Origin of the sequence: Methanocorpusculum labreanum Z (assembly GCF_000015765.1) — an archaeon.
In the GTDB taxonomy this organism is placed as follows: domain Archaea; phylum Halobacteriota; class Methanomicrobia; order Methanomicrobiales; family Methanocorpusculaceae; genus Methanocorpusculum; species Methanocorpusculum labreanum.
In genome coordinates this window covers 168,823-225,402 of the sequence record NC_008942.1, presented here as the reverse complement: position 1 = coordinate 225,402, position 56,580 = coordinate 168,823, and the positions used below count along the sequence as shown (strand labels likewise).

Sequence of the window (56,580 nt, the reverse complement as noted above, 5' to 3'; positions counted from 1 at the left end):
TGTGCAAGACCGAGCATTTCACAGAAGTGAAGAACCGGAATACTCCACTCAATACCAAACTTCTGGCCAATTTCAAACTGACCGCGGTCGAACTGCAGCTGGCAGAACGGACATGTGTCGACAATTGCATCAGCACCGACAGCAGCCATATTGGTGAGCTTTTCGTTGGTGATATCAAGAGCGTGAGCGATATCATATCCGCGGACTCCTCCGCCTGCACCACAGCACTGCATCTTATTGCGGTATTCAACTGCCTCTGCACCAAGAGCGTCCACGAGTTCTTCGAACCACATCGGGTGTTCGGAATCGCCGATAGCTCCTCCGGCAAACTCACGGTCCTTTGCAGGTTTGAGTAAGTGGCAGCCGTAGTGGCAGGCAACCTTCACGCCGGTGAGGGGTGTGTTGACGCTGTCTCTGAGTTTGTCAAGACCGCAAACATCATCATTGTAGTAAAGCTCAGCGAGGTGGTAGACGTTGGTAGTACCTTTGTACTCCATATCAACTTCCTTTAAGACTTCGTTGACTGAGTCACGGAGTTCATCGTTGTGCTTCAGTTTGTGGTTGACTTCCCAGATGGATTTGTAACAGCCGTTACAAATGAGGGCGATATCCATATTCATCTGTTCTGCTAAGATGAGGTTTCTTGCAGCCATTGCATACCAGACATTGAGGTCAATGGACCCGAATGCTCCAGGTGCCGGACAGCAAGATGCTCCCTTTAACGGAACAAGCTCAATACCGAGATTCTTACCGGTACGGATAGCAGATGCCTCGATACCGGGATACCGGTTCGGAGCAATGCATCCGAGGAAGAATGCGTATTTGTGCGTCTCGTGTGACATAATTACTGACCCTCCGCAAGGACTTTATCTGCGAGCTGCTTGGTTCCATATGCCTCGAGGATTTTCCGGATTGCCGGAATATATTCGGGATATTTGCAGGTGGTTTCCGGCTCGGCTTCAAGACCTAACTTGACACGGGCTGCACGGTTTGCATCACTGTTTGGAACACCGTGACCAGTGTTGTAGATGAAGTTCACCGTTGCAAGGAAGTTTTTAGGAACGATGCCCTGTCTTGCTGCAATATTTCTCATTGCCATGATAACATCGGTCGGGATGAGATTTCTTGGGCAGCGGTCAGAACAGGTATAACAGGTTGTACACAGCCAGAGATCCGGGTCGTTGAGACAAACATCTCTCATACCGAGATTGACTCTGCGCATGAAATTTCTGATCCGGTAAGTGCTTCTTGCACCTGATGGGCAGGATCCTGTACAGGTTCCGCATTGGTAACAGATGTGAGCTTCGGTTCCTCCGATCTTTTCAACTTCGGCAGTGAACGACGGGTCGCTGTCCTGCTTTGGACGGTAGTACCGGTCAGAGAGGCGTGCTGCGAGGGCAGCATCTTTGTATGCTTTTGCACTAGTCATATTGGTTCACTCCAGTTCTTTTACTTCAACGTGACCTGATGCCTCACGTACTTTGGAGGTTCTGGGGACGTAGAGTTTGTCTGCGATCTTCTTGAAGAGATCGGTCTCGGGTCCTTTGACTCTGATCGCGGTTCTCTTAAGAGTGATAACATCTTCTGACGGGCATGCATTGACACAGGCACCACAGTAAATACAGAGTTCCTTGCTGACAGCGATAACTGCTTCCTTCTCCTTCTTCATACCTACAGCAGAGGCAGGGGAGGGCAGATAAATTGCTTTGCACGGGCACACTTCGATACAGGTCGAACAGCCAGCCGGGCATTTTTCTGCGTTGAAGCTGATTTCTCCATCGAAGAACTTCTTGATGGTGACTGCTTCGGTTGGGCAGGTGTTCTCACACCATGCACAGGTGCAGCAGTTGTCAATATCAATGGTTACTTTGCCTGGAAGTTTGTTGGACTCAACAACGCGGTCAACCTTGATTGCCTCAGTTGGGCATGCAAGGGCACAGACCTGACAAGCGTTACAGAGTTTTTCATCCCAGACAATGTCACCGAGGGATTTAACCGTCTCAGCGTTGAATGGAACACGGTCTACGGAAAGTGCCGGGCAGAGTGCCGCACAGATACCACAGACGGTACACTTTTCTTTGTCAACCACGAAGGTTGTCTTTCCGGTAAGGGCTGCCTGACGCTTCTTACCATCTGCAGCATCCACACCTTCAAAGGTCGGAACATCACGGATGATTGCATCGTTTGGACAGACCTCATGGCAGACAGTACAGCGGTTACACTTGGACTCGTCGATCTCAGCAGTAATATCATACTGCGGGAAACCTTCCTGTTCAAGAATAGGCAGACTCGGTTCACCGTCAATCTCTAATCCAAGAGCATTGAACGGACATAAAATAACACACACACCACAGTAAGAACACTTTGCCGGATCTACTGAGATCGGTGCTTCGGTAGTCACTGCACCACGGCGGACTGCTCCTACAAGTCCAAGGACAATTGCCTCTTTTGGACATGCTTCAGAACAAATACCACACCCGGTACATACATTCTTTTTCAACACGAGGTGGGAAACTTTCGCGAGGAGCTTCTGCTCCATAATGACGTTGTCTCCATCAGTCTTCGTGGAGAATTTTGGATACATTGTGCTCATTGCCATGTATTAATCCTCTCCAATTTTTTTAGTGGTGGACTCCAACTACAGCTTTTGCTGCAGTGGCTCCTTCCTGCGGTCCTACCAGTCGAATAACGTTGTACGGACATGCTTCTACACACACACCGCAGCCCGCACAGAGCTCGTGTTTCACGTCAAGGATTTTAGCCTTGCCGTCAACGACGAGGTAGATCTTATCGGTCGTTGCCGGATCTACTGTGTTGAGCTCGAGTGCGTTCACGGGACATGCGACCACACAATTGTTACAACCGGTACATCGCTCCATGTTAATATGCATTGCAAATGCCATTGCTTATATGCACCAGCCTATATCGATCGAAATCAATTACTGATATGGTTTGAGTAAGATGATAGATAAAGGTTCTCAATAGAAAGAAGCTCAATTTCAGCTTAAAATTCCAGCAATAAAATATAATAATTTACTTATAACGTATTGTTAATGGTGTATGAATGAAATAACCCACAAATATTGATCAAAATAACGTCCGCGTATATCCCTTCAAATTAAAGGAGGTTAAGGAAACAATCAATTATTCAAGCTTCTTTTGAGTTAAAGGCCAATTTATGCGCGTTTTTTCAACGGACAACATATTTCTGAATATGATTAAAGCCAAAGCGATATCAACCATCTTTGTTTATCCAATGCTTGTTAATATCAGTGGGTGATTTATAAGGCGTGTCACATCGAACATATCTTATACTCATACGACCGATCTTTCTGTTAACGAAAATTCTGGTATCAAAAAATATGACAATCACATTAACCCCAGATCAGATAAAAGAAAAATTTGGACCGATGTTCTGTCACCGACTCCTTGTAATGACCGATGAAAAAAACGGCATTGCCGAAATACATGAACAATGTCATGCAAGAGGCCCTATCGAATGGGATCATATGAACCGGAGAAGAGCGAAAGGGGCACTCATCTCTGCAAAAACCGAAGGAACCTCAATGACGATGATCGCAAAAATCGGCTCGTATCCCATCAGCTTTGGACCCTCGGATACGGAACTCGGGGGACAAGCACTTGAAGCAGTTGTTGTAGAGGGAAATGAAGTACGAACCTCCTGGGCAGGAGCAGCAGGAGCAGGAGTAGGGGTCGCTGCCTGTTTATCTCAGGCTCCCGGTGTCCTCAGAACAGAATATGCGAGTGAAGAAGATCTGAAAGTTGGCGGTGCACGAATCTGCAGAAGCACTATTATTCTGCCGAAATATGAGAAGATCACTTTCGGAATAGATGATACCGATACGAAAGAAGGAGGAGCAACCTGGGTCCTTGCGTTGAAATGCGGCGAAGCCTGTTCTATCGACGGAGCCACCTTCCTTGGAATGCGGATCATCCAGCTCAACCCGAAAGCCCCTGAAAAGACCACCAACTGTACAGGTTCAGTGATCACCTTCGCAGTAAAGCCGGAAAAAAAGGCCGAGCTTATTGCATTCGTCAAAGCGTTCATCGAAGAAAAAACGATGAGTAAAACAACAGGCATCTGCTATTTTGCCGGCATCCGTCTTCCGGACTCAGCATATGCAAAGAGAGTAAAGACCGAACTGCTGACACGCGAAGAGGCAGTAACCGAGGCAGAAAAACTCGGCATCACCTTTATCGACAGTGCAAACGGAAAAGGAAGGATCGGAGCTCTTGGAGCACTTCTCTGGGCAGATGGTGGTGTAGAGGCCGCTGGTCTCTACGGCGAGACACCATAAAAAATTATATTTGTCTCTCTTCTTTTTTACAGACGGCTGCAAGCAAACGGTTGCCGAACGATGAAGTTGATTCACAGCCTCCAAGATCGGGCGTGCATACACCGCTGTTAATCAAATCGGCAATCGATTCTTCGACGAGGCAAGCTTCACGTTTCATCCCGAAATACTCAAGCATCATTGCCGCACTTCGGATCGCAGCAACTGGATTTGCTATACCCTTACCGGCAATATCCGGAGCACTCCCGTGGACCGGCTCGAAAAATGCATGCGTATCCCCTATGTTCGCACTCGGAAGCATGCCAAGTCCTCCTGTGAGATACCCGCAGACATCGCTTAAGATATCACCAAACATGTTTGTCGTAACGATCACATCATAATTTTTCGGATGCTGCAAAACATCAAGACACAAAGCATCGATAAACACCGCTTTTGTCTGTATCCCAAATGACGCAGCGACTTCGCTGCAGGTATCCCTGAAAAGCAGATCCGATTTAAGCACGTTCCCTTTGTATCCGATAACGAGCGGACTTTTAGAATTTCGTTCCAAAATAAGAGAGCAGGCTTTCTCTGCAATTCGTTTGGAACCTGCCTTCGTCACCACACGGAGGGTCGTCGACCTCTCCTCACCAATCTCCTCGATGCCTGAATAAAGTCCCTCGGTATTCTCCCGGACGATCATCATATCGGCGGGTGACCCTTGGCCCGATGAACGAAGGGGTCTGATGGGACGAAGATTTGCATACAGATCGAGTTCGTGTCTGATCTGCAAAAGAACGCTCCGGTAATTCGGGTCAGGAGGGGTTGTCACGGCCCCGAATAAAATCGCGTCTGCCCCTTTCAGTTCACGAATATCATCCGGGGAACAGGCGGACCCGCTTCTCTCCCATTTGGCAAGGCCGAGTTCGACCTCATAAAAATCCGCATCGGGAAGAAAATGCTCAAGAATCTTTTGAGCTTCAGGGATAACCTCAGGCCCGATACCATCCCCGTTCACGACAGCGATACGAAGGCTCATGGTTCACCCTGCATGGAGAGATAGGCATTCAGCCCACCAGCAGACAGTATCTCCTTCATACGGTTCGAGAGCGGCTTTGCCTGATAAACGGCATTTGATGTTTTGACATACGAATCATCGGTGTCAAAGGAAATGATATCACCATTTTCGCACACAACATCCGCCTCAAAGACATACAATCCAAGATTAACACAGTTTCGGAAAAAGATCCTCGCAAAAGACGGAGCGACGACGGCACGTACCCCCGCTTCCTTGAGAGCAGCAGCAGCCTGCTCGCGGGATGATCCGCAGCCGATATTTTTCCCGGCAACCAACACGGCGCCGTTCAGTCGTCCGGCAATACTCTTATCATAATCTTCGAAGGCATGCTCCACCCACACCGACCGGTCGATCGTCCTAAGATAACGACCGGCGATGATCATGTCGGTATCCACATCCTCCCCGATCACAACGGCATGTCCAGATATGATCATCGGTTCAAACCTCCCTTCCATTCATCCGGCGACCTGATCTCGCCGCAAAGAGCGCTAACAGCAGCCGTCGACGGAGAACAGAGATAATACTCGGCACCAACCCCCATCCGATTCCTGAAATTCCGGTTCGCTGTGGACAGACCCACCTCGCCTCCCCCAAGGACACCCATATGTGCCCCAAGACAGGGGCCGCAGCCGGGCGGACAGATTACGCAGCCCGCCTCAAGTATGTCGGACAGGACACCAGTCGACAGAGCCTTCGCATATGCATCCTTCGAAGCAGGCGTAACGATCGTCCTGACGGCGACTTTTTTACCTCTGACGATTTCAGCGAACCGTTTGAGATCCTCAAACCGTCCGTTTGTACAGGTACCCATAAATACCTGATCGATCTGGGTGCCCGAATACTCTGTAACGGGTACTGCGTTATCGACCCGGTGAGGTATGGCAAGAAGCGGTTCAATATCGTCAAGATCAAGGTAAATCTCGGATTCATAACTGCAGTCTTCGGGTTTCTGCAGAGAAATTGTTTTCTCGTCCGCTCCGTAGGTTATCAAATGTTCGCGGGTCAACGCATCAGCATAGAATAATCCGGTCTTTGCCCCGGTCTCGACGGCCATGTTAGATAACGTCAGTCTTCCTTCGACCGGCATGCCGGCGGCTCCGTCACCGATAAACTCCAGAGCTTTGTAGGTCCCGCCGTCCATCCCAAGTGCCTTTACATAAGATAGTGCGACATCCTTCGGCTCGGTATGACCGGAAAGTTTGCCGGACAGCACTATACTAATAGATTCGGGAACTCTAAACCAGGTCCCGCCGGTCGCCCAGATCCCCGCCATATCGGTTGCTCCGACACCGGTTGAAAATGCGCCGAGTGCCCCGAGAGTACAGGAATGCGAATCCGCCCCGACAACGATCTCACCCGGTAGGCAGACTCCTTCGCTCATTATCTGATGACAGATCCCGCAGCCGACCTCGTGGAAATGCATCCCGTTCTGTCGGGAAAACTTCCGAAGATCTCCCTGAAGATCGGCCGTAACCGAGTTGTTCGCCGGCGAGATGTGATCATATATTATAGATAATTTTTCAGGATTGACAACGGACTTGTTTTGGATCCGGAAATTTTCGAATGCGACCAGTGCCTGGGCACCGGTCCCGTCGTGGGCAAATGCCCGATCAACCATCCGGTCGACATACGTACCTTCGGCCGAGCCGAGAATCCGTTCGGAAAGTGTGTCTGCCATCTTCATCCCGTCCTGGCTTTATCAGAGCCCGATGTCTTTTTCAATTCAGTCTCCTGCCTTGTCTCGGAAATTACCGAGAGAAGAACATCATGAGTGATGCTCTGCTTTGTCTCGCTGATCGATTTGATCCGCTCAAGAATTACATCGACCTCGCCTGGGACCGGGTTGTATCCAAGGGTCGTCAGAATATACTCGAGTCCTTTTCTTCCGGTATGTTTGCCGAGAATGAACTTCTGCTCGGCCCCGACCATCTCAGGCGGATAATACTCGTAGGTATTTCTGTCCTGAATCAAAGCCGCGATGTGGATCCCGCTCTCATGACAGAAGGCATGTTCGCCCACAACAGGTTTTGTCTTTGCGATTTTGATACCGGAATAGGTTTCCACAGTTCTCGAAAGAGTCTGAAGAGCAGAGAGATCATACCGATCGACGCCCCCCTGCATTCTGAGTGCGACGAGAACTTCTTCAAGAGAAGCGTTCCCGCAACGCTCGCCGATTCCGTTAACGGTCGTGTGAAGCTGAAATGCCCCGGCCTGGGCTGCGGTAAACGTGTTGGCACTCGCAAAACCCATGTCATTGTGACAGTGAACACACAGAGGGTTTTTCAGCCAGGTGGACAGTACACGTACGGTCTCGTACATCGAAAGAGGCGTCATACAGCCGACCGTATCGGCATAACTGCTGTAGGAGGCTCCCCGGTCAGCTCCTTTCGCATACATCTCTTTCAAAAATGCCGTATCTGTTCTCGACGCATCCTCTGCAGAGAATCGAACCTTAATTCCGTGATCAAGAGCATAATCCAGCATGCCAAGAGCGAGATCAAGCATCTCTTCCCGGGTCTTCTTGTATTTTATACGGAGATGCAGATCCGATGTCGCGAAAAACAGACTGACAAGATCGACGCCGCAGTCTATCGCTGCGTCGATATCGCTTTGGACACAGCGAGATAAACAGCAGATATCTGACGGCAGATCCATCTCGACGATGGAACGCACGCTGCGTTTTTCGTATTCGGATACGCTGGGAAACCCTGCTTCGATGATATCGATGCCGATATCGGAAAGGCGCTGGGCGATATCCTGTTTTTCTTCGCAGGTAAAAGACACCCCAGGCGTCTGTTCACCATCCCTGAGCGTTACATCGCATATTTCAACATTCAATGGTTTCATGATTTTCTCCAGAGGGGCATTCCCCTTCAACGACCAGAATTCCAAGGCCGGTTTTTTCATTGATTCCTTTTTCAATCAGCTCTGCAAGACGAGGATCATCAGCCGAAACGACCGTGGGAGTAAACGGGGCCAGATAGGGCAGAATATCCGGGCAGTCTTGGCCGCCGGTCATGCCCAGTTTTCTGTTTTTCAAAATAATACAGAACAGAGAGCGGTGCTTTTCGTAAATATCGATGAGGGCATTCAGCCCCGAGTGCAAAACCGCATAATCACCCATGAGGGCAATCTTCGTGCTCGTCAAAGCTACCGCCGGAGAAGAACCGAGTCCGTAGTTCGCAAGAGAATAGGAAAACGGCGGATTCTTGGAGAGAAGCGAACAGCCGGTATCGCAGATCGCGGCAGTATTATTCTGAGAGAGCGTGTTTTTCAGGAAAGAAAACAACGGTTTATACGGACAGTTTCTGCAGACCGTTCGGTAATGACCCCGGGACGCGAACGTCTCGGGGACGATCTTTTCACGGATCATGTCACTTTTCATAACGGCAGTGATGTTCTCTGCGTATTCGCATTTCCCTCTCATCGTCAGATCATCCGGGAAGAGTATCCCGTATCCGTTTCTTCGTTTTGGAAGGGAAACATCCGATATTTTGGCATCCAAAACTGCCGGAGTGACCCGGATGATCGCAACCCTCGAGTAGGTTTCCGAACTCTGCATGGCCGCTTCAACTGAAAAGCAGAGTTCATCTGCCGCTGGTTCAAGGACCGGGACCGAGGCAACCTCACCGTATATTCTTGAATCCTGCCGGGTCTGGGATCCGCGAACCTCGGTATCGTCTCCTGCAATAATCACGACACCTGCCTTAAGTCCCTGATAGGTTGCTGAGACCAGGGGATCGGCAAGGGTATTCATGCCGGCATTTTTGACGATGACCACAGCTCTCTTCCCGGAAAGAGACATGCCAAGAGCATACTCGAGAGCAATTTTTTCATTGACCGTGTACTCGGCATCACATTTTTCTGCAAGATCCGTGACCGGATAGCCGGGAACTGCGTAACAAGCATCCGCCGCTTCTAAAACTGCCGAGGCAAATCCATCTTCCGCCTTCATGCCGTCACCTCCTCCGCACGTAAATCCGTCATTGGAGCAACATCACAGCCCATACACTTTGCGCACATCGTCCTGGCCTCTGACGGGTCAAGGCCGAAACGCAGAAGTTCACTTTTCAGGAATTCAGCAATGCCGAGAATGTCGGCCGCCGAAGGACGCGAGTAATCAGAAAGTTCTGACGAGGGAGTCAACGGACGGATGATCGGAATGATCCCGTTTTCAAGACACTGCATGATGCACCGTTTCATCTCGGCTTTGGATTCGCCGAGACCCAGAATGATGTTGGTATAGACACGGTTTTTTCCAAAAATTCCGACCGCTTCATTGAGAGAATCCCACAAGACATCCCGATCAAGTCCAGGACACATCTCGGCAAACAGTTTTTCAGTCGCGGTCTCAAGATTGAACTTCACCTCAGAAACGCCGAGCTCGAAGAGTTTTTTGGAAAGACCGGGGGTCGGATAAACCGAGACGCCGATCGGCAGATCAAAAACGCGGATCTTTTCGAGAATCGTAAAGAGACGTTCGTCCTCCTCCTTCATCGTCCCGACAACACCGCTCGTAAGAGATATGCACTCAATCGTATCCCGGGAACATGCATCCGTAATCAGAGAAACGATTTCATCCGGGGTTTTTGTGTGTTTTTCCTGGTTTGGAACATTACAATACCGGCATGAAAAAATGCAGCCCTCATTTATCGTGATATACGCCTGCTTTGGGCAGTGACAGCCGGTTTTTTCCACAAAACCGTCAACGGAAACCGGACCTTTCGGCCCATCGAACGTAAGAACCGCAGAGTCCCCAAAATTTACGATGTGAACTGGGCTCCCCTCATCCAGCGTCAGACGTATCCGGGAAACCCCATCGGAGAAAAACACCGACCCTCCTTTGCCGGAACCCGGACCTGCGGTGGACGAGAGCGAAGCAGGAAGCGGGATGCCGGTCACTTTTGCCGAACCGACGGCTAAAAGCTGGTGTTTGATTCGGCCAAGCTTATGTGTATCTGCAGTCTTCGAGACGCTGGTCATATCAAAAGGGCCTCGGCGTAATTCGTGTAAAAGGGTATCGCCGCCGCTGCTCCGATGATACCCCGTCCTTCGATCCGTACATCCAGATGAGGGCGAACTGCCGCAAAATCATCCAAGGTCACCTCACCGGCTTTGACTTTTCTTGCATACGGCATGATCGCTGACGGATCAAAACCGATGTAGGCACAAAGACCGGTCTCATCCGAAAGCGTGTATTTCCTGACCAGAGCTTCGAACCGGTCGATGAGTTTCTCGGGTTCCATAGTGGCAAATTCGCAGGCGAGAGCGACACAGTTTTTGGTCCGGTAGGGAACAGGAAAGAGCTGGGTTATCGTGTGGGAGAGATAACGGGAGCTGGGTGTTTCAACAGCCTTCGATATGTTGTGGGCAAGCGTCCAAGTCGCCCCCTCCTCCGGCGTATCCGTGTCGTCGAGACCAATGATGACCCTAGTATATCTCGGCAGATAAATGGTCGAGCCGGCGACTTTACCCCCTCCGCAGACATCACAGGTATGACGCAAGACACCTCCGGCGGTCGCACGGCAGATACTTGCCCCGACGCCTCCGCCTCCAAGGCCGAGGTAGGAGACGGCGATTTCCGACTCGGTTACTTCCGCTCCGCAAATTCCTGCAGGAAAGTATGACCCTTCAAGCTTGAGGCTGACATCGCCGGTATCAAGCATAAACCGCTGGGTATTGGAAACGATGCGGGAACTTTTGACGAGCGGACTTTTCGCATAATGATTTTTCACCCACATCGCCCCGCCCATACAGTCGAACCTCTCAATAAGTTCAACTGTTTTGCCGTCTTCTGATGCGAGTGCAAGAATCTCAGGATAGGATATGGAATAGGGATTGTCGATTATACAGGGTTCTTCAGTCATAGGTATCAGCAGATTTTTGTAGCCGATATTTTCGTAAACGAAAATCTCGTTAACAAATATGTGTGCCTGACCGGATATAAGGATTTGTGTTGAGCCTGAAAAATCACGGCTGGATAAAATACTAATCCTCCAAAGCCCAATTTACTATCAATCATGTGGGACTCGTTAAAAGAACAGATACAGGAAATCGGCTGTGTGAAAATGACCGGGGCGGATGCTTCAGCCTACATAAACAATAATGAAATCATTTTTGTCTACGAAGGAAATAAACTCGCAATAAAAACGGCCCCGGAATCGCCGATCACCATCCGTCACATCGGCGGGGGGACGGTCAAACTCACCTACAAATTCATCGAAGTACTGGCAAAAATAGAAAGACCTGAATGATGATATTCCCAAAAGAGTGTAAATTCGTGGGCAATGCCGCCACATCTCCCCTCGGCGAGAAGGTGTATTTCCTCACAGAATATCTGATCCATCCGACGCTGGACGGAGTTGAGGTGCTGAAAATACTGCCGAAAGACGGCATTGGACTCATGCGGGAGATCGAATCGGTGGAACTCGTCGCAGGACCAGAGGATACCGTTGTATGGAAAGAAGAGGTAAATACCCATGACCGGGCAGGTCTGGTCAGAAAAGCGCTTTCGACAAAGAAACGATGCACCGTCTTTGGAAAAGAGGACGATCACATGACATTCGTGTGTGATCCCGACCTTTCAACGTTTGAAACGGTCCACGTCTTCGACATCACGCCGCCGAATCCTTCCCTTGTCGATACGCTCAACGGGCTAGAATCGCTCGGCTTTTTCGAAACCGAAAACATCGTCTTCGATCACCACATCAGAGACATCAGTAAACTCGACACGGAAGTCTATCCCTGCAGAGCCGGCGGATTTCCCCATACGCTGGACCGGGACATCCCGCCGAAAGGATCACGGATCGCCTGTTGCCGGACCGGCAGACAGATTTGTCACGAAAATTACGGTTACGATTTCGAGTTCGAAGACATCTGCCCGATCACGCAGGTAAACAGAGAGCCGTTCATCGCACGGTGCTGCCGTGCGGAAAACAGCGGGATAGGCATGTACAACGGATACTTCGGCGCAGTGGTTCACTGGGGAGCAAACCCGAAAACCATTGCCGATGCACTTTTTGCAATGATAAAAGAATGGAGAGAACGAAATGATTAAACTCGGATTCCACGTATCGATCGCCGGCTCCTTACCTCTTGCCGTGTCCAGGGCCCAGGAAGCGGGATGCGACACCTTCCAGATATTTACGCGGAGTCCGCGTGTCTGGGCTGCCAAACCGATTGAACCCTCGATTGCAGAAGCGTTTATCGATGCATTAAACATTTCGGGAATCGGGCCGGTCGTTGATCACATGCCCTACCTTCCAAATCCGGCAGCAGAAAAACCCGAGATATATGCAAGATCGATTTTCACCATGACCGAAGAGCTTGACCGCTGCGATCAGCTCAAAATCCCCTATCTCGTGACCCATCTGGGTCATCACGGAAAAGAAGACGGACATAAAAAAGGTCAGGAGAAAGTCATCGCGGCGATCGGTCAGGCGCTGGATGAGTCGGAAGGCGAGACAATGATCCTGCTCGAAAACACCGCGAACGAAAAAAATACCGTTGGGGGAACATTCACGGACATAGGCGTGATCTCCGACGCTCTTTCAAACGAACGAAGGGTCGGATTTTGTTTTGACACCTGTCATGCAGCAGCAGCCGGCTACGATTTGAAAGGTCACGGGGCGGAGACCGTGTTCGGCTGGTTCAATGATGAGGCAGGAAGCCTTGATCGACTCAAAGTCATTCATCTCAACGACATGAAAGGCGGGGTCGGTTCCCATCTGGACCGACACGAACATCTGGGGCTTGGATATCTTGGAGAAGAGACCATTCATGATGTCCTGACGTTTCCAAAGATCTCGCACTGCGCCTTCATTATGGAGACCCCCTCTGACGAAATCAGGACCGATAAAGATAACCTGGCCGTCGCACGAAGACTGGCCGTGTAATTTCAGTATGAGCGAAAGCTCAAAAATCAGGGAAGCGGATGAAAGCCCAGTGCCGAAACGAGTTCGTCGACGTTCAAAACGACCTCTGCCTCCATCTCGAGCATGAGATTCACCCGTTCATTCCCGCTGAACTTCCGGAAATCCGTCCTGAGAGCTATCACCCGTTTTCCGGATGCAAATGCATATCCCATTTCCCAGGCGGTCCCAGAATCCGCATCCGATCCGTCGATGACCCCGACAACGATATCCGCTCTTTTCAGTTCAGATAGATTTTTTTCATAGATAATTTGTTCACGGGATCCCTCTCTACCGTCTTCGGTGTCAGCGGCCTCCTGAGGGAGATACACGAAAAAGAAATTCTGTCGAAGAACTTCAACAAGATAGGCATTATACCGGCGTTCGGCCTCCGAAAAAAGCGGCGATGCCAGATATATCCGGTATTTTGCAAAAACACGAGCGTCAACCGCGCAGAAGTGGGAGAATCTTTTCAGAAAAACACCCGGACCAACAGACTTCTCATTCGTGAAATATGTGGTTGTTACCCCGCAGGTCGGAGATGAGTTTACGCCAAGAATGCAGATAGGCTCGCCTTTCACCGAAATCAGGTCCCTTACCTCCTCCTCCAATCGATCGAGAAGAGCCGAAAACTCCGGGGTATCAAGCCTTTCGGTAAATGACCCGGGGGATCGGGGAGTTCCAAGATACAGCGTCTCCGGACACGGCAGCGGAACAATATCGATACCGAACTCCTCGCATCTTTTTCTGCATTTTATGAAAACCTCACGGTCTTCATCGGTTGTAATGCCGTCAGCACGAAGATTTTCATGCAAAACACAGGGTGAAGCGAGGATAAACATGAGTATACTATTTGTATCAGGAAGACATAAATAAAGATCATGGGCATTCTGATCTCACTCATTGCATACCGCGACAACTCCTGTGATCCGAAAAAATGTACTGTCAAAAAACTGCAAAAATTCGGGATGATCAATGTCGTTAATAAAATCACTCATGTGCCTAAAACCACGCTCCTCCTTGACCCCACCGCCGAATACGTAATATCACCCCCGGATAGAAAATGGGTCACATCCATCACGGCACTGGACTGCTCATGGATCGTGCTTGATACTACCAACCTCAATCCCTGGAAAAACCGGCGTGCCCTGCCGTTTCTCGTTGCCGCAAACCCGGTGAATTTTGGAAAACCCTTCACGCTTACCTCGGTCGAGGCAATAGCGGCAGCTCTCGTGATTCTCGGAGAGCAGGAGCAGGCCGTACGTATTCTGGAAAAATTCAACTGGGGGCTGAATTTCCTCAAACTCAACGAAGAGCCACTGGAAGAGTATGCCAACGCAAAAAACAGCGAAGAAGTTCTTAAAATACAGAGCGAATATATCGGATAATCACCCTCAAACCAATATTTATACCTTAACAAAACAGATGAATAGCTACTATGGGAGAGGTGCTCATTTTAATCGGCTGTCCCCAGATCCCTGTACAGTCCCCGCTTGTTCTGTACATCGCAGACTTTCTGCAGGATGCTGGGCACCATCCGGTCGTTGCGGCAAATCCGTCAGCAAAGCAGCTCGTAAAAACCAGTGATCCGAAAAGTCATTATGTCTCGGAATACAAAGACGTCGAGAAAGCCATTGGAGAACTGGCCGACGGAACGGTCCAGTATCCGCTGATAATTTCCCTGATCCACAACGATGCGGGACTTACTTACACGGCTACAACGTCTGCAGTAGCCCCGAAATCTCTCCTTATTTCGGTGCTTTTCGGCGAACATGCATATGATCTCGCTGAAGAGATCGAATATCCAACAGAAAAAGTCGTGGCTCCGGTGACGCACAACACCCGGCCCCTTCTCATAAAATTAGATGAGGTACTCGAATGGGCTGTCTTGAAAATATGAACTACGAGATTCTGGCAAAGAACTGCAGTTTCAAAGAAGCACGGGAGATCATCAGAAAAAATAGTACGGAAAAATACGAAGTCCCTCCCGGATTCAAACTGCTCGAAAAAGCTCTCATCGGGATACCGCCGCTTATCGTCGGCGTTGCCAATGAAAAACTCGTTTATGCCTACACGAAACCCTGTCACGGCACGTTTGTCGTCGTCGTCGAGGATCCTGAGGGCGTCGATCATGTTCGCCGAAACGGAAAACCCGTCTTTTAATGACCGATCTTCTCCTCTCATCACTGGTCATCGCGGTCGGCCTCGCGATGGATTCGTTCTCCGTATCGCTCGCCGGCGGTGCAGCGCTCAAAGATAATATCGTAAAAACAGCGGTGACTGCCGGAATATTTTTCGGATTTTTCCAGTTTGCCATGCCGCTCTTAGGATGGGGGATCGGGGTCCCCATCACGCAGGTGATCGATCCGTTCGGCTACTGGATCGTAGTAGGTCTGTTCTTTTTTATCGGCGGAAAAATGATCTGGGACAGTTTTTCCGGAGATGAAGAGGGAATCAGTCTGATTGGATGGAAAGTGCTGCTGCTTTTAGCCGTTGCAACGAGCATAGATGCCCTCGCCGTTGGAATAAGTTTTGCTTTGATCGGCGAGGCAGTCCTTCTCCCGGCAGTGATCATCGGCGTGGTCGCCTTTCTGTTCTCATTTTTTGGGGTCCTCGCGGGTCACAAACTCAGCAGTATCCTTGGAAACAAAATGCAGATTCTGGGAGGAGTTATCCTCGTTCTGATCGGCATCAAATTTTTAATCGAATACTGTCTGTGAATCAGGCAAGACCCAAAAGATTGGCGATACGTTCGGCTGATGCCTGGATCCGAGCCCCGGCGCCGTCAAAATCGATCGAGTCGAGTGCTGCCTCATTTTCCAGATTGGTTACCGGCATGGTAAGGATCTGGTGCAGGAAATCATCCGGATCGTCAGGAGAGAGCTCGTCAAGCGAAGGAATGAACCCAAGATCAAGCAGTGAAGAGGTGTCTGTCGTATTGACGGATGAAAGGGTTCCAATGATATCTTCAGTTTCGCTTTGCGTTACGCCTTCTTTGGTGAAGGTAAACCCGAAGAGTTCCACCGTTATATCGAACTTTTCCGTCACCGATTCGTTTGAAAGGAGATTATCGGTGACCGGAGTAACGTAAATATGACCAACCGTTTCATTGCCCATGACGATGTCGGTCGTCTGTGTCCCAAGACTGATACAGCCGGCACTAGAAACGAGCAAAACTGTCAGCAAAAGAACAGCCGGAATGTATTTCATTGAAAGAGCATTAGCGGCACGAACAGAAAAACCTTGTCTCGCCGGCGTTAGACGTATTTGTAAGAAAAGTCAACATATGAGGCATGCTTGAAATCCTCAAAGAATCCCTTCTGACATGTCCTATGGTCAAACGGGAAAAAGACGGGGTGGTCTATAATTATTTCATCAATCCTCTGACAGACGGCATCCCGGAAGTCACGGCGGAACTTCTGCGTGATGTGACGGCGGCGATGATGGTGTCCCTCGATCTGAAAAACGTCGATAAGATCGTGGTATCCGAGGCAATGGGAATCCACATAGGGACTGCGCTAACTCTTGCGACCGGCATTCCCTTCGTTGTTATCAGAAAACGGGAATACCGTCTGCCGGGCGAAGTCGTCATCGGTCAGGAGACCGGATACTCCAAAGGAACCCTCTATATGAACTGTGTGCATAAAGGCGACAGAGTCGTGATCATTGACGATGTCATCAGTACCGGCGGCACGATCAAAGGGATCCTCCCGGCACTGAAAATTGCCGGGGCGGAACTTGTGGATATTCTCTTTGTTGTGAACAGAGGATCTCCAGATATCGGCATTCCCTACAAAACACTTGTCACGATCGATGTTGACGAAAACGGTGTGAAGATCATTGATTCAGCTTTCTGAAGTTATTACCCAGCTAAAAAGCCGAAATGCAAAAAGGATCGCAGTTCAGCTGCCCGAAGGGCTGAAACGACAAGCAGCGGAGATCTCCAGAGCTCTAAAAGAGGAGGGGTTCGATGTCCTGATCAGCGGAGATGCCTGCTGGGGAGCCTGCGATCTGAGTCTGGATGCTTTGGAGTGGGCGGATGTTCTCGTCCATGTCGGGCACACCCCGGTGACTCCGGAAAAAAACGTCATCTATCTCCCATTCCAGCAGGACATTCCCCTTGAAATTCTGGAATCCGCCGTGCCTCAACTCAAGAAATATGCATCGGTCGGGGTCACAACGACGATCCAGCACGCCCATCAGACAAAGGCAATCTGCAGGTGGCTGAATGAACACGGAGTGAACGCCGTGATCGGAGAGGGATCCTCGCGAACCCCGCTCGACGGCCAGGTTCTTGGATGTACCTATGCTTCGGCAAAAAATGCAAACGCCGAAGCATACCTGTTCATCGGGACCGGCGTTTTTCATGCGATCGGCGTATCGCTTGCCACGAAAAAACCAACCTTCTCTCTCGACCCGTTCGCCGACGGTATCCTGCAGGAAGTTTCTGCCGACCGTCTTTTGAGAAAACGGTTTGCTCAGATCGAAAAGGCAAAAAGTGCGAAAACATTCGGGATCCTGCTCTCTTCCAAATCGGGTCAGGCACGCCGTGAACTTGCTGAACGGCTTGCCACCTTGAACGAAAATGCCACGGTCATTCTGATTCGGGAGATATCCGAGATGCAGCTGAGAAATCTCGGCTTCGATGCCTATGTGAATACAGCATGCCCGAGACTTGCTCTGGATGACCAGAGCCGGTTTCCCGTGCCGGTCCTCTCGCCTGCCGAATTTGAGATCGTTCTTGGAAAACGCAGTTGGGACGATTATGTCATCGATGAAATTTTACCATGAAACTCAGACAACTTGAGATGTGCCTGCAGAAGGTACAGGGATTTCACTCGCCGGTTGCCGAACTTGAACAATATATGACGCCTGCCCCGCTTGCAGCGAGGCTTCTGCACGAAGCAGCCCTGGCCGGCGATATCGAAGGCATGACGGTCGTAGATCTTGGCTGCGGTACAGGAATGCTTTCGATAGGGGCGGCACTCCTTGGAGCATCGGTCACTGGTGTCGATATAGACGAAGCTGCCCTGAAAATTGCCAGAAAAAATGCTGAAAAGTTCGGGGTCGATATCGAATGGCTGCGAATGCGCATCGATGAAACCGCCGAACCGCTTTCTGCAGATACGGTCCTGATGAATCCCCCGTTCGGGGCGCAGAAAGAGCATGCCGACCGGCCGTTTATCGACTTCGCTCTCCTGACGGCGCCAGTCTGCTATGGGATCTTCAACAAAGGCAGCATCCCGTTTCTCGAAGCATACACAAAAAATACAGCTGTTATCACCTCAAAAACGGCAGCCATGCTGAATATTCCAAAACAATTCGCTTTCCACACAAAAGAACATCTGGAGATCCCGGTTGAGATCATCCGTTTAGAGAGAATATCATGAACGATCTTACAAAACGCATTGCCGGTCTTGCCGCAGGTCACGGGGCAGCGGACTTTTACATCCCCGTGGTTCCGGCTATCCTCCCGGCACTGATTCCGATATTTACCGAGCAGGGGATCACCTCCTATGCAATGGCAGGATGTCTGTTTACCCTCGTCACGCTAACTATGGTAATATTCCAGCCATTGACCGGCTGGATGATCGATAAGGGTCGGTGGGTCCCGGGGATATCCTGGTGTATTCTTATTACCGGCCTTGCCATCGCGGTATTCGGATTTACCCAGAATTACTGGGTGCTTCTCACCATGGCAGTGGTTGCAGGAGCTGGAAATTCCATGTTCCATCCGAATGCCTACCAGCAGATCCATCAGTTCACCACCTCGGCAAATCGCGGAACGTTCCTTTCGCTCTTCTCGGTCGGTGGATCCTTTGGATACGGAGCGGCACCTCTCGTTACCGGAGCATTATTTGCATGGGGAGGATTCCCGGCACTTATATGGCTCATTATTCCAGCAGTCATTGTGGCAGTTTTACTGAGGAAACACCAGCAGAAACCGGCGTTCCTTCCACCGAAATCCGTGGATACAGAGACGGTAAAACCGAAATGGAGAAACGCCGTTTTTGTTCTCGGCATAAGTTCACTTCGAACTTGGGTCTACTACGGATTTCTCGCCTTTGCCGCCGTCTATCTAACCACATATGCAGGAGTTGATTACCTTCTGGCGACTGGTGTTGTCAGCTGTATGATCTTTGCAGGAATGTTCGGCACCCTCATCGCCGGACCTCTATCCGACAAGATCGGAAGAAAAGAGGTTATGTTCACGGCTTATATCGGAGCGACGGCTGCCTACTTCGGCATATTTCTCCTATCAGGAGTTGGGTCGGTCATATCTCTCGTGATTGCCGGATTTTTCATGATGGCGACTGCCTCTGTTGAAATCGCAACAGTCCAGGAACTTATGCCGGGAAGTGTCGGACTTGCATCCGGAATCATAATCGGCATCCCCCAAGGGTTAGCAGCCGTGGCGATTATGGTTATCGGCATTATGGCGGATGCCATAGGTATGCCGACAGCATTATTCTCGCAGGTATGGCTGATGGTTGCCGCCATCGTTCTCTGCATTGCTCTCCCATATCCGCTGAAACTGCTTAACCGTACCCATAAACCTGTTGAATAACTCAGTTGGAATCCTCAACATCCCCTATTTTTTTAGAACAACGGCATATCTTGCTCCATTATCCGGCTGCAGCGTGTGTCAACCCGCAAACGCTATTTACCACCATGCCCAATTCATATAATATGGAATTCAACGGTGTAATTCTTGAAGACACATATGCAGAAGGCTTCCCGGTGTGGGCTGCCCGTGTAATCATCACTGCAGTAACGAAAGAGTGGGCATACAAAGCAGCAACCGAAGCAACCGGTTTTGCAACCTCAACCATCGGCTGCCCCTGCGAAGCAGGAATCGAACGGTTCGTTCCGGCATCGGAAACCCCCGACAACCGCCCGGGATATGCAATCATGCTCTGCTGTGGTAAGAAGGCACTTAAAGAGCAGGTTCTTGAGCGCATTGCCGAGTGTGTTTTAACTGCACCCACAACCGCCGTTTTCAATGGAAAAGCAGGCTCTGAAGAGATCATCCCGGTAAAACTCCACTTCTTCGGCGATGGATACGAATCCAAAGTCGTCGTTGGCGGAATCAACTGCTGGTCCATCCCAATCATGGGCGGCAACTTTGTTGTAGAAGAAGAAGTCGGAGCAATTAAAGGCGTTGCCGGCGGTAACTTCCTGATTATGGGAGACTCTCAGATGTCAGCACTCATCGCAGCAGAAGCAGCAGTCGATGCAATCAGCTGTGTTCCCGGAACCATCACCCCGTTCCCCGGCGGAGTTGTATCCTCAGGATCCAAAGTCGGTTCCCTGAAATACAAATTCATGGGTGCATCCACCAACGAAAAGTTCTGCCCCACGATCCGCGAGAAGGTCCCGGAAACCGAGATCCCCGAAGGCGTCAAGGCAGTTTACGAGATCGTCATCGACGGTGTCTCCGAAGCAGCAGTCAAGGAGGCTATGAAAGTCGGTGTTCAGGCAGCATGCAGAGTTCCAGGTGTCGTAAAGATCACCGCAGGAAACTACGGCGGAAACCTCGGTCCCTTCAAGTTCCACTTGAAGGACTGCATCTAACTTTTTTTTACGTATGTTCTATTTCAGCTGACGCAACTTCTTCAGAACCTATGGTATTCTCCAAAGAACACTGAAGAGTTGTCTTTTAATTGATTTGCAAAAAAAGGAAGACCCTCAAAAATTGAGTGGTCTTGAAACCGGAATGTTTACCGGCGTCTTGCAGCGAACAAAATTCCGCAGACCCCAAGTCCGGCAAGGAGGCCGATGAACGGGGCAGGTGTGGAGGTTGGCGTTGGAACAACCTTCGGAGACAGCACAACGGTTCTCTCAACAGTCTGACCAGCTGAGAAAGAAATGGACTGGGACCAGTCATCATATCCAGTGTTCTGGAGAAGTACGGTGTGAGTACCGGCTGTAATGTCGTTTAAATTCACCGGGGTAACTCCTCTGAACACATTATCCACATACACATCAGCACCAGACGGATCTGAGGTAATCTGAAGAGTTGCAGTAGTTATGACTGGCGTAACCGGGACAAGTGTTGCAGAAATCGTTCTGGTCTCACCTGAACTCAATACGAATGACGTAGAGTAGGGGTTGTAGTTGTCAAGGGTGAAGAGGAGCGTATGAGATGTTCCGGGCGTAAATGGACCTGCATTCAGATAGTTCGGATTGGATGCCGTGGAGTACTGGGTGTTTCCAACATAACTTCCGTCAATATAGACGGCAGCACCGGACGGATAGGAAGCAATCTGGACATAAGCATTTGCACTCGGTTGGAGACTGGCCGAAACCGATGTTGTCGTACCTGCATTCACCGTTGCTGTCGTTGTATACGATGTGTAGCCGGATTTCTTTACCGTGACCTGATAGGTTCCCGGGTTCAGACCGATCGTGAATGAGGTATCACCTTTGTAAACACCATTGATGTAAACATCCGCATTCGACGGGCTGGAAGAGACGGAAAGATATCCGTATGTCACGGACGGGGTCAGGGTTGCGGAAACCTCCGTGGTCTGACCTGCATTCACCGTTGTCGAGCCGGACCATGAGTTATATCCGGACATCACCATACTAATACTGTGTGAACCTGCTGCAAGAGTAACCGTGAGAGGACTGACTCCTTTGTATACTCCATCAATGTAAACAAGGGCACCCGAAGGACTCGAGGACACGGAAAGATAACCGTTGGTCGGGATCGGAACCAATAAGGCATTGACCGTGACATAATCGCCTACCGTGAAAACAGAGCCGGCATCATAATGATAATCATAATACCCTGGTTTTGACACGGTTATGTAATGATCAACTGGCGTACCAGTCGTATAGATGACAAAATTACCCGGCGTAGTAATGGTCTTCCCGGTGCCGGAATCGGTTGCTGTTGCTCCAGACGGAGTTGACGTTACATAAATGGTTGCAGTATCCGAACCTATCTCGATTGCCAAAGCAGGGAGACAAAGTAAGGAAAGAGCAGCCAATACTACTAATACAGTAAGAACAGACTGTTTCATAGTTAATACAACGGAGTGATTACTAAAAAATCTTTGCTTAGAGGTGTGTATGCGGGGAACAAATACGCAGAAGTGCATCATTTCCAGTCATCCCGACCCGAATACCCGATGTCTCTGCAGATTGTGTCAGCTCCGCGATCTTGCCTGCAAGAAGTTCTTCGAGCGTTGATACACCTGTGATCCTGACGGCAGCTATCCCAAGTTTGTCAAAGGTCCGCATATCAAAAAAACCGCATCCGAGAAATACGCCCGGAGCCGTAATAAATATCAGATTCGACGGAGGCACCGGCAGACAGAATCCTTCGAGTTCGACCCCGTTTACGGTTCCAAATGCATGTCCTGGACGATCATACTGTAGATCCATGCATATGTATGTGTAATCACAACACTAAAACAATTCCAGCGATAATACAAAATCTATGATCTGCGAGATACGAAAATACGGAGACCCTGTCCTCTTTTTGCATGCGGAAACGGTGCAAAACATCGGCCCGCTGGAATTAGAGATCCTGACGAACATGTGGGACACAATGATCCACAACAAATGCATTGGTCTTTCAGCTCCCCAGATAGGCGTATCGAAACGCCTCTTCATTGTAAATGCCGGAGGGGTAACCATCAAAGGAGCGAATCCGGAAGTATTGAAAGAAGGGGCACTTGTTGAAGAAATGGAGGGAAGTCCCTGTATTCCAGGGATCCAGCGGCCGGTCCGCCGCCCTGGAAAGATCACCTGCAGATACCTCGATATTTCCGGTGAGACGATCGAGACCGAACTCAAAGGAATTGCTGCCCGGGCTTTTCTGCATGAAAAAGATCATCATGAAGGGATACTCTATCTTGATCATCTGAAACCAATCCAGAAACGCATGATCCTCAAATCCCTGGAAAAATAACGGAGATATATTTTCCATAAACCAAACCCTGATAACTTCTGAAAAGGAATATTTGATAATGAATCTCATTCCAACACGCGAGGAAATAAAGGAAGTCGCTGAGCAAATCCGCCCCTCGATCGAGAAAGTTGCAGTAAAAAAGGGCTGGGTCCTGAATGAAAACAAAGATGTAACCGATTCAACCATCGAAGGAATTGCCAGAAACAAACTTGTATATGGAAAACGATTCTGTCCATGCCGTATCCCGACCGGCGATGCCGAAGCTGATAAGATATATCTCTGTCCTTGCAGGGACGCACCTGCAGACATCGAGGCATTTGGTCACTGTCATTGTTACCTGTATTTCAAAAAATAACGATATATGAATACAATTTCACACACTTCTTTTAATAGGTCACACCATTTTTTGAATGGGAAGTAAGTGATTTATAGGATAAATTAAAATGATTAACAGATGGATAGAAAAGTGTTTTTTGGGGTAATCATAGCCCTTCTTGTTGTATCTGCTGTTCTAACCGCAGGTTGTGTCAGTAACCAAACTGAGAAAAAAACGTATATCGTGGGTATCGACGGAGACTACCCGCCCTATTCGTACGTTGATGAAAGCGGCAACTTCGTCGGATTCGATGTTGAATCGATCCAGTGGATCGCAGAACAGGAAGGATTCAATGTCGAAATCAAGGCAGTCGCATGGGACGGAATCATTCCGGCACTTCTTGCAAACAAGATCGATATGGTCTACTCAGGAATGACTATCACACCTGAGCGTGCTGCACAGGTGACCTTCTCAAAGCCGTACTGGAGTGTGGACCAGGGTGTTGCCGTAAAGAACGGTTCTACCGTAACGCTGGATCAGTTCAAGGCAGGAAATCTTACGATCGGTGTCCAGAGAAGCTGCTCTGCTGATCAGTATATCCAGAGTGATGACTTCTTCGGTCAGGCAAAATATGACCAGATGGTAAAAGACGGAAAGATCAAACTCTACGACACCTTCCCGCAGTCGATGGTTGCTCTGGAGAACGGACTCGTGCAGGCTGTCATCTTTGATGATGTAAACATCAAAGACTACATCAAAGGCAAAGATGGAATTGTCATGCTTGCTACAATCCCGACCGGCGAAGAGTATGCCGTAGCTATGAGAAACGGCGACACCGAGCTTCAGAAACTCATCAACGACGGACTCACCAAATTAATGGCTTCCGAGAAATGGAACGAACTTAAAGCAAAGTACATTATCGAAGCATAATTCGAGATCGGGTGCCAAAATCGGCAGCCTCTTATTTTTTAAAGATGTTGTGTCACTCCAAAATCTGAAGTGAATGAATCAACTGAAAAATTAGTTTTTGCCAAGAATTCTTGCTGCGAAATGTCCCGCGTTTTCCCCGCCGTCGACCGCCATGCAGGCAACCGGGACGCCTTTTGGCATCTGTGCGATCGAAAGTAGAGCGTCCAGTCCGCCGGCAATTTTCCCGGAAACGGGGACGCCGATCACCGGTTTTTTCGTTCTCGCCGCGACAACACCCGGTAGAGCAGCCGACATGCCGGCGATACAAATGAAAATCAGTGCATCCGAAGATTTCACGTATTCATCCAGTTTATCGGCATCGCGGTGAGCGGAGATAAACTGAACATCGAAAGAAATATTGTATGACTGAAGAACGGCCGTTGCCTTATCAACGATCGCCTGGTCCGAAACCGAACCTGCTATAACTGCGACTTCTGGCATCTGATACAACCTCTATGGAATTACTATATGTATGTTTATTCTCATATATGTAACAGACTTTCCCATGTATAAAGAAACACTGCTCATGATGCCGGGACCCGTTCCGATGCCCGAAACGGTCCGGAATGCAATGACGAAACAGGCAATCAACCACCGGAGTACGGAGTTTGGCGACTGCTATGCAGATATTGTCAGAGGCTTAAAACCCATCTTCGGCACGACAAACGATATGCTTGTCCTCTCCGGCTCGGGAACTGCTGGTCAGGAAGCTGCGATCGGCTCGTTTGCCAAAGGCAAAAAAATCGTATCCCTCGTGAATGGAAAGTTCGGAGAAAGACTCGGCCTGATCTCCAAGATCTACGGCGAGACCACGATGATCGAATCAGAGTGGGGACATGCGCTGAATCTCGAAGCCCTCAAACAGGAACTGGAAAACGGCGCAGAAGTCGTAACTCTCGTCCACAACGAAACCTCTGCAGCAATCCTGAATCCAGCCGAAGAGGTTGGAAAACTAGCACGAAAATACGATGCACTGTTCATCCTCGATGCGATCACTTCGATCGGCGGAGACGTCGTTAAGGCAGATGCCTGGGGCGCTGATGTAACGATCGTCGGAAGCCAGAAATGTCTGGCAGCCCCTGCAGGACTTGCCGCCGTTTCCGTTTCACAGAGAGCCTGGGACAGACTCTCCGAGAACAGACCGTTCTATCTCGACTTAAAGAAGGCAAAGAAATCAGCCGACGGCAACCCGATGGAAACTCCGGCAACACCGGCCGTTCCGTTGTTCCTCGCACTGCGCGAAGCATGCAGACTCATCGAAGAAGAGGGGCTTGAAAACAGGATCGCACGCCACCACAGAATGTCCGGCGCCGTTCGCGCAGCCGGCGAAGCATGGGGTCTTTCGCTTGTACCTCAGGTCGATGCTCTGCAAAAAGCATCGAACACCGTCACCGGATTCTTCTATCCGGAAGGCGTCGAAGATGCAAAAATCCGTGGAGCCTGCAAAAAGATGGGAATCGAGTTTGCCGGCGGGCAGGATCGGTTCAAAGGAAAGATCTTCAGAATCGGAAATATGGGTATTATCGATACGCCCGAGATCATCGCAACCATTGCAGCTGTTCAGATGTGCTTCAAGAAAGCCGGCTACAATCTCGAAGGCGACGGACTTTCCGCAGCAGTCGATTTCTTATCCTAATCTCTTTTTTTCAGACCAACGTCTTTCCTTAAATATCTTGCAGAACAGACATAGATAGTATGTTGCCTCTTTCAGAAAACATCGCTGCAGTCCCTCCGTCTGCAACGATGGCGATGAACAACCGTTCAAAGGATATGGTCGCCAAAGGGATTGATGTGATCAGCCTCGCCGTCGGTGAACCGGACTTCGCTACGCCCTCTCATATTACTCAGGCTGCAATAGATGCCCTGCACCGTGGCGAGACTCATTATGCACCGTCCCGTGGCATCCCTGCCCTGACCAAAGCGATCGCCGATAAACTCAATACGGAAAACCATATCCCGACACATCAGAACAGAATCCTCTGTACAAGCGGAGCCAAGGATGCCATTCGGATCACAATGATGGCATGCCTAAATCCCGGCGATGAAGTGATTATTCTTGATCCGGCGTGGGTCTCATACGACCCTTGCGTCACTATTGCACGAGGAAAAGCAGTTCATCATTCTCTCAACGAAAATTTCCAGGTCGATGAGTCCCTATACGAAAAAATCACTGATAAGACCAAGATGATCATCGTGAACACGCCATCGAACCCCACCGGTTCGATCCTCGGCCGTTCATCGCTCAGGATCCTTGCGGATGCCTGCATCGATCACGACCTGTATTGTCTTTCAGACGAGATCTACGAAAAACTCGTCTATGGTCAGGAGCATGTGTCGATGGGATCCCTGCCGGATATGGATGAACGCACGATCACCATCAACGGATTTTCCAAAGCCTACGCGATGACCGGATGGAGACTTGGCTATATCTCGGCTCCGGAAAACGTTATCCCGTACATGGATAAAGTCATGCAGCACTCGGTTGGAAACGTCAACACCTTTGCTATGTGGGGAGGCGTTGCTGCCCTCACAGGTGACCAGACCTGTGTCGAATCGATGCGAAAAGAGTTCGAGATACGGAAAAAATATGTCATCGGCAGACTTGCCGGCATGGGACTGAAAACTGCACCGGCAAACGGTGCATTCTATGCATTCATCAACTGCGGAGGCGATGATGGGGCAACAGCAAATCTTTGGCTTGACAAAGCTCATGTGGCGGCAACCCCGGGATTTGCGTTTGGAGCTCCAGGATGGATTCGGATCTCCTACGCAGCATCCCTCGAAAGACTGGAAGAAGCACTCAACAGAATAGAAGCTGTTCTCTAATATAAGAGAAACCATACCTGCCTTCTTTTTTTCTTCGGCGCGTATCGGGTATCCTCCATTACGTCGTGGGGATACGCCCCGGAAACATCGCAGATGACCGTCAAAAATAATCATGTTTATATAGAACCACTAAACAACATATTCCATACATTACTCTGTCGAAACAGGGTATAGGTGATTATACTATGTCAGCACAACTTGGCGGACAGCCAATCTTAATCCTCAAAGAAGGAGGAAACCGTACTCGCGGACGGGATGCACAGAGCATGAACATCGCAGCAGCAAAAGCCGTTGCCGGTGCCGTAAGATCCACCCTTGGTCCGAAAGGCATGGACAAGATGCTCGTTGACACCATTGGAGATGTCGTTATCACCAATGACGGTGTGACCATCCTCAAAGAGATGGACATTGAACACCCGGCAGCAAAGATGATGGTCGAGATCGCAAAGACTCAGGATGACGAAGTCGGAGACGGAACCACCACCGCAGTCGTCATTGCAGGCGAACTCTTAAAGAAGTCCGAAGAACTTCTCGAGATGGACGTTCACCCGACCGTCATCACCCTTGGATACAGACAGGCAGCCGAGAAAGCACAGGAACTTCTCCAGACCATCGCAATCGACGTCAAGGCAAAGGACACCGCGATCCTTTCCAAGATCGCCGGAACCGCAATGACCGGTAAAAACGCAGAAGCTTCCAAAGACAAACTCTGTGACCTGATCGTTCGTGCAATCACGCTCGTTGCAGATGCTGATGGAACAGTTGACACCGAGAACGTCAAAGTCGAGAAACGTGTCGGCGGCTCAATCGAAGAGTCCGAGATCATCGAAGGTATGATCATCGACAAGGAACGTGTCCACCCGGGCATGCCCAAATCCGTCAAGAACGCAAAGATCCTTCTGCTCAACGCAGCAGTCGAATACAAGAAGACCGAAGTCGATGCAGAGATCTCCATCACCTCCCCAGATCAGCTCCAGATGTTCCTCGATGAGGAAGAGCGCATGATCAAAGGCATCGTCGAGAAGATCAAAGCATCCGGCGCAAACGTCCTCTTCTGTCAGAAAGGTATCGACGACATTGCTCAGCACTACCTCTCCAAGGCAGGCATCTTCGCAACCCGCCGTGTAAAGAAATCCGATATGGAGAAACTTGCACGTGCAACCGGCGGAGCACTCATCTCCTCCATCGACGCCATCTCTGCTGACGAGCTTGGTGTTGCAGGAATTGTTGAAGAACGCAAAGTAGGCGGCGAAGAGATGATCTTCGTTGAGAAATGCAAGAACCCCAAAGCAGTCTCAATCATCATCAAAGGCGGAACAGACCACGTTGTCGACGAACTCGGCCGTGCACTGGAAGATGCACTCCGTGTCGTTGCCTGTGTCGTTGAAGACAAGAAGGTCGTCGCCGGAGGAGGAGCACCGGAAGTTGAGCTTTCCCTCAGACTCCGCGAATACGCAGCAACCCAGGGCGGACGTATCCAGCTCGCAATCGAAGCATTCGCAGGCGCCCTTGAAGTTATCCCGAGAACCCTTGCAGAGAATGCAGGTCTCGACCCAATCGACAAGCTCGTAGAGCTCCGTGCAGCACACGAGAAAGGCAAGAAGACCTACGGTCTCGATGTCTTTGAAGGAAAGGCAGTCGACATGTGGGAAGCAGGCGTTGTAGAGCCGCTCCGCGTAAAGACCCAGGCTATTTCCTCAGCAGCAGAAGCCGCAGTCATGATTCTCAGAATCGATGATGTCATCGCATCCGCAAAGTCCGCAGGACCATCACCCGAAGAGATGGCCGCAATGGGCGGAGGCATGGGCGGTATGGGCGGCATGCCCCCAGGAATGATGTAAATACATCAAATCCCCGGGAGAATACTCCCATTCCGTTTTTTTCATCATTCAGGAACTTTAACTATTTTCAAACACTAATGATATAACAAGTATCAGAGGGATTCTGCCGTGCGTCATGAAATATTGTATCAGTACGATCTTCCGATCGAGATCCTGGATGATATCCCCAGGACCGAGGAGGTCTTGAATGTTATTTACGCACGAAGTAAAGATAAATTTCTGATCCCGATTCTTTTAACACGCCTTCGCATGCTCTGGGGATATCCCGAACGTCAAACGGTGTACCGGATCTATGAGATGAATTATATCGACCTCATGGAAGCTTCGGTACGGTTCCCGGCGGCGATCGCCCCGACCTTGACATTGAAAACGGTGAACAATGACAAATATATCTTCCACAGTGTGAAAAATTCCGTGGAGGAGGTCAGAGCTGCACTTTTAACGCTGAGAGAGATGATGAACGGCAAAGTCGGGGGAAACTGGGACATCGCCGTAAAACGCAATCTGCTTACCGAAGAGTATCTGTTACGAGAGACGGGACCAAAATCGACCGGGCCTGCCGTTTTGGAAGAGGATGATGTGTTCGAGGATACGCCGGATATGGAGGGGGATATCTTCGAGCAGAAAGAGGTCATAACGGAGGAAGAGAAAGAGGAGGCAAAGGCCGCCTGGGTCTCCCGCATGATCGAATCCACTGCAGAAAAAGAGGAGCCGAAGGAAAAGGCCGAAGTACCGCTGAACGATGTGATCGTGTTCGAGACGGATTCAGGCAAGACGGACGATCAGTGGCATGACGAGGGGAAAGGAGATGCGATGATTCTGCCGGGAGGCCGGACCCGGGTCGGCGGCGGCCGATACAAACATCTCAATGATGAGGCAAAATATCTCCCGGAAGAGGACGATGCCGAGGTCTATGTCTCGAAAAAGCCGGAGACCCCCAAATTTGAACAGCCGAAACCGACTTCATCGGTAACACTGGAACCCCGTGACGGGCTGGATGACGAAGCGATCGACAAATCCCTCGAGGCGCTGAAGTATCTTCGGGAGAACGGAATCATCACCGAAGACGAATACAAAAAACGGTGTCTGGGACTTTTTAAGAGAACCGGGTTATAACCGGATCGACTGCAAGAACCGCCAACCTCATCTGTAATCATACAACTCTTTTCAAAAGCAGGAACGTTGGGAAATTTTTTAAAAAAGTGATGTGGCTGAAATTCAGCTGCAGCCGCTCCATCCGCAGTGCTTGCAGATCCCCTGATTACAGCCTTCGCCGAAATCCAGAGGCTCCCCGCACTCGGGGCAGGGCGGATTCTTTTTCTCTCCCGGGGTGACCGGCGTCAGCGACCAGTTGTCCAAGGTCGCGATCGCCTGATTGGTTGCCGCAAGCTCGATGCATTTTCCAACGACATCGGCACAGGACATACCCTCGGAGTTTTTGTTCTTGATCGCCGAGACACAGTTCACTTTCGCAAACTGCTTCACGAACTTCTCATACGGAACACCGTTCTGTAAACCTGTGCTGATACTCCGGCCAAGCGCATTGCTGCTTGCCTCGCATCCGGCTCCGACCGTTCTGATAAACACTTCCATCGGTTTGCCGTCCATCGTGTTCACCGTAATATACAGACGGCAGCATCCGGACTGGGCAAGGAAGGTTCTTCCAACCAGCTCCCGCGGACGGGTGAAGGTCAGCTGCGGGACAAGGCCGGGGATCGGCATTTCCGGGGACGCTTCCACCGGTTTGATCTCCTGCTTCTCGAGAGCAAGAACGACATCCTCCCTGGACCCGGTACGGTACAGGGTCATTCCTTTGATACCTTCTCTCCAGGCAAGAATTACCGCCTTCTCGACATCCTCTTTGGTCGCGGTGACCGGCATGTTGATCGTCTTCGATATCGAGGCGTGCACATGTTTCTGGAATGCCGCCTGCATTAAGACGTGATCCTTCCATCCGATATCCAGAGCGGTTTTGAACACCGCTTTGAACGTGTCGGGCAGCCATGCAATATCCTGGACCGAACCGGTTTCATGCACGTGGTTAATGACCTCGTCGCGTTTTGCCTCCGCTTCGGCGCCCGTAAGACCCATTGCTGTGATGACACGCCTGAGTTCCGACTCGAAGTACGGATGAACCATCACAAATGTTTTGCCGACCGTGTTCCTTCGGGTGTAGGCAAACGAGAACACCGGTTCGATACCGGACGAACAGCCGGCAAGAAGCGAGATGGTTCCGGTCGGCGCAATCGTCGTCAAGGCAGCATTTCGCATAATGATTCCCTGCTTGTCCCAGACACTTCCTTCATACGCTGGGAAAGTTCCCTTTTCTTTCCCGAGAATGACGGACTCTTCTACGGCAACATTGTTGATCCGTTCCATCACTTCGATGCAGAAGTTTCTGCCGGCTTCCGAATCATAGGGGATCCGGAGCATGAGCATCGCATCATGCACACCCATCAAACCAAGACCGACCTTTCGCGTACGGTTCGTGGCATCGCGGATCTCCGGGATCGGGAAGACGTTTTTCGTGATGACTGCATCGAGGAACCGGATACCCATCCGGGTCATTTTATCAAGAGCTTCGTAGTTCAGACCGTCGGCACGGATGAACTTCGCCAGATTGATACTTCCAAGAACGCAGGATTCGAACGGAAGGAGCGGCTGTTCCCCGCAGGGATTGGTGGTGTCGATCTCGCCGAGGTTGGGGGTGGGGTTTTTCCGGTTGATCGTGTCGTAGAAAAGAATTCCCGGCTCGCCGTTCTTCCAGACACCTTCGATGATGCCTTCCCAGATTTCCCCAACAGTAATGCCCACGCCATCGGTATTGGTTACCCAGACCTTGTCCTTCTCGCCTTTTGCCACAAGGTCCATGAACGCATCCGAGACCATCACGGAGATATTGAAGTTGCTGAAGTCGCCTTCCTTGGCTTTGCTTTTGATGAACTTCATGATGTCCGGGTGCCAGACGTTCAGGATACCCATATTCGCCCCGCGTCTTCTGCCGCCCTGTTTGATGACATCGGTTGCTGCGTTGAACACCCGCATAAATGAGACCGGACCGGATGCTACGCCGTCCGTTGAACGGACTGGAGAACCCTCCGGGCGAAGGTGGGAAAAGTTATAGCCGGTCCCTCCCCCCGACTGATGAATGATCGCCCCCCAGCGGATCGCATCGAAGATCTCCGGGAGAGAATCGTTCACCGGCAGCGTGAAACAGGCGGAAAGCTGCCCAAGAGGTGTTCCTGCATTCATCAGTGTCGGAGAGTTCGGCAGGAACGACAACGACATCATGGCGTCAAAGTATTCCTTCGTCTCTTCCGGTGTTTCACCCAATGCATCTGCAACTCTTCTACAGACATCTTCGAACGATGCCTCACCGGTGCGATAATATCTCGCCGCTAAAATACTGTCAACTACTGAATCCGCCATCAATTAATCCCTCGATTTACTGGTGTATGGGTCAAAAAGCCCAGTTAGGTGTGCTGTACCCCAACTGAGCTTTTCGTACTTAAGAATTAATAGGACATCACCGTATTTTAATCCACTCAAATCAAAGCACATCAAAACACATCCTCTAGCACAACCCTTATGAGTTAGTTAAAGAGACCAATTAACCAAGATGGTAGTTCCCAAAAAAGTATTTTTCACCCGAGGAAAAGGCGTGCATAAAGATCAGCTCGTTTCCTTCGAGATGGCCCTAAGAAACGCAGGAATCGCCCCATTCAATCTGGTCTACGTATCTTCCATTATGCCGCCGGACGCAGAAATCGTCTCGCGCGACGAGGGACTCTCTGCCTTAAGGCCGGGAGAGATCGTGTACTGTGTGATGGCAAAAAACACATCAAACGAACCAAATGAGACAATATCGGCAGCTATCGGACTTGCTGTCCCTCAGATTCACGACAAGCAGCACGGGTACCTTTCGGAGCATCACTGTGTTGGACTCTCGGAAAAACAGTGCGGAGCATATGCCGAAGAACTCGCCAGAACGATGCTGGATACAATCATGCAGAAACAGGGCGGCAATATTCTGAAAACGAGCAATATCAGTATTGCTGCCGAGACGGATCAAGACGGCAACTGGACAACCGTTGTCGCAACGGCGGTCTTCGTCTGTTAAACCTATATCTGAATACAACCAATATTTTTACAACATGTGCGGCATCACTGGCATTACCGATTCTACAGATGTATCGGGATCATTGTACTTGGCATTATATGCACTCCAGCACCGGGGTCAGGAGAGTGCAGGCATTTGTACGTATGATGGTGAGACTGTACATAGATACAAAGGATACGGGCTCGTGTCCGAGGTATTTAGCGGTCCAATCCTTGACGGGCTGAGAGGGAAAACAGGCATTGGTCATGTGAGATATCCAACGACCGGGGGATCGAAACCGGAGAACATCCAGCCGTTCCATTTTATGTTTCGGGACCATTCTCTGTCGCTTGTCCACAACGGGAACCTGATCAATACCGACGAACTCAGATATGAATACGAAGGACACGGCCACATTTTTTCAACGACTTCAGACACCGAAGTCATTGCAGCGATCATCGCAAACGAGATCATCCACGACCACACGCCTGACGAAGCGATCAGTTACTGTATGCGAAAGATCAGCGGATCATATGTCGTGATCTTTATGCTCGACGGAATTCTGTATTCTTTCCGTGATCCGCTCGGCATCAAACCACTGTGCCTCGGAAAAACCGAGACGGGAGGGCATGTTCTCGCTTCCGAAAGCGTAGCATTGGATGCGATCGGGGCCGAATTTATCAGAGACATCCGCCCCGGCGAGAGCGTTAGACTGCAGGGTGGGGAAGTTTTTTCCAGGCAAGTGATGAAAGCAAAATCCTGCGCTCACTGCATGTTCGAGTATGTCTACTTCGCACGGGCCGATGCCGTCATTGACGGGGTCTCGGTCTACGATGTGCGCAGAAAAACCGGAGCACTCCTCGCAAGGGAAGCGCCGGCAAAAGCGGATCTTATCTCGCCCGTTCCGGATTCGGGAACGGCGGCGGCGACTGGATTTTCCCGTGAATCGGGCACCCCTTTCCGTGAAGCCCTGATCAAAAATCGGTACACGGGCCGGACATTCATTATGCCGAGCCAGGAAAAACGCGAGATCGCTGTTCGGATGAAACTAAATCCGGTTCGCGGTCATATCAAAGACAAATCCGTGGTCTTAGTCGACGACAGCATCGTTAGAGGAACGACCTCGAAAAAGATCCTGTCTCTTGTGCGCGAGTTCGGTGCAAAGGAGCTCCATCTCAGAATCGCATCACCACCGATCATCGCCCCCTGTTATCTTGGAACGGATTTTCCAACAAGGGATGAACTGATCGCTTCGACGAAATCGGTCAGCCAAGTGGAAAAAGAGATCGATGCAACCAGTCTTGCGCACATCTCGCTTGACGGACTCATCAAAGCGATCGGCATTCCGCGACAGGATCTCTGTCTTGGATGTCTGACCGGGAAATACCCGCTGGCAATTCCGGGAGAAAAAGAGGACGACCGCGAGATAGAGATGGTAGACTCCTACTCCTGCCCCTGAAAATATCCAAAATCACTTTTTTTAGAGAAAAACTGTTCCATACAGAGTTATTGAACTAAACTGGTGCAGAAAAATAAGTATGAAGAAAAATTAGGTAAACATTGTTTTTCCGCTTCCGGCAAAGAAGGGAAAAACATACTAAAAATTTTGGAGAGGTTTTAAGAGAGTGGTACGTGTCATTAACCTGAGTATTTGTATGGAACAGACCCGAAAACAGTAGTGGTGTGGTGTGTTTTGTGAGGTGTATATTCTGTGGAAAAGGCCGGTGTGTGTGGTGTATCCTTGTTTCCCATTTTACAGAACTGATTTTGTTCACGGGTCTGTTTGCCGCTTGTGCTCTTCTCACAAGCTGCTACAATACTATTTGTTATTCATATATTTAAACATATCCACCAATGCACGGCATTGATGTTGTGCATCAATGCCACACACGGTGCAAAGCATTATAATTTCCGGGGCCAAATAAAGTGTAATGGTAGAGCAGACAGGCGAATTCTCCGAAATTCTTACACTTTTACGAGAGAACCCGCGAGGGATGTCCGTCACAGAGATCGCCGATGCCACGCACCTGAACCGGAACACCATAGCACGATATATGGATAACCTGCTCGTGTCCGGACGGGTCGAAATGCGCACCTTCGGAAAAGCCAAAGTCTTTTTCTTATCAAAAAGGGTCCCAGTATCCGCGATGCTCAACCTTTCCTCCGAGATGGTGCTCCTGATCGATGCCGATCTCAAAGTCATTCAGGCAAATGAGTCATTAGTATCGTTTCTCTCCGCAGAAGCCGATGATATCGTTGGAAAATATGTGTACGACAGTGCCTGCAAAACGTTCTGCAACGATGTGCTCACCGACCAGATAAGAGCAGCCCTTCAGGGAGAGACGGTCAGGAGTGAACTGCGCCTTTTGAAGAACGGGACAGACTGTTATCTTGATCAGCGAATATATCCCATGGTCCTTCCCGACGGACGACCCGGCGTAACGGTCGTCTGGGACGATATCACGGAAAATGTAAACTCGGCGGATGCTCTCGAACAAAGCGAAGCGATGTTTCGGCGTCTCGTTGAAACGATCCATGACGTCATCTGGTCGCTGGATGAAAATTTCTGTATCCAGTACATAAGTCCGCAAATTACCAATGTGACCGGATACTCGCCCGAGGAACTTACCGGGCGCAAATTTTCTGAATTTATGCCGGCAGGAGCGGCGGCCCGTTTCAACTGGGAACTTGCGTCAGCAGTATCCCGGGAAAACGGATTCATGCTTCCCGAGTTCCCCTTTATCTGCAAAGATAAACGAAAGATCTACTGCGAGTTTTCCGGATCGCCCGTTCTTCTCGAAGAAGACTCCATCTTCCTTGGATACAACGGGGCACTTCGCGACGTGACCGACCGGAGAGATGCGGAGCTCGGGGCAAAACGGTGGAAACGGTTTTTGGACGGTGTGATGAACAATATCCCTGCGATCATCACCGTAATCGGGATGGAGTCACGGGAATACTATTACGTCAACAAATCCGCCGAGAAGTTCCTGCAGAAGTCAAGAGCGGAACTTTCCCAGATGACTTCAAAAGAGATCCTGGCAAAAATCGGATCGATCCGTTTAACGGAAGCCCATGACACGGTGGCTTTGACCGGCAAAGAGGCACGAGTCTTTGAAGACAGGATCGTGGTCAACGGGGAGACCAGATACATCTCGGCCCAGGTCATCCCCATGAATCTCTCGGTCGACCGACAGTATCTGCTGACGATCGTGAACGACATCACCGAAGAGGATGCAGACCGGCAGCGGCAGATGATGAGCAGGGAACTTGCCTTCATTCTGGAAGGCGTATCCTCTACCAAAGAGATGTGGGATCCGCTTCTTGATATGCTCCCGAAGATCTCCGGCTTCGAGTCGGTGGCAGTGTATCAGTTGAGCATCTTCGATGACTATACGATGTTCAGGTCGAGAAACGGCAGATTCGCCCCTGCGATCCATACCAATTCCATGATCCACCGGATCATCAGAAAAGGCGAACCGGTCATCTTCGACAAACACCGGATGAAACTCCTGCCGGAGAACACCGTTTCTCCGATGGATCAGGCAAAATCACTTGTACTGATGCCGGTCCTTTTCGAAGGAAGGGCAGTTGCCTGCGTGATCCTTGGATCGAAAACGGCACTCGCGCCGGACACTGTCCGGAGAACACTTCTTTTATCCACCGCATTCCAGATCAGCACCGTTGCATCAAGATGTCTGGTCCAGGAAAAACTCCAGCGGGAACGCGACCGGACGAGAAGCTATCTCGATGTGGCCGGCGTTCTGCTTGTCGCAGTCAACCGTGACGGAAACGTCGAGATGCTCAACAAATACGGTACGAAAATTCTCGGCTACACCGAAGCGGAACTGATGGGAAGGAACTGGTTTACGACCGTGATCCCCGAAAAGGCGAGACAGAGAAGAATCGACGGATTCCAAAAACTCATTGCAGGAAATTTCCACGAAGATGATTACGTGTATGAGGGGGTCGTCCGCTGTAAAGACGGAACGGAAAAGAACCTCAGATGGAGAAATACCCCGGTTCGCGAAGAGTGCGGGAGTATCTCCGGCATTGTTTCATCCGGAGAAGTAGTGTAGATTTTCAGATCTTTTTTTCCAGAGCTTTTTCAACGATCTTTATCGCGCAAAGATCCCCGCACATCGAACAGGTTTCGCATTCCCCGTCCCGATCATGGATCTCTTTAGCATGTCCGCCAAAAAGAGAGAGATCATACTGAGCCTGCCAGTCGAGATTTTTGCGGGCTTCGGCCATTTTCGCCTGACGGGGAAGCTCGACATCTCTTCTGCGGGAAAGGTCACCCACATGCGCAGCAACTTTGCAGACCCGGGTCCCCTCGATGATATCGTCGACGTTGGGGAGAGCGAGATGCTCGGACGGAGAGACCATACACAGGAAATCGGCGCCAGCACAGGCTGCTGCTGCCCCGCCGATTGCGCCTGTGATATGATCATACCCCGGAGCTATATCCGTAACCAGCGGACCTAAAAGATACAGCGGCGCAAAATCTGTGATCTCCTTGATCATTTTCACGTTGTAGGAGATCTCGTTGTAGTCCATGTGTCCCGGACCTTCGATCATCCGCTGGACTCCTTTATCTTTGGCACGTCTGGCAAGTTTGCCAAGCGTCAGATACTCCTGGGACTTGGCAAGTTTGCTTGAATCGACATATGCTCCCGGACGCATACCGTCGCCAAGTGAGAGCGAGATCTCGTATTCATCGAGGATCTCGAGAAGATAATCGTATTCTTTATAGAGAGGATTCTCCTCGCCGCTTGAAAGCATCATTGCCGTGTGGAACGACCCTCCGCGTGAAACGACCCCCATCACTCTTGGGTCGAGAGTCAGGGCATCCAGCACATCCAGATTGACCCCGCAGTGAAGCGTCATGAAATCGACGCCCTGTTTTGCCTGGTCGAGGATCACGGAAAACAGGATATCCGCCGTTAAGTCGACAACATTTCCTGCACGGCGGACCGCCTCGTAGATCGGAACGGTCCCAACGGGGATACCGAGTTTGAGGATCTCTTTTCGGATGGCGGCAAGATCGCCCCCCGTGGACAGATCCATTATGGCATCGGCGCCGTTTTGAATCGCCGCCTTTGCTTTCACCATCTCCTTTGCCGGATCGCAGGTGACGCCGGATGTTCCGATATTTACATTGATCTTGACGGTCGCTCCCTCGCCGATCACACACGGTTTATATTCACGTGCCTCGTTTTTCAGAAGAATGGTCCGGCCTGCTATGATATTCCTGGACAGGGCCTCCGGCGTCATTCCCTCGGATTTTGCAGCCTCGCAAATATCGGATAAATCTCCGTGGAGGCAGTTCTGGATGATGGAATGCATATGTGATTACCTATTTGGTTTCCTTTCGCATTATAGGTTATACAAAGAAAGTTAAACAAGGGTAGCTAAAATATCAAGGTATGAGCGAAGCGATAATCTGGCTTCCAGGCACTGGCTGGAGAGCGAATTCCTATATCGCCGGAAACATCCTTGTCGATGCAGCCGTCTCGATCAATGCGGTACAACCATACAGAGAACAGATCGACACGATCGTTCTGACGCACGGACATTATGACCACATGGTAAATCTGGTCAGACTCGCGGAGTTCTGTAACGCGAAGGTCATGATCGGCGAGTATGATCTGCCGTTATTAAAGGATTCTCAACTCAGCCTCTCGAATACATTCGGGGGGGAGACGCCGAAGTATCCGGCTGAGATCTTAAAAGACGGAGACAGGGTCAAAGACTTCACCGTGTATCACACGCCGGGACACACACACGGGAGCATCTGTCTCTTTCGAGAGACGGACGGAGCATTGATTTCCGGCGACACAATCTTTCCCAACGGTTCATTCGGACGTTACGATCTGCCGACAGGAAACCATGCAGAGCTGGTCAGTTCCATCAACCGAATCGCAGAACTGCCGGTGGAATCTCTTTGGCCCGGACATGAGATGCCGGTCGTAACCGACGCAAAACGCCATGTCCTCCTGTCGAAATACGATGTTGTAAGATATGGATAAGGGCATTTACTGTCTTATCCTCGCGTGTGCAGACCCCTGCAAGGTCAAAATCGGGGCACTGGGATCCGTGGAATTCCAGAAAGGCTGGTATCTGTATGCCGGTTCGGCGCTTGGTTCGGGCGGACTCTCCAGAGTTTCCCGGCATATTAGGTTTTTTCATGAACGATACCGAAAACCCAAATGGCACATCGATTATCTGATGGCAGCCGATGAAATCACCCTTACAGGAGTCGTCTGTGCAAAAACCGAAGAACGCCTCGAGTGCGTTCTCGCAAAAAACATCGGCGGATACAGCATAGCAGACTTCGGCTGCTCGGATTGTTCCTGTGCATCACACCTGTTCTACAGAACGGATCCGCCGGAGACGGAAGTCGCCCGTGCTTTTGAGAAAACGGGACTTGTTCCGATCCATCATCTGATCCGGTAGGGCGAAAGAAGACTGATTTTTAGAATGATCCGGGCGATCTCCTCCGGAGGCTCCCGTTCGGGTTTTTCTTTCTGAATCCAGGTCAGAAACACATTGAAATGCGATGCGTTGATGTACGCCAGAAGATAATCAAGCGGGACGGAAAAACTGTCCTGCAAGGCCACAGTAACGAGTTTTTCCGCAAAAACATCATGCCAGAGACGGTCTTTGAGTCTGCTCTGGAACGAACAGGAGCCTTTCTCTCCAAACAGCGCCCGCATGATCAGGATGTTCTCTTCAAAATACGTGAAGAGGGCCACGACCGTTTTCGTAAGTGTGCGGCCCTCGGTCAGCGGAAATACCTCTCCCCGGATGATCTCCCGGAGATTGGTGCCGATCTCGATCTCGAACGATTCGAGAAGATCATACTTGTCCTTATAATGCAGGTAAAAAGTCCCTCTGCCGATATCGGCGGCATCCACGATATCCTTGACCGACAACTCATCAAAGCCTTTTTTCGCCACTAGGTCTATGAATGAGGAACGGATCGCCTTCTCGGTTTTCATAAACCGCCGGTCTCTTTGAGTTTGGTCTGTCATATGGATATCATACCGCACATACGTATGGGAGATGATCGATACACAATACACTGCTGCCGGCAGGAGGGAAATTTTCCCTCTGCCCCGGCATACATTGTTGAAAGGAAGTTATTTTATCTAAAGTACACGCCGACATCCTTCAGGCCGTTTCTCATGGCAAGAGTGATGACGAGCGGAGTGATGCTTTCAATCGTTGCTGCACAGGCAAGCGGGCCGGCATCCAGCGGAACGAGTTTTGAAACGCTTGCAACAAGATCCATAACGATCCGTTTTGCTTCCTCGTCATCTCCGCAGACACAGACAGAGTAATCAAGCTCCTCATCGAGCTCCATCCATTTGCCGGAAGCAACATTGTTGAAGGCGGTCGTGAGTTTTGCCGATGCCGGAAGCATCTTTTGGATCGCAAGAGCGGCCGAACCTTCAGCAGGGCGGTCAGGTAGGAAGTATTTCTCTTTTGGGAAGCGGAGCATCGGATTGATCAGCGAGACCACGATCTTATTTTCGAAAACGGATTTGCCGATGGTTTCGATGGTCGATTCGATCTTATCGAACGGTACGGAGAGGATAATGATATCTGCATCACACACGCTTGCATTCGATCCTCCGCTGCAGGTTCCGCCGATCTCGCATTTACGCTCGGCAAGACAGCAGGTTACGCCGTCGGCGGCAGTTGCCGCTTTCGCCGGGTCACGGGATCCAAGCGAGACATCGTATTTACCGCTGATACAGATACGGCGGGCAAGACCCTCACCGATATTGCCGGTTCCGCCGATAATTCCAACTTTATACCGGGTTGCATTTTTTTCCATTTCGGTCATGAATAACACCACTAAATTTCACGCCAGGGATTCTGACATGATGTTCATTAGTCTCACATAGATATATTAGCTTTCCGGCATGAGATGCAAAAGATCCGGCTTATCGATACGTCAATACATGTAGTTTGGGTTTTTCCTGATTTTCGAAGAGATTCTGCGGTAAATATCTGCAGCGAAAGAGAGGATTTGACCCCATAGAAAGTATTTATCCCCCCACCCACAACTTATTAAGAATAAAAATAAGCTAAAGGTATTCCATGAACAGAAATAATCTTCGACACCTACTTCTTACAGCAGTCATCGTCTTCACGCTGATCATTTCCGGCACAGGGGCGGTATCGGCTGAAACCCAGTCTACTTTCGTAATCAAGGATTTCTCCATGTATCCAACGTCTCTGATGTCGGGCGACTCGGGGATCGTCACGGTCACGATACAAAATACCGGAACAACATTCGTACCAGTCAACCAGATCTTCATCAAAGATATTGACGGCATCAAATCATCAGTGACCCCGTATCAGAACCCGATCGGCGGCGTTGGAGCCGGCGATACCTTCACCTTATCTCTGCCGATCACTTCGACAGGCGAAACCGGCACATTCTACCCGGTTCTGTATGTCGACTTCGGCGGCAACAACGGAAATTATCTGAAGTATCCGTTTGCAGTCATCGTTGACGATCAAAGCGTCGTCATCTCGATCACCAACCGCCCCGATGTCTTCGAGCCGGACACCACGCAAACCGTCGCTTTCACGATCGGAAACCTGAGAACGAATGCGATCGAAGCGGTCGAAGTCACGGCGTCCGGAACCGGCGTCACCACCAAACAGACCTCGGTCTTCCTTGGAACGATCGATGCAAACAAAGCAGCAAGCGGAAACATAAGCGTTACCACAACTGCAGAGACGAAAGAGGTCACCTTTGATGTGACCTACCGGAACGGAGCCAACTGGCATACCGAAAGCGTCACGCTTCCTCTTGAGTCGGGCATTTCCAAAACCGGCGCTGAACTGATCGTCAACAACCTCGAAGTGAAGAACTCGGGAACGTACTATACGATCACCGGCGATGTCAATAACGCCGGCCTTACAACAGCCAAGGCGCTCGTCGTCACAACGGAAGGAGTGACCAAAACAGGACTCTACCCGTCCTACGTTGTTGGATCCATGGATGAAGACGGTCTTTCCGAGTTCGAAGTGACCTTCAGTAACCCGGCAAGCGACAACGTAACTCTGGTCTTTACCTATAAGGATGCGAACGGAAACGTCTACACGGAAAAACAGACAGTCCCAATCACGTCGGCAGTCACCGAAGCACAGACGGCAGGTGAATCAAGCCCGGTCGCCACCGTCTTGATCGTTATTGTTATCCTCGTCATTCTTGCCGGCGGTTTCGTTGCCTGGAAGAAAGGTAAAATATTTGCACGGAAGTAAGCCATGAACTCGATCCCTGTGGTCGAACTGCATGACGTCTCCAAAATCTATCCGATGCCCGCCGGAGACGTCCATGCATTAAACCACGTAAATTTCTCCATTCAGAAAGGAGAATTTGTGGCCATCATGGGACCGTCAGGTTCTGGCAAATCGACACTGATGAATATGATCGGGTGTCTGGATGTCCCAACCTCCGGCGAGATAAAAATCAACGGAAAATCGACGTCCGAGATGACCGACGACGAGCTGACCCTCCACCGGAGAGAGACGATCGGATTCATCTTCCAGAAGTTCAACCTGATCAGTCTTTTGACGGCATATGAAAACGTCGAGTATCCGCTGATCTTAAAACACGGACATAAAGATAATACGACCCGAACCAGAGATCTTCTCAGAATGGTCGGCCTCACCGACGGTCAGATGCAGCACACGCCGTATGAACTCTCCGGTGGTCAGCAGCAGAGAGTGTCCATTGCCCGGGCTCTTGCAAATGATCCGACATTCCTGTTGTGCGATGAGCCGACAGGAAATCTGGATTCAAAGATGAGTATGCAGATCATGGATATCCTGACCGATCTGCATTCCCAGGGAAGAACGGTTGTCATGGTCACGCATGATCCGAAAACGGCAGAGTATGCCGAACGTATCGTGATCATCAAGGATGGTGAGATCGTCGATGAGTGAAGAAAACACATCGCTCTGGCAGAAAATCTACTCGCCGATGATCCTCTCCCTTGCGGTCAGAAACCTGAAACTGAACAAATTCAGAACCATCCTTTCGATGATCGGTATCGTGATCGGCGTTTTCGCCATCTGCGGTATGGGAATGATCAGCGCAGGGTTCACCGAAGAGATGAACTCAATGATCTCCGACACTGCAGACACGCTGACGATCACCCCGATCGGCGAGAAAGTCATCGATGGAACGACAACGACGGGCTTCTCCACCAAGGATCTTCGAGACATAGAGTCTGCGGTAAAATCGGTCACCAAAGAATACGAATTCATTCCTATGTACTCATCGAGTAAGTACATATATATCGGAAAGGAGACCACCATGGCCACGATATCCGGAATGGATTCAAGCGACATCACAAAGCTTGCAACGCTGATCCAGGGAACCCTTCCGCGCGGAGCAACCAACGTTATCGTCGGCGAGACGTTTGCCGAAGACAATAATCTCAGGCTTGGAAGCCGGATGATCATGCTCGATTCGAGCGGTCAGGAAGTTACCTGCAGAGTTGTCGGTATCATGGAGGATACCGGACAGCTGACGTTCGGGTTCTCCACGAACAATGCGGTCGTCGGTTCGATCGAGTGGTATACCTCGCTCGTCGGAGACAATCACGGCCTGTACGACAAGGTCATCGTCAAAGCATACGATCCAACGGAACTGAACGCGATCGATGCCGCCATCGAGAAGAAGATGAACGGCAAGGAGGACAAAGACTCGGATGATACGGTCTACATCCTGAACTCGTATGAGATCATGGCAGTCTTTGACGACATCATGTCCATGTCCAGTATCTTCACGACGATCATCAGCGGGATTTCGCTTCTGGTCGCTGCTGTCGCAATTGTCAATGTGATGTTGATGAGTGTGAAGGAACGGACACGCGAGGTCGGTATTCTCAGAAGTATTGGAACCTACCGGAGCCAGATCCTGCAGATGTTTTTGTATGAAGCAGGACTCATCGGTCTGATCGGGGCAATCGTTGGAACCGTGCTCGCACTGATCGCAGCACCGATTATGCTGATGGCGATGATCGGATCACTGGATGCGATGCTGACAGCGTCCGTTCTTGTCTATGTGCCGATCGGCATTCTCATCGGTTTGATCGTCTGCCTGATTTCCGGTCTTTACCCGGCTTGGAAAGCAGCCAATCTCAATCCGGTCGAAGCAATGGCGACCGACTGATCTTTTCTTTTTTTAACGAACTACAGGGTAAACGCCTGCAAAAAAGTATCGGCTTTTCAGAGCCGGTCGCCGACTTTCAGGTAATGCCCGTTCACGATCTCAAACCCCGGCATCTCGCGTTTGCCTTCGGGTTTTGCAGAAAGGATGCACACAGCGCCATCTCCCGTCATCACAACCGGACCTTTCTTTTTGATCACGTCGACGACCATTCCCGGCTCTCCGGAATAATCCCCGGAGACCTTTTCGGCTTTGTAGATCTTCAGAAGTTTTCCATCAGGAAGCCGTGTGTTTGCTCCGGGGATCGGAGATAGACCCCGGATCCTGTTGTGGACCACTGTCGCCGGCAGAGTCCAGTCGATCACGCACTCCTCTTTGGAAATGGACGGGGCAAACGTTACCTTCGTCTCGTCCTGAGGGATCCGGACGGCTCTTCCCGACTCGAGCAGGTCGAGAGCCTCGATCAGAGCTTCCGCCCCGAGCTCCGCCAGCAAATCATGGACCTCGCCGTAGGAGGCATTTTCATCCAGCGGAATCGATTTTGCATGGATCACATCGCCGGCATCCAGACGGGCAGTCACGTACATGATCGAGACCCCCGTTTCACTGTCCCCGTTCAGCACTGAATACTGCATCGGGGCAGCTCCTCGATACTTTGGAAGAAGCGAGCCGTGCAGATTTATCGTGTTGTGCTTCGGGAGTTCGAGGATCGCATCGGGGATCATCATCCCGTATGCAACAACAACGGAGATGTCCGGCGAGAGCGCTTTCAGTTCTTCGAGCAGAGCCGGATCCTTCATGTTTTCAGGCTGGAAAACCGGGATCCCGTGTTCGAGGGCGAACTGCTTCACCGGCGAGAACTCGATCCTGTTTCCTCTCCGGTTCGGTTTGTCTGCCCGGGTCAAAATACCGACGATCTCATGCTTTGCAAAAACCGCACGAAGCGAGGAAAGGGCATACTCGGGCGTCCCCATGAAAAGGACACGCATGTTACACCTCCTTTAAACGGAGATCCTCGAGCTGTTTTGCGATCATCTTTTTTGCGATCGGCGATATCCGGTCGACGAACAGGATCCCGTCGAGATGATCGTATTCGTGTAGGAAGACCCGTGCCGGATAATCTTTCAGCTCCTCTTCGATCAGTTCCCCGGCCTCGTTGGTATACCTGACCGTGATCCTGCGCGGACGGCGGACTTTTTTATGGATGCCGGGGACGGAAAGACAGCCCTCTTCCATCTCAGAGAAGGCGTTCCCGGTTTTCATGATCTCCGGGTTGATGACTCTGCGGACTTTGTCGCCCGGATTCATCACAAAAAACCGTTTTCCGATCCCGACCTGGGGAGCTGCAAGACCGACCCCACGGTGTTCCTTGAGCATCGGAACCATTTCGTCCAGAATGGCCAAAAGTTCGGGGGTTATTGTATCGACGGGCTCGGCAACTTGCGCAAGTACCGTTTTTCCGTATATCTGAATCTCCATTATTATTAGTGTTGGATTTTTTTCTTGATGAAGATGTCTGATGATCCTACTGTATGCGGAAGAAAAATCCGGGATCTTGAGATCATCTGTCGCTGAATATGGGAATCAGTATACATAAAGGGACGGTGATAATCACGCAAAACAGATGGGTCGATTCAAAAAAATGATATGTTGGACGAAAATGTCCGAACAGTATTAGTACCGGTTCCGTGGGGTCCGGTGTTTTGGAAGGCAGTCCTGACAGTAGACTGGTCTGCCTTCTGTTGGCTTAAACGGTACCTCACATTCTTTTCCACAGTCTGAGCAGACTGTTTTGGTCATTTCGCGTGGGCCGTCATTAAACTGGCGTGATCCGCCAAAATTATTTCTTCTTTCCATGATAGGATTTCCTTGGAGCATAAATGCTCACGAAAAAAACAATGAGACAAAAAAAGTCTTACTGATATTTCCCACAGATAACTGCGACTCTTTATACGTCTCACCGGGATAAATAGTTGTGGTTCGTGGATGAAGAAAATACAAAAGAGGTGTTGGCAGAAAATCCATATCTCCCGATTTTCCGGGTTTTTCGAAACGCCGGATTTTATCCGCCGGCAGCCGGCGGAAATAAAGCGATCATGTCCCCTTCATCGAGCGGCGTGTCCAGACCGGCAATAAAATGAATGTTTCTGCCGTTTTTCAGGATGTTGACAAAGTCCCGAAGCGTGCCGGGTGCTGCAAAAAGCAGAGCATCGAGACCCATATACCGGGCCGTAAGTTCGGAGAGGAGCGTTTTGATTGTTGCACCTGCTGGAAACTCAAGTTCTACTTTCATGTCCATCACTTCCCGAAACGTGGCAAACGCCTTAACCGTGATCTTCATGCAGACGACCTCCGGGCATCGGGTTCACCGTTGGAAAAACCGCAGTCGGTACAGTCGGGAGAGTTGACGATTTGTATCGATTCGGCCTCCCCTCGCAGGCCGTCCCAGAGAAGCAGCCGGTTTTCGAGAAGTTTTCCGGTTCCGGTGAGATACTTGACCGCTTCGGAAGCCTCGATGCTGCCGATCGCTCCGCAGGTCACCCCGATAATCGCGTTCTTTTCCCAGGTCGGGGTCGTTGGAACAATACAGCGGAGACAGGGCGTAATGCCAGGAATGAGAGTCGTTACCTGTCCATAGAATCCATTCACGGCACCGTGGATAAAGGGAATTTTCGCATCGAGACCTGCCCGGTTCAAAACATAGCGGGCGGCGAAATTATCCATGCCGTCAAGGATCAGATCCATACCGGAAACGAGACCGTTCACGGATGTTTCGTCGATATGCCGGCAGACCGGATCGACCTCGACGTCACGGTTGAGGGCATGGATCGTCTTTTTTGCTGCTTCGACCTTGCATGCCCCGATATCCTTCTCCTGATACAGGATCTGCCGGTTGAGGTTGGACCTCTCCACGACATCCTCATCGACGATCCGGATGTACCCAACACCGGCTGCCGCAAGATAGGTCGCGATCGCCGAGCCGAGACCTCCGGCTCCGGCAAGAAGGATACGGGCATCTGCAAGTTTTTTCTGTCCCTCTTTTCCGAAAAGAGGGATCTGTCTCAGAAACCGGGAGTCCGGCAGATCTTCTGACATTTCAGGATGCTCCAGCAAAGTCTGACGATTCACATCAGTCCCAGTTCTTTGAGTTTTGCTTCGGTTGGAACTCCTTCCGCATCCCAGCCCCTCAGAGCATAATACTCGTCAAGCATTTCGAGCACATGGGACACCTGACCAGCCGGCGCACCTTCTTTTAAAGGCTCGTGCAGGAGACGGTCCGGCAGAGTGTCGTCTTTACGGCCGAATCCCCGCTTGACATTATAGAGCTTCTGGAGATTCCAAATCCGTTCACCGACCTGCAGAAGCTCATCGGCACCGATCTTCACGCCGGTTGTTGCCGAGAGAAGGTCGGCATAATCCTCTGCGTCAAGAGCAAAAGACGTAAAGAGGCACATGCCGGTTGCATCGATCGCAGCGGTCAGATCCTGGAAGGTTTTGACCCACTGGGGTTTGCCTTTGATCAGATAGGGATCGATCTTCTCGGGAGCGCCGAGAATCTCCGGCGAGATCATGTACGCATAGACATGATCACCCCCGCGAACCGAGGTGGCGGTCGCAAGACCATACCCTTGAATTCCCCGGGGGTCGTAGGCAGGCAGTTCCTGCTTTTTGGAACTCATCGAGAGTTCCGGATGTCCGTGTTTGGTCGCAAACTGGAAGGAGCCTTCGGCAAGTTCGTCGCCTATGCCTTCGCGTTTTGCAATCTGCTCAACGAGTTTCAGCATACCTTCTGCATCGCCGAACCGGATCGGGTGGTCGATATACCCTTTCTCCGCCATCTCCATTAAACAGGCGATCGTGGTAGGAACAGAGATGGAGTCAAGGCCATACTCATTACAGAGATCGTTTGCCCTGGCAATGATTTTCAGATCATCGACACCGCAGTCGGCACCAAATCCCCAATCTGGTTCATACTCCGGACCTTCGCCGGTAACTCCGTCGAATTCATGGACCCGGCCACACTGGACAATACAGGAGTAACAGCCTTTGGGTTTTTTAAGAATCGTCTGCGCCATCGTTTCGCCGGATATCTTCTCCGCCCCGTCGAAGTGGGCGGTCTGGAAGTTTCTTGTCGGCAGAAGATAATTTTCGTTCAGAATGTTGACGAGGACAGCCGTTCCGTAATCATGCAGACCTTTGGCGATCCCGTTCTCCTGGATCTTGTTTTTCACGCGTTCCTTAACGGTTTTGAGCTGTTCTTCATCTGCCGGCTTAATCAGCTGATCACCCCGGGCTGCGATCGCTTTCAGATTCTTCGAGCCCATCACGGCCCCAACCCCGCCACGTCCGGCGGCGCGGGTCTTTTCATTGATGATACACGACATCAAAACGAGTTTCTCACCGGAAGGTCCGATACATGACACACGAACACTCGGATCTTTCAGCTCCTCGACGATGGCATCGGTGGTCTCGCCGGTGGTTTTACCCCAGAGGCGGGAAGCATCGCGGAGTTCGGCTTTCCCGTTGTCGAGCAAGAGATAGACCGGTTTTGCTGATTTTCCGGTGATGACGGCCGCATCGAACCCGGCCTTTTTCAGCTTCCAGCCGAAAACGCCCCCGCTGTTGGCGCTCACGGCAAGTCCGGTCAAGGGAGCGATCGTCGAGACCTCATACCGGCTTCCAAGGGGAATCCCGGTCCCGGTCAACGGTCCGGCCGCAAAGACGAGAATGTTCTTATCACTCAACGGATCGATCTTCGGGTCGACCATATCGGTAAGGAGTCTGATACCAAAACCCCGTCCGCCAATATACGACTTTTTCAGTTCCGGGGGCGTTGGTTTGACTGCCGTTGTTCCGGAGGTGAGATCGACATAGACCATATTTCCTGCATATCCATCCATGATGATAACCAAACTGTAAGTTTGTGGTCATTGTACATAAATGTTCGAGTCGGGGATGATTTTTTCAAACAAAATACGGGAAACTGCTGTTTGGAATGAAAAAGACATCCAGCGCCGTAAAACAAAAATCCACACGGATCTCCCGGAAAAAATCCGGACGGAAATTCCGCTTGGATACAAAACCCCTTATGTATACCGACAACCAATAGTTACCCACATATTGAGTGAGGGAAAACTCGTGAAAGAAATATCAGAAAGTTATGTACCCGCCGTTGTCGAAAACGAGGTTCGGGAGTACTGGAAAGCAAACAATACATATCGTGAAACACGCAAACTTCACGAATCAGGCAAACCGTGGCTCTTTGTCGATGGACCGCCGTACACCACAGGCTACATCCACCTTGGAACCGCCTGGAACAAGATCTTAAAAGACGCAATCCTCAGATACCACTCAATGACCGGCCAGCATATCATCGAACGTGCCGGTTACGATATGCACGGTCTCCCGATCGAGGTCAAAGTCGAGGAGAAGCTCGGATTCAAAAACAAGGCAGACATCGAGAAATACGGTGTGGCAAAGTTCATCGAAGAGTGCCGAGAGTTCGCTCTTACCCACAAAGATCTGATGAGCGAGCAGTTCAAAGATCTCGGGACCTGGATGGACTTCGACGACCCCTATCAGACTGTCGATAAAGGATACATCGAAGCTGCCTGGTATACCCTCAAACGCTGCGAAGAAGAGAAGATGCTCGAACGCGGATCCAGAGTCGTCAACTGGTGTCCCCGCTGCGGAACGGCGATCGCCGATGCTGAGGTCGAATACTGGGACGAGACCGATCCGTCGATCTTCGTGAAATTCCCCATTCAGGGAACCGAGAACGAATACCTCGTCATCTGGACGACCACGCCCTGGACCCTCCCGGCAAACGTCGCCGTCGCCGTCGGTGAAGAGTTCGTCTACGCAAAATGCCGTGCAGTAAAAGACGGGAAAAGCGAAGACCTCTGGATCGCAAAAGAGCTTGCCGAGCAGATCCTCAAATACGGAAAATATCAGGACTACTCGATCATCGAAACAAAGACCGGAGCCGAACTTGCCGGAACGAAATATATTTCCCCCCTCGCATCCGCCGTTCCCATGCAGGCACAGATCGAACACCGTGTCGTCATCGCCGATTACGTAGCGATGGAAAACACCGGAATGGTCCATATCGCTCCGGGTCACGGCTGGGACGACTACCTCGTCGGTCTCAAAGAAAATCTTCCGGCCGTCTGTCCGGTCGACGGAAACGGAAACTTCACCGATGAAGCCGGTATCTTTGCAGGAAAATACGTCAAGGCACCCGAAACCAATCAGGAGGTCATCGACGTTTTAGGAGACGCCATGCTTGCAGTCCGCAAGATCACCCACCGGTACGGGCACTGCTGGAGATGCAAGACGCCGATCATCTACCGGGCAACTTCCCAGTGGTTCCTAAAAGTAAAAGACATCAGAGAAAAGATGCTCGAGGAGATCGCCGACGAAGTGACATGGTATCCAGAGTGGGCAGGCTCCGCCAGATTCCACGACTGGGTCGAAGAGGCACGCGACTGGTGTATCTCCCGGCAGAGATACTGGGGTATCCCGATCCCAGTCTGGGTCTGTCCGGTCTGTAACAAATATCATGTCGTCGGCAGATACGAAGAGCTCGAACAGCTCTCCGGCCAGAAGATGACTGACCCCCACCGGCCGTACGTCGATGACATCACGATCCCTTGTGAATGCGGCGGAACGATGAAGCGTATCCCGGACATCTTCGATGTCTGGTATGATTCGGGTATCGCCTCATGGGCGACCCTCCGGTTCCCGGAAAAGCCCGAGGACTTCGGAAAATACTGGCCGGCGGACTTCATCCTCGAAGGACATGATCAGACCCGCGGCTGGTTCTACTCGCAGCTCGCCTTATCCACGATCGCATTCGGCAAAGCCCCATACAAATCCGTTCTCATGCACGGATTCGCTCTGGATGCTGAAGGAAAGAAGATGAGTAAAAGTCTTGGAAACGTCATCGCCCCGGAAGACGTTGCCAAACAGTTCGGTGTTGACGTTATGCGCCAGTACATCCTTTCGGCGAATGCTCCGTGGGATGATATGCGTTTCTCCCTTGAAGGCGTCAAGACCAACCACAGAATGTTCAATGTTCTCTGGAACGTCTACAAATTCCCGCTGCCGTACATGGCGCTCGACGGCTACAAACCGGCAGCCAAAGACGGTGTCTGGGATCCGTCGGCAGTCGAAGATCATATCTCTGAATTCTGCAGAGAAGACCGCTGGCTCATCTCCCGTGTGAACTCGCTTGCCGAGCAGGTTACCAAAGAGATGGAAGTCTGCAACCTTCACCGGGCGACCAGACCGATCAGCACGTTCATCCTCGACGAACTCTCCCGCTGGTATGTCCAGCTGGTCAGACCGAGAATGTGGCTCGAAGAAGAGTCCGTCTCGAAGATGCAGGCCTACGATACTATGTATTACGTGATGCGCAGACTCGTAACCATATTCGCACCGTTTGCTCCCCACATCACTGAATGCATGTACCAGAACCTGAGATGCGAAGGCGATCTGCCCTCAGTCCATATGGTCGACTGGTTCAGCGGAAACGATGCACTCCGCGACCCCGTTCTCGAAGAGGAGATGGAGATCGTGCAGGAGTTCGACGAAGCGGTCGCAAACGCCCGTCAGAACGGAAAACGCAAAGGACGCTGGCCGGTTGGAACGGTCGTTGTCGCGACCGATTCGGAAAAGGTCGCCGGCGCCGTTTCAGCGATGAACGATATGTGCTGTGACCGGGCAAATGCCCGGACCGTCACGGTCGTCAAAGGCGTCTGGGACAAACTCGACTGGACTGCCGTTCCGGTCATGAAAGTGATCGGCAAACAGTTCGGACGGGACGGACCCAAAGTCAAGGCATTCATCGAAGAAGCAAACGGAACCAAGCTCAAAGCTCTGCTGACTGCAGACGGAAAAGTCAGCATGGAAAAGGACGGATTCACTGCAGAACTGACCGAAGAGCACATGACCTTCGAAGAAAAGATGCCGGAAAACATCTTCTCCTCCCCGATGGAGAACGGAACGATCTACGTCGATGTGACTCTCACGCCGGAACTCGAAGCAGAAGGATACTCGCGTGAAGTCATCCGCAGAATCCAGGAGATGCGAAAACAGGCCGGTCTCGCCGTCGATGCAAAGATCAAAGCCGAAGTCGTCATCGATGATGCACGGGTCATGCCCCTTGTGGACTCAAAGCATGACGTTATCGAAACCGAGGTCAGAGCAAACTGTCTAAAAATCAGAGTGCCGGACGGAGAAACCTGTTCCTGCAGAGTCGCCGATGAAGCGATCCTTGCAATGGACTGGGAGATCGACGATCTCAAGGTCAGAATCAGCATCTCGAAAGCAGAATAATACCCTCCTCTTTTTTCAATATCGGCATTCTCCGTACTAAAACACTTATTCCATCACGACCAATTCAAAATAACAGAAGGGATAAACTTGAGTACAGTAGTCATTTATAAATCAAAATACGGCTCCACGGAACAGTATGCAAAATGGATCGCAGAAGAGCTGGGTGCAGACCTGAAAAATGCGGATCACCTCAAACTGGACGATCTTCTCCCCTACGACACGATCGTGTACGGAGCTGGCGTTTACGTTGGATGTATCGCCGGCATCGCGCTGATCGCGGACAACTACGAACAGCTCAAGGATAAGAAACTCATCGTCTTCACCGTCGGGCTGACCGATCCTGCTGATGAGAAAAAGTACGATGATCTCCTTACCAAAAACTTCACCTGGACGATGAAGGACGCCGTGCCTGCGTTCCATTTCCGCGGAGCACTCGATTACAAAAAGATCGGGCTCGGCAACAAACTGATGATGAAGAAAATGAAGATCCCGGAGGCGAATTACGTGAGCAAAGAACAGATCCAGCCGCTGCTTAAATCTCTCGGGTCATCAAAACCGGCAAACAAACCGGAAAACACCACGACAAAGATCTACGACACGCCAAGACTCACCATCGAAACCCGGCACGTCCATCTCCCAAACGGTAAAGACAGAAACTACCTCTTTGTCCAGCCGGTTCCGGCGGTCTGTATCCTCCCAACCGACGAGACCCATGTATACCTGATCAAACAGTACCGTGCGGTGATCAACGAGTACATCCTCGAGGTCCCGGCAGGAGGTATGGACAACGGAAGCGAGACCCCGCTCGAATGCGCAAAAAGGGAACTCGCAGAGGAAGCACGTCTCTCGGCAAAGGAGTTCGTCCCGAAAGGATACGTCTACTCGACGCCCGGATTCTGCACGGAAAAACTGTGGCTCTTCGAAGCACGGGGACTTGCTCCATGCGAAGACTGCGCAAGAGACGAGGATGAGATCATCGATGTCGTGAAAGTGCCCAAAGCCGAAGTTTTTGCCATGATCGACCGTGGAGAGATCGTCGATGCAAAAACGATCGCACTCCTGACAAGGTCGCTGGCGAAGCTTAATAGTGACTGAATAGAAATATTATCCGACATCTATGGATATGAAAAATGCAGTTAAATACCTGCTTTTCGATCAAAAGCAGTTCTTCGAAAAGGCTCCCAAAGGTCTTCTGATCCCGGCGCTGATCACGCTTCTCTATTCCCTGATATCAATCGCCTTCATCATCCCCGGAGATGTCATGACAGCGGTCATTACCGTGATCGGAGGAGTGATCGGCGTCTTCCTCTCATGGGCAGTTGTCGCCGGACTGTTTCTTGCCGGCGTAAAACTCCTCGGTTATGCGAAATGCACCTTCAAGCAGATGCTTGCAGTGACCGGCTACGCTTCGGCGATCCTCGCGATCGGGGCTCTCTTAAGCGGACTTGTCGGACTCGTTGGAACGGTTGACCCCCTTGTGAGTCTTGCCGTTCAGGGAGCGGTCCTCTTCTGGTCAATCCCGGTCTGGATTTTTGGTATCGCATCCATCACCGAACTCCCGCCGAAAAAGGTCTTCACCTGCATCCTCATCCCGATCATTCTGATGATAGCAATGACTGTCGTCTCGTATATCCTCACGGCCTCGCTTACCGAGAGCGCTGCACTCTACGCAGGTTCAGGTTCAGGATCAGGCTCAGAATTTAGAATGAGATAATCTTCTCTCATCTTTTCTTTTTTTACAGCATATCTTTGAGATGCTTTTCCTCGCCCGTCTCTGTCAGGATCTCCTGAGCGACCGGATCGAGAGCCAGCAAAAGATTGGGCATAAGGACATACGCCGGGAACCGGTAGAAGAACTCCTGCACCAAAAGCTTGTTCATGATGAAAAGCAGGAACTCACGTTTCAGTTTCGGCAGGTCTCCAGGCTCTGAGACACTGACTCTTGGCAGAAGATCCTCGCGTAAGACCGAAAGATGATGCTCGTTTAGGGTATTCATCAGTTTTCTGCTCTCGACGCCCTGGAAATAGCGAAGGATCAGACCCTGGGTAATGAGGATCAGCGCGAGAAGGAGCGGATACTCGCCCGGGACAAGCGAGATGTCGCTCAGGAACTGACCGAGCGTCATCCCCGGGAAAAACATCGCCCCGACAATGATCAGACAGGTAAACAGACAGAATATCCCGACATACAGCCAGGCTTTGAGACCTTCGGGGGTGAAGACGTCATTTTCGGAAAGAGGTTTTCCCACGAAAAAGCCGGGCATGCCGGGTTTTGCTGCGGTGATCCTTGAATAAAAGATCAAGATCACGCCGATCTGCACAACAAGCAGAAAGAACATCATCCAGTCGATCATGCCGAAGAATTTCATCACGACCGCACAGAGCAGATCGATCAGATACAGAATAGTGAAGCCTTTCACGAGAGGTTTGGTATTGATGAGAAAGGCGTTCCAGAAAAATTCGACCAGTGTCAGCCGGTTTTTCCGCACGGTGCGGAGAATATTGGCGAGTCTGAGAAACTCTTTAAGATAGATCTGGAATTTTTTATCGAAGATGTTGATCTTCGCGTCCGAACCAACGGAGGGGATCATCATCAAAAAGAAGTAGAACATGTAGAGATAGAAGCTTCCTTCGATCCAAATCATCAGGATCTGGCCTGGATTCAGGGATCTCAGAAGAGAAACAACCGCCGTGACCACAAGTACGGCGAGCGGGATCAGAGTCAGATACTTCGAGCGGACAAGCCTGTGTCTGCCGTCCTCGAGGATCTGTGCATACTCCTCTTCGACCCGGATCTGGTTCTCGATCCTGGTGATAAATTCCTCCTTCTCATACATAGGATAGCTATTTTGTATGTCTGAAAGTGTGATAATCCTATTCCTACGATAAGCTTTAACATAAAAGTACAACCAACAAATGTTCACAATGGCCGAGGGGGATGAACCGATCTACAATGTCAAAGACAACGTACCGCTTGGAACGACGGTTCTGACAATCCTCCAGCATTTCTTTGTTTTAGCCGTGTATATGACATATCCGGTGATCATCAGCAATGCGATCGGCGGCTCGACGGATCTGACAATGTTTCTGATCAGTGCGACCCTGATCGGCTCGGGTATCGCGACGATCCTGCAGTCTTTTTCGAAGACGGGGGCAGGATATCTTCTGCCGATGGTCCCAAACTCTTCGTATCTGCCGGCTTCCCTTCTTGCTGCAACGGCCGGAGGACTGCCCCTTCTGTATGGAATGCTGATCATCTCAGGACTGTTCGAGATGGTGATCAGCCGGTTCACGACGTTTTTCCGGATCGTGTTCCCAAACGAAGTGACGGGTGTTGTGCTGTTCCTTCTGGGGATCGCTATCGTTCCGTTCGCATTTCCGCTGTTTTTCGGAAGCACGGACTCAGGACCCCTGGACCCGGCATCAACGGTCGTGGGCATCATTACGCTGACCTCCACGATCCTTTTGAGTGTGATCCCGAAACGGTTCTTCAAGTTCTATGCTATCCTGATCGGTATCGTGATCGGGATGGCGGCATCCGTGTTTCTGGGCGTGTTCAAACTCGAGACCCTGCTCCAAATCACGAGCCTTTCGGTGTTCTGGATCCCGAACCCAATCGGGATCGTCTCGTATTCGTTCGAATTCGCGCTGCTGATCCCGTTTGCGATCGCGATGATCTGCGTGATGCTGAAGTCGGTCGGAAACATTTCGCTCCTGAACGCCTACACCAAAGAGGGCGAGAAGAATACGCTGAAAAACGGGCTGATGTCGGAGGGTGCGG

At 50.6% G+C, this 56,580-nt stretch carries 59 protein-coding genes (2 of these 59 cut by a window edge); 32 read left to right on the top strand and 27 right to left on the bottom strand.

The features are described from left to right. The 4 genes in view from hdrB to MLAB_RS01220 are tightly spaced (at most 22 nt apart) and all read right to left on the bottom strand, a layout consistent with a single transcriptional unit that may run on beyond the window. On the bottom strand, nucleotides 1-842 hold the 5' portion of the coding sequence (hdrB, locus tag MLAB_RS01235; RefSeq protein WP_011832617.1) for a CoB--CoM heterodisulfide reductase subunit B. The gene continues 85 nt to the left of window position 1, outside the view; the window shows 842 of its 927 coding nt (coding positions 1-842); the start codon lies at nucleotides 840-842; its stop codon lies off the left edge, out of view. Between the two features lie 2 nt (nucleotides 843-844). Then, nucleotides 845-1,429, bottom strand: a complete 585-nt coding sequence (gene hdrC / locus MLAB_RS01230) for a CoB--CoM heterodisulfide reductase subunit C (RefSeq protein WP_011832616.1) — start codon at nucleotides 1,427-1,429, stop codon at nucleotides 845-847. Nucleotides 1,430-1,435: 6 nt separating this feature from the next. Next, complete coding sequence (locus MLAB_RS01225; RefSeq protein ID WP_011832615.1) at nucleotides 1,436-2,599, bottom strand: 4Fe-4S binding protein; 1,164 nt, start codon at nucleotides 2,597-2,599, stop codon at nucleotides 1,436-1,438. Between the two features lie 22 nt (nucleotides 2,600-2,621). After that, the gene (locus tag MLAB_RS01220) at nucleotides 2,622-2,903 is read right to left on the bottom strand and encodes a 4Fe-4S dicluster domain-containing protein (protein WP_011832614.1); all 282 of its coding nucleotides are present in this window, start codon (nucleotides 2,901-2,903) and stop codon (nucleotides 2,622-2,624) included. A gap of 531 nt (nucleotides 2,904-3,434) precedes the next feature. Between MLAB_RS01220 and MLAB_RS01215 the strand changes: the two genes are divergently transcribed. Beyond that, the gene (locus MLAB_RS01215; RefSeq protein WP_342606839.1) at nucleotides 3,435-4,319 is read left to right on the top strand and encodes a tRNA(Ile2) 2-agmatinylcytidine synthetase; all 885 of its coding nucleotides are present in this window, start codon (nucleotides 3,435-3,437) and stop codon (nucleotides 4,317-4,319) included. A 4-nt stretch (nucleotides 4,320-4,323) separates the two neighbouring features. Here MLAB_RS01215 and MLAB_RS01210 read toward each other — a convergent pair whose 3' ends face one another. Genes MLAB_RS01210 through mmp11 form a run of 7 tightly spaced genes read right to left on the bottom strand, consistent with a single transcriptional unit; the run spans nucleotide 4,324 to nucleotide 11,240 of the window. Beyond that, nucleotides 4,324-5,334 carry an isocitrate/isopropylmalate dehydrogenase family protein gene (locus MLAB_RS01210; protein WP_011832612.1) on the bottom strand — a complete coding sequence of 337 codons (1,011 nt, stop codon included), beginning with the start codon at nucleotides 5,332-5,334 and terminating at the stop codon, nucleotides 4,324-4,326. Then, nucleotides 5,331-5,807 (bottom strand): LeuD/DmdB family oxidoreductase small subunit, encoded by a 477-nt coding sequence (locus MLAB_RS01205; RefSeq protein WP_011832611.1) that lies wholly within the window; start codon nucleotides 5,805-5,807, stop codon nucleotides 5,331-5,333. Before MLAB_RS01205 ends, MLAB_RS01210 begins: the two co-directional genes overlap by 4 nt. After that, nucleotides 5,804-7,057, bottom strand: coding sequence for an aconitase/3-isopropylmalate dehydratase large subunit family protein (locus MLAB_RS01200; RefSeq protein WP_011832610.1), 1,254 nt, complete (start codon nucleotides 7,055-7,057; stop codon nucleotides 5,804-5,806). Before MLAB_RS01200 ends, MLAB_RS01205 begins: the two co-directional genes overlap by 4 nt. Beyond that, entirely contained in the window at nucleotides 7,054-8,220 is a 1,167-nt protein-coding gene (locus MLAB_RS01195) for a homocitrate synthase family protein (protein WP_011832609.1), read from the bottom strand. Before MLAB_RS01195 ends, MLAB_RS01200 begins: the two co-directional genes overlap by 4 nt. Next, nucleotides 8,201-9,328: a thiamine pyrophosphate-dependent enzyme gene (locus tag MLAB_RS01190; RefSeq protein ID WP_011832608.1), complete on the bottom strand. Its 1,128-nt coding sequence runs from the start codon at nucleotides 9,326-9,328 to the stop codon at nucleotides 8,201-8,203. Before MLAB_RS01190 ends, MLAB_RS01195 begins: the two co-directional genes overlap by 20 nt. Beyond that, nucleotides 9,325-10,356, bottom strand: a complete 1,032-nt coding sequence (locus tag MLAB_RS01185) for a radical SAM protein (protein WP_011832607.1) — start codon at nucleotides 10,354-10,356, stop codon at nucleotides 9,325-9,327. Before MLAB_RS01185 ends, MLAB_RS01190 begins: the two co-directional genes overlap by 4 nt. Next, entirely contained in the window at nucleotides 10,353-11,240 is an 888-nt protein-coding gene (gene mmp11, locus MLAB_RS01180; protein ID WP_011832606.1) for a methanogenesis marker protein 11, read from the bottom strand. The genes MLAB_RS01185 and mmp11 overlap by 4 nt, the downstream gene beginning before the upstream one ends. Before the next feature lie 153 nt (nucleotides 11,241-11,393). On the opposite strand from mmp11, the gene MLAB_RS01175 reads away from it, so the two are divergent. The 3 genes from MLAB_RS01175 to MLAB_RS01165 are packed head-to-tail and all read left to right on the top strand — an operon-like array spanning nucleotide 11,394 to nucleotide 13,268. Further along, nucleotides 11,394-11,627 (top strand): hypothetical protein, encoded by a 234-nt coding sequence (locus MLAB_RS01175; RefSeq protein ID WP_011832605.1) that lies wholly within the window; start codon nucleotides 11,394-11,396, stop codon nucleotides 11,625-11,627. Continuing rightward, nucleotides 11,624-12,430 (top strand): DUF7714 family protein, encoded by an 807-nt coding sequence (locus MLAB_RS01170; protein ID WP_011832604.1) that lies wholly within the window; start codon nucleotides 11,624-11,626, stop codon nucleotides 12,428-12,430. The genes MLAB_RS01175 and MLAB_RS01170 overlap by 4 nt, the downstream gene beginning before the upstream one ends. Then, entirely contained in the window at nucleotides 12,423-13,268 is an 846-nt protein-coding gene (locus MLAB_RS01165; RefSeq protein WP_011832603.1) for a deoxyribonuclease IV, read from the top strand. Before MLAB_RS01170 ends, MLAB_RS01165 begins: the two co-directional genes overlap by 8 nt. Before the next feature lie 26 nt (nucleotides 13,269-13,294). Here the strand turns inward: MLAB_RS01165 and MLAB_RS01160 are convergent, their stop codons facing one another. Next, a complete protein-coding gene (locus tag MLAB_RS01160; RefSeq protein ID WP_011832602.1) occupies nucleotides 13,295-14,125 on the bottom strand; it encodes a nucleoside 2-deoxyribosyltransferase in 831 nt (276 codons plus the stop codon). A gap of 39 nt (nucleotides 14,126-14,164) precedes the next feature. Here MLAB_RS01160 and MLAB_RS01155 point away from each other — a divergent pair, with 39 nt between their 5' ends. From MLAB_RS01155 to MLAB_RS01140, 4 genes are read left to right on the top strand one after another with little or no spacing between them, the layout of a single operon-like run. Next, nucleotides 14,165-14,671, top strand: coding sequence for a DUF367 family protein (locus tag MLAB_RS01155; RefSeq protein ID WP_011832601.1), 507 nt, complete (start codon nucleotides 14,165-14,167; stop codon nucleotides 14,669-14,671). 50 nt (nucleotides 14,672-14,721) lie between these two features. Continuing rightward, nucleotides 14,722-15,183, top strand: a complete 462-nt coding sequence (locus tag MLAB_RS01150; protein ID WP_011832600.1) for a DUF1890 domain-containing protein — start codon at nucleotides 14,722-14,724, stop codon at nucleotides 15,181-15,183. Next, entirely contained in the window at nucleotides 15,162-15,446 is a 285-nt protein-coding gene (locus MLAB_RS01145; protein ID WP_011832599.1) for a DUF1894 domain-containing protein, read from the top strand. The genes MLAB_RS01150 and MLAB_RS01145 overlap by 22 nt, the downstream gene beginning before the upstream one ends. Next, nucleotides 15,446-16,003: a manganese efflux pump MntP gene (locus MLAB_RS01140; RefSeq protein WP_011832598.1), complete on the top strand. Its 558-nt coding sequence runs from the start codon at nucleotides 15,446-15,448 to the stop codon at nucleotides 16,001-16,003. The genes MLAB_RS01145 and MLAB_RS01140 overlap by 1 nt, the downstream gene beginning before the upstream one ends. A 1-nt stretch (nucleotide 16,004) precedes the next feature. Here the strand turns inward: MLAB_RS01140 and MLAB_RS01135 are convergent, their stop codons facing one another. Next, on the bottom strand, nucleotides 16,005-16,493 hold the full coding sequence (locus MLAB_RS01135; RefSeq protein WP_011832597.1) for a hypothetical protein: 489 nt from the start codon (nucleotides 16,491-16,493) through the stop codon (nucleotides 16,005-16,007). 83 nt (nucleotides 16,494-16,576) lie between these two features. On the opposite strand from MLAB_RS01135, the gene hpt reads away from it, so the two are divergent. The 5 genes from hpt to fhcD all read left to right on the top strand — a co-directional run bounded on the left by hpt (nucleotide 16,577) and on the right by fhcD (nucleotide 20,858). Beyond that, the gene (gene hpt, locus MLAB_RS01130) at nucleotides 16,577-17,140 is read left to right on the top strand and encodes a hypoxanthine/guanine phosphoribosyltransferase (protein ID WP_011832596.1); all 564 of its coding nucleotides are present in this window, start codon (nucleotides 16,577-16,579) and stop codon (nucleotides 17,138-17,140) included. Next, nucleotides 17,124-18,074, top strand: coding sequence for a diphthamide biosynthesis enzyme Dph2 (dph2, locus tag MLAB_RS01125; protein ID WP_011832595.1), 951 nt, complete (start codon nucleotides 17,124-17,126; stop codon nucleotides 18,072-18,074). The genes hpt and dph2 overlap by 17 nt, the downstream gene beginning before the upstream one ends. Further along, nucleotides 18,071-18,673 (top strand): METTL5 family protein, encoded by a 603-nt coding sequence (locus MLAB_RS01120; RefSeq protein WP_011832594.1) that lies wholly within the window; start codon nucleotides 18,071-18,073, stop codon nucleotides 18,671-18,673. The genes dph2 and MLAB_RS01120 overlap by 4 nt, the downstream gene beginning before the upstream one ends. After that, a complete protein-coding gene (locus MLAB_RS01115; RefSeq protein ID WP_011832593.1) occupies nucleotides 18,670-19,851 on the top strand; it encodes an MFS transporter in 1,182 nt (393 codons plus the stop codon). The genes MLAB_RS01120 and MLAB_RS01115 overlap by 4 nt, the downstream gene beginning before the upstream one ends. Nucleotides 19,852-19,973: 122 nt before the next feature. Further along, nucleotides 19,974-20,858, top strand: a complete 885-nt coding sequence (gene fhcD / locus MLAB_RS01110) for a formylmethanofuran--tetrahydromethanopterin N-formyltransferase (protein ID WP_048061946.1) — start codon at nucleotides 19,974-19,976, stop codon at nucleotides 20,856-20,858. 146 nt (nucleotides 20,859-21,004) lie between these two features. Here fhcD and MLAB_RS01105 read toward each other — a convergent pair whose 3' ends face one another. Beyond that, nucleotides 21,005-22,312, bottom strand: a complete 1,308-nt coding sequence (locus tag MLAB_RS01105) for a PEGA domain-containing protein (protein WP_011832591.1) — start codon at nucleotides 22,310-22,312, stop codon at nucleotides 21,005-21,007. 37 nt (nucleotides 22,313-22,349) lie between these two features. Beyond that, the gene (locus MLAB_RS01100) at nucleotides 22,350-22,676 is read right to left on the bottom strand and encodes a YunC family protein (protein WP_011832590.1); all 327 of its coding nucleotides are present in this window, start codon (nucleotides 22,674-22,676) and stop codon (nucleotides 22,350-22,352) included. A gap of 55 nt (nucleotides 22,677-22,731) precedes the next feature. Between MLAB_RS01100 and MLAB_RS01095 the strand changes: the two genes are divergently transcribed. From MLAB_RS01095 to MLAB_RS01085, 3 genes are all read left to right on the top strand, one after another. Next, entirely contained in the window at nucleotides 22,732-23,205 is a 474-nt protein-coding gene (locus MLAB_RS01095) for a peptide deformylase (protein ID WP_011832589.1), read from the top strand. 58 nt (nucleotides 23,206-23,263) lie between these two features. After that, nucleotides 23,264-23,560 (top strand): ferredoxin-thioredoxin reductase catalytic domain-containing protein, encoded by a 297-nt coding sequence (locus MLAB_RS01090; RefSeq protein ID WP_011832588.1) that lies wholly within the window; start codon nucleotides 23,264-23,266, stop codon nucleotides 23,558-23,560. A gap of 99 nt (nucleotides 23,561-23,659) precedes the next feature. After that, on the top strand, nucleotides 23,660-24,451 hold the full coding sequence (locus MLAB_RS01085; protein WP_011832587.1) for a transporter substrate-binding domain-containing protein: 792 nt from the start codon (nucleotides 23,660-23,662) through the stop codon (nucleotides 24,449-24,451). Nucleotides 24,452-24,541: 90 nt separating this feature from the next. On the opposite strand, the gene MLAB_RS01080 is transcribed toward MLAB_RS01085, so the two are convergent. Then, nucleotides 24,542-24,931 carry a 5-(carboxyamino)imidazole ribonucleotide mutase gene (locus tag MLAB_RS01080; RefSeq protein ID WP_011832586.1) on the bottom strand — a complete coding sequence of 130 codons (390 nt, stop codon included), beginning with the start codon at nucleotides 24,929-24,931 and terminating at the stop codon, nucleotides 24,542-24,544. A gap of 64 nt (nucleotides 24,932-24,995) precedes the next feature. On the opposite strand from MLAB_RS01080, the gene MLAB_RS01075 reads away from it, so the two are divergent. The 4 genes from MLAB_RS01075 (at nucleotide 24,996) to MLAB_RS01060 (ending at nucleotide 30,273) form a co-directional block, all read left to right on the top strand. Then, nucleotides 24,996-26,126 carry a pyridoxal-phosphate-dependent aminotransferase family protein gene (locus MLAB_RS01075; RefSeq protein ID WP_048061944.1) on the top strand — a complete coding sequence of 377 codons (1,131 nt, stop codon included), beginning with the start codon at nucleotides 24,996-24,998 and terminating at the stop codon, nucleotides 26,124-26,126. A gap of 59 nt (nucleotides 26,127-26,185) precedes the next feature. Beyond that, on the top strand, nucleotides 26,186-27,316 hold the full coding sequence (locus MLAB_RS01070) for a pyridoxal phosphate-dependent aminotransferase (RefSeq protein WP_011832584.1): 1,131 nt from the start codon (nucleotides 26,186-26,188) through the stop codon (nucleotides 27,314-27,316). Between the two features lie 185 nt (nucleotides 27,317-27,501). Beyond that, a complete protein-coding gene (gene thsA / locus MLAB_RS01065; RefSeq protein ID WP_011832583.1) occupies nucleotides 27,502-29,157 on the top strand; it encodes a thermosome subunit alpha in 1,656 nt (551 codons plus the stop codon). A gap of 108 nt (nucleotides 29,158-29,265) precedes the next feature. Beyond that, nucleotides 29,266-30,273, top strand: coding sequence for a hypothetical protein (locus MLAB_RS01060; protein ID WP_011832582.1), 1,008 nt, complete (start codon nucleotides 29,266-29,268; stop codon nucleotides 30,271-30,273). A gap of 102 nt (nucleotides 30,274-30,375) precedes the next feature. On the opposite strand, the gene MLAB_RS01055 is transcribed toward MLAB_RS01060, so the two are convergent. Further along, entirely contained in the window at nucleotides 30,376-32,586 is a 2,211-nt protein-coding gene (locus MLAB_RS01055) for an adenosylcobalamin-dependent ribonucleoside-diphosphate reductase (RefSeq protein WP_011832581.1), read from the bottom strand. Nucleotides 32,587-32,776: 190 nt separating this feature from the next. On the opposite strand from MLAB_RS01055, the gene MLAB_RS01050 reads away from it, so the two are divergent. The 3 genes from MLAB_RS01050 (at nucleotide 32,777) to MLAB_RS01040 (ending at nucleotide 37,335) form a co-directional block, all read left to right on the top strand. Continuing rightward, nucleotides 32,777-33,277, top strand: coding sequence for a pyruvoyl-dependent arginine decarboxylase (locus MLAB_RS01050; protein WP_011832580.1), 501 nt, complete (start codon nucleotides 32,777-32,779; stop codon nucleotides 33,275-33,277). Nucleotides 33,278-33,311: 34 nt separating this feature from the next. Then, nucleotides 33,312-34,715, top strand: coding sequence for an amidophosphoribosyltransferase (gene purF / locus MLAB_RS01045; RefSeq protein WP_011832579.1), 1,404 nt, complete (start codon nucleotides 33,312-33,314; stop codon nucleotides 34,713-34,715). Between the two features lie 472 nt (nucleotides 34,716-35,187). Continuing rightward, the gene (locus tag MLAB_RS01040; protein WP_011832578.1) at nucleotides 35,188-37,335 is read left to right on the top strand and encodes a PAS domain S-box protein; all 2,148 of its coding nucleotides are present in this window, start codon (nucleotides 35,188-35,190) and stop codon (nucleotides 37,333-37,335) included. Between the two features lie 4 nt (nucleotides 37,336-37,339). Here the strand turns inward: MLAB_RS01040 and thiC are convergent, their stop codons facing one another. Beyond that, on the bottom strand, nucleotides 37,340-38,605 hold the full coding sequence (gene thiC, locus MLAB_RS01035; RefSeq protein ID WP_011832577.1) for a phosphomethylpyrimidine synthase ThiC: 1,266 nt from the start codon (nucleotides 38,603-38,605) through the stop codon (nucleotides 37,340-37,342). A gap of 80 nt (nucleotides 38,606-38,685) precedes the next feature. Between thiC and MLAB_RS01030 the strand changes: the two genes are divergently transcribed. After that, entirely contained in the window at nucleotides 38,686-39,288 is a 603-nt protein-coding gene (locus tag MLAB_RS01030) for an MBL fold metallo-hydrolase (protein ID WP_011832576.1), read from the top strand. Continuing rightward, on the top strand, nucleotides 39,281-39,715 hold the full coding sequence (locus MLAB_RS01025; RefSeq protein WP_011832575.1) for a GIY-YIG nuclease family protein: 435 nt from the start codon (nucleotides 39,281-39,283) through the stop codon (nucleotides 39,713-39,715). Before MLAB_RS01030 ends, MLAB_RS01025 begins: the two co-directional genes overlap by 8 nt. Here the strand turns inward: MLAB_RS01025 and MLAB_RS01020 are convergent. Continuing rightward, complete coding sequence (locus MLAB_RS01020) at nucleotides 39,700-40,293, bottom strand: TetR/AcrR family transcriptional regulator (RefSeq protein ID WP_011832574.1); 594 nt, start codon at nucleotides 40,291-40,293, stop codon at nucleotides 39,700-39,702. The genes MLAB_RS01025 and MLAB_RS01020 overlap by 16 nt on opposite strands. Nucleotides 40,294-40,406: 113 nt before the next feature. Then, complete coding sequence (npdG, locus tag MLAB_RS01015) at nucleotides 40,407-41,111, bottom strand: NADPH-dependent F420 reductase (RefSeq protein ID WP_011832573.1); 705 nt, start codon at nucleotides 41,109-41,111, stop codon at nucleotides 40,407-40,409. 257 nt (nucleotides 41,112-41,368) lie between these two features. Between npdG and MLAB_RS01010 the strand changes: the two genes are divergently transcribed. Genes MLAB_RS01010 through MLAB_RS01000 form a run of 3 tightly spaced genes read left to right on the top strand, consistent with a single transcriptional unit; the run spans nucleotide 41,369 to nucleotide 44,462 of the window. Further along, nucleotides 41,369-42,544, top strand: coding sequence for a hypothetical protein (locus tag MLAB_RS01010; protein WP_011832572.1), 1,176 nt, complete (start codon nucleotides 41,369-41,371; stop codon nucleotides 42,542-42,544). Nucleotides 42,545-42,547: 3 nt separating this feature from the next. Next, nucleotides 42,548-43,228, top strand: coding sequence for an ABC transporter ATP-binding protein (locus MLAB_RS01005; protein WP_011832571.1), 681 nt, complete (start codon nucleotides 42,548-42,550; stop codon nucleotides 43,226-43,228). After that, nucleotides 43,221-44,462 (top strand): ABC transporter permease, encoded by a 1,242-nt coding sequence (locus tag MLAB_RS01000; RefSeq protein WP_011832570.1) that lies wholly within the window; start codon nucleotides 43,221-43,223, stop codon nucleotides 44,460-44,462. Before MLAB_RS01005 ends, MLAB_RS01000 begins: the two co-directional genes overlap by 8 nt. Nucleotides 44,463-44,518: 56 nt before the next feature. Here the strand turns inward: MLAB_RS01000 and fmt are convergent, their stop codons facing one another. From fmt to MLAB_RS00975, 6 genes are all read right to left on the bottom strand, one after another. Further along, nucleotides 44,519-45,448 (bottom strand): methionyl-tRNA formyltransferase, encoded by a 930-nt coding sequence (fmt, locus tag MLAB_RS00995; protein WP_011832569.1) that lies wholly within the window; start codon nucleotides 45,446-45,448, stop codon nucleotides 44,519-44,521. Between the two features lies 1 nt (nucleotide 45,449). Beyond that, complete coding sequence (gene def, locus MLAB_RS00990) at nucleotides 45,450-45,938, bottom strand: peptide deformylase (RefSeq protein WP_011832568.1); 489 nt, start codon at nucleotides 45,936-45,938, stop codon at nucleotides 45,450-45,452. 195 nt (nucleotides 45,939-46,133) lie between these two features. After that, a complete protein-coding gene (locus MLAB_RS09510; RefSeq protein ID WP_011832567.1) occupies nucleotides 46,134-46,316 on the bottom strand; it encodes a CxxC-x17-CxxC domain-containing protein in 183 nt (60 codons plus the stop codon). Nucleotides 46,317-46,521: 205 nt separating this feature from the next. Then, entirely contained in the window at nucleotides 46,522-46,800 is a 279-nt protein-coding gene (locus MLAB_RS00985; RefSeq protein ID WP_011832566.1) for a ubiquitin-like small modifier protein 1, read from the bottom strand. Next, entirely contained in the window at nucleotides 46,797-47,555 is a 759-nt protein-coding gene (locus tag MLAB_RS00980; protein WP_011832565.1) for a HesA/MoeB/ThiF family protein, read from the bottom strand. Before MLAB_RS00980 ends, MLAB_RS00985 begins: the two co-directional genes overlap by 4 nt. A gap of 29 nt (nucleotides 47,556-47,584) precedes the next feature. After that, nucleotides 47,585-49,372 carry an aldehyde ferredoxin oxidoreductase family protein gene (locus MLAB_RS00975; protein WP_281034009.1) on the bottom strand — a complete coding sequence of 596 codons (1,788 nt, stop codon included), beginning with the start codon at nucleotides 49,370-49,372 and terminating at the stop codon, nucleotides 47,585-47,587. A 226-nt stretch (nucleotides 49,373-49,598) separates the two neighbouring features. On the opposite strand from MLAB_RS00975, the gene ileS reads away from it, so the two are divergent. From ileS to MLAB_RS00955, 3 genes are all read left to right on the top strand, one after another. After that, entirely contained in the window at nucleotides 49,599-52,799 is a 3,201-nt protein-coding gene (gene ileS / locus MLAB_RS00970) for an isoleucine--tRNA ligase (RefSeq protein ID WP_011832563.1), read from the top strand. Between the two features lie 87 nt (nucleotides 52,800-52,886). Then, on the top strand, nucleotides 52,887-53,894 hold the full coding sequence (locus MLAB_RS09335; RefSeq protein ID WP_011832562.1) for a flavodoxin domain-containing protein: 1,008 nt from the start codon (nucleotides 52,887-52,889) through the stop codon (nucleotides 53,892-53,894). Nucleotides 53,895-53,922: 28 nt separating this feature from the next. After that, entirely contained in the window at nucleotides 53,923-54,513 is a 591-nt protein-coding gene (locus MLAB_RS00955) for a Yip1 family protein (RefSeq protein WP_187146126.1), read from the top strand. Nucleotides 54,514-54,535: 22 nt separating this feature from the next. Here the strand turns inward: MLAB_RS00955 and MLAB_RS00950 are convergent, their stop codons facing one another. Next, nucleotides 54,536-55,636, bottom strand: a complete 1,101-nt coding sequence (locus MLAB_RS00950; protein ID WP_011832560.1) for a hypothetical protein — start codon at nucleotides 55,634-55,636, stop codon at nucleotides 54,536-54,538. An 88-nt stretch (nucleotides 55,637-55,724) separates the two neighbouring features. Here MLAB_RS00950 and MLAB_RS00945 point away from each other — a divergent pair, with 88 nt between their 5' ends. Further along, nucleotides 55,725-56,580, top strand: partial view of a uracil-xanthine permease family protein gene (locus MLAB_RS00945; protein WP_048061941.1) — the 5' portion only. 725 nt of this gene lie beyond the right edge of the window; 856 of the gene's 1,581 nt are visible here — the first part of the coding sequence; it begins with the start codon at nucleotides 55,725-55,727; its stop codon lies beyond the right edge, outside the window.

Bases quoted from the DNA above. Each gene is read 5' to 3' on its own strand.
- hdrC (WP_011832616.1), bottom strand. From the start codon at position 1,429: ATGACTAGTGCAAAAGCATACAAAGATGCTGCCCTCGCAGCACGCCTC.
- MLAB_RS01225 (WP_011832615.1), bottom strand. From the start codon at position 2,599: ATGGCAATGAGCACAATGTATCCAAAATTCTCCACGAAGACTGATGGA.
- MLAB_RS01220 (WP_011832614.1), bottom strand. From the start codon at position 2,903: ATGGCATTTGCAATGCATATTAACATGGAGCGATGTACCGGTTGTAAC.
- MLAB_RS01215 (WP_342606839.1), top strand. From the start codon at position 3,435: ATGACCGATGAAAAAAACGGCATTGCCGAAATACATGAACAATGTCAT.
- MLAB_RS01210 (WP_011832612.1), bottom strand. From the start codon at position 5,334: ATGAGCCTTCGTATCGCTGTCGTGAACGGGGATGGTATCGGGCCTGAG.
- MLAB_RS01205 (WP_011832611.1), bottom strand. From the start codon at position 5,807: ATGATCATATCTGGACATGCCGTTGTGATCGGGGAGGATGTGGATACC.
- MLAB_RS01200 (WP_011832610.1), bottom strand. From the start codon at position 7,057: ATGAAGATGGCAGACACACTTTCCGAACGGATTCTCGGCTCGGCCGAA.
- MLAB_RS01195 (WP_011832609.1), bottom strand. From the start codon at position 8,220: ATGAAACCATTGAATGTTGAAATATGCGATGTAACGCTCAGGGATGGT.
- MLAB_RS01190 (WP_011832608.1), bottom strand. From the start codon at position 9,328: ATGAAGGCGGAAGATGGATTTGCCTCGGCAGTTTTAGAAGCGGCGGAT.
- MLAB_RS01185 (WP_011832607.1), bottom strand. From the start codon at position 10,356: ATGACCAGCGTCTCGAAGACTGCAGATACACATAAGCTTGGCCGAATC.
- mmp11 (WP_011832606.1), bottom strand. From the start codon at position 11,240: ATGACTGAAGAACCCTGTATAATCGACAATCCCTATTCCATATCCTAT.
- MLAB_RS01175 (WP_011832605.1), top strand. From the start codon at position 11,394: ATGTGGGACTCGTTAAAAGAACAGATACAGGAAATCGGCTGTGTGAAA.
- MLAB_RS01170 (WP_011832604.1), top strand. From the start codon at position 11,624: ATGATGATATTCCCAAAAGAGTGTAAATTCGTGGGCAATGCCGCCACA.
- MLAB_RS01165 (WP_011832603.1), top strand. From the start codon at position 12,423: ATGATTAAACTCGGATTCCACGTATCGATCGCCGGCTCCTTACCTCTT.
- MLAB_RS01160 (WP_011832602.1), bottom strand. From the start codon at position 14,125: ATGTTTATCCTCGCTTCACCCTGTGTTTTGCATGAAAATCTTCGTGCT.
- MLAB_RS01155 (WP_011832601.1), top strand. From the start codon at position 14,165: ATGGGCATTCTGATCTCACTCATTGCATACCGCGACAACTCCTGTGAT.
- MLAB_RS01150 (WP_011832600.1), top strand. From the start codon at position 14,722: ATGGGAGAGGTGCTCATTTTAATCGGCTGTCCCCAGATCCCTGTACAG.
- MLAB_RS01145 (WP_011832599.1), top strand. From the start codon at position 15,162: ATGGGCTGTCTTGAAAATATGAACTACGAGATTCTGGCAAAGAACTGC.
- MLAB_RS01140 (WP_011832598.1), top strand. From the start codon at position 15,446: ATGACCGATCTTCTCCTCTCATCACTGGTCATCGCGGTCGGCCTCGCG.
- MLAB_RS01135 (WP_011832597.1), bottom strand. From the start codon at position 16,493: ATGAAATACATTCCGGCTGTTCTTTTGCTGACAGTTTTGCTCGTTTCT.
- hpt (WP_011832596.1), top strand. From the start codon at position 16,577: ATGCTTGAAATCCTCAAAGAATCCCTTCTGACATGTCCTATGGTCAAA.
- MLAB_RS01120 (WP_011832594.1), top strand. From the start codon at position 18,071: ATGAAACTCAGACAACTTGAGATGTGCCTGCAGAAGGTACAGGGATTT.
- MLAB_RS01115 (WP_011832593.1), top strand. From the start codon at position 18,670: ATGAACGATCTTACAAAACGCATTGCCGGTCTTGCCGCAGGTCACGGG.
- fhcD (WP_048061946.1), top strand. From the start codon at position 19,974: ATGGAATTCAACGGTGTAATTCTTGAAGACACATATGCAGAAGGCTTC.
- MLAB_RS01105 (WP_011832591.1), bottom strand. From the start codon at position 22,312: ATGAAACAGTCTGTTCTTACTGTATTAGTAGTATTGGCTGCTCTTTCC.
- MLAB_RS01100 (WP_011832590.1), bottom strand. From the start codon at position 22,676: ATGGATCTACAGTATGATCGTCCAGGACATGCATTTGGAACCGTAAAC.
- MLAB_RS01095 (WP_011832589.1), top strand. From the start codon at position 22,732: ATGATCTGCGAGATACGAAAATACGGAGACCCTGTCCTCTTTTTGCAT.
- MLAB_RS01090 (WP_011832588.1), top strand. From the start codon at position 23,264: ATGAATCTCATTCCAACACGCGAGGAAATAAAGGAAGTCGCTGAGCAA.
- MLAB_RS01085 (WP_011832587.1), top strand. From the start codon at position 23,660: ATGGATAGAAAAGTGTTTTTTGGGGTAATCATAGCCCTTCTTGTTGTA.
- MLAB_RS01080 (WP_011832586.1), bottom strand. From the start codon at position 24,931: ATGCCAGAAGTCGCAGTTATAGCAGGTTCGGTTTCGGACCAGGCGATC.
- MLAB_RS01075 (WP_048061944.1), top strand. From the start codon at position 24,996: ATGTATAAAGAAACACTGCTCATGATGCCGGGACCCGTTCCGATGCCC.
- MLAB_RS01070 (WP_011832584.1), top strand. From the start codon at position 26,186: ATGTTGCCTCTTTCAGAAAACATCGCTGCAGTCCCTCCGTCTGCAACG.
- thsA (WP_011832583.1), top strand. From the start codon at position 27,502: ATGTCAGCACAACTTGGCGGACAGCCAATCTTAATCCTCAAAGAAGGA.
- MLAB_RS01055 (WP_011832581.1), bottom strand. From the start codon at position 32,586: ATGGCGGATTCAGTAGTTGACAGTATTTTAGCGGCGAGATATTATCGC.
- MLAB_RS01050 (WP_011832580.1), top strand. From the start codon at position 32,777: ATGGTAGTTCCCAAAAAAGTATTTTTCACCCGAGGAAAAGGCGTGCAT.
- purF (WP_011832579.1), top strand. From the start codon at position 33,312: ATGTGCGGCATCACTGGCATTACCGATTCTACAGATGTATCGGGATCA.
- MLAB_RS01040 (WP_011832578.1), top strand. From the start codon at position 35,188: ATGGTAGAGCAGACAGGCGAATTCTCCGAAATTCTTACACTTTTACGA.
- thiC (WP_011832577.1), bottom strand. From the start codon at position 38,605: ATGCATTCCATCATCCAGAACTGCCTCCACGGAGATTTATCCGATATT.
- MLAB_RS01030 (WP_011832576.1), top strand. From the start codon at position 38,686: ATGAGCGAAGCGATAATCTGGCTTCCAGGCACTGGCTGGAGAGCGAAT.
- MLAB_RS01025 (WP_011832575.1), top strand. From the start codon at position 39,281: ATGGATAAGGGCATTTACTGTCTTATCCTCGCGTGTGCAGACCCCTGC.
- MLAB_RS01020 (WP_011832574.1), bottom strand. From the start codon at position 40,293: ATGACAGACCAAACTCAAAGAGACCGGCGGTTTATGAAAACCGAGAAG.
- npdG (WP_011832573.1), bottom strand. From the start codon at position 41,111: ATGACCGAAATGGAAAAAAATGCAACCCGGTATAAAGTTGGAATTATC.
- MLAB_RS01010 (WP_011832572.1), top strand. From the start codon at position 41,369: ATGAACAGAAATAATCTTCGACACCTACTTCTTACAGCAGTCATCGTC.
- MLAB_RS01005 (WP_011832571.1), top strand. From the start codon at position 42,548: ATGAACTCGATCCCTGTGGTCGAACTGCATGACGTCTCCAAAATCTAT.
- MLAB_RS01000 (WP_011832570.1), top strand. From the start codon at position 43,221: ATGAGTGAAGAAAACACATCGCTCTGGCAGAAAATCTACTCGCCGATG.
- fmt (WP_011832569.1), bottom strand. From the start codon at position 45,448: ATGCGTGTCCTTTTCATGGGGACGCCCGAGTATGCCCTTTCCTCGCTT.
- def (WP_011832568.1), bottom strand. From the start codon at position 45,938: ATGGAGATTCAGATATACGGAAAAACGGTACTTGCGCAAGTTGCCGAG.
- MLAB_RS09510 (WP_011832567.1), bottom strand. From the start codon at position 46,316: ATGGAAAGAAGAAATAATTTTGGCGGATCACGCCAGTTTAATGACGGC.
- MLAB_RS00985 (WP_011832566.1), bottom strand. From the start codon at position 46,800: ATGAAGATCACGGTTAAGGCGTTTGCCACGTTTCGGGAAGTGATGGAC.
- MLAB_RS00980 (WP_011832565.1), bottom strand. From the start codon at position 47,555: ATGTCAGAAGATCTGCCGGACTCCCGGTTTCTGAGACAGATCCCTCTT.
- MLAB_RS00955 (WP_187146126.1), top strand. From the start codon at position 53,923: ATGAAAAATGCAGTTAAATACCTGCTTTTCGATCAAAAGCAGTTCTTC.
- MLAB_RS00950 (WP_011832560.1), bottom strand. From the start codon at position 55,636: ATGTATGAGAAGGAGGAATTTATCACCAGGATCGAGAACCAGATCCGG.